Below are 41,304 nucleotides of genomic sequence, written 5' to 3'. Positions count from 1 at the left end.
GGCTTCACACCTACAATCACCACCGCAGACACACCGCACTCAAGGGCCAACCACCCGCCAGCCGCGTCCCCAACCTCACAGGGCAATACAGCTAGTAAGCATGACTGCGGCTACGGTGCAGGCTGCTCCGACCGGCACCCGCGTAACGGTCGACTCACCGCGGGGGAACGGTGCTGGCCACAGTGCTGATCTGGGCGCGAGGCCGGGAGTGCGCGACGCGTGCTACGGCTGGTCGCTTAAGGTCAAGCCTGAGGGCGCATACATCCTGGAGATCGCTGACCCCGAGGCTGTCCGGGACGGTTTCGCCCCGGCAGGCTCGCGGCTCTTCGCTCTGGGCTGCCCGACTGAAGGGGCCTGGTACGGCCCGGGCGCTTGCGGTGATAAAGAAAACCACCTCTACTGGCCTGTCTCCTACAAAAACCGCCGAGATTACATCCTCTGGCACTGCGCGATGCACTGAGCAACGAGCGGGGGAGTGTTCTGGTACCTAGCCAGGGTTATGAACCGTCGCCCTCGCAGGCGATGGCACGCGACGCTCATGAGCGTGATGATGCGTACTGGGCGAGCCCGTGAACGGCGGGCTCGCCCAGTCGTACAGGGGCGCTGCCCGCGTGGGCCCGCTAGTCAGCGGGCGTCCACGGCCCGTCCGGCGTCGTGTTCGTCCCCTCGCACCACCAACAGTCCCACTCATCCGGCAGCCGGTACAGCTCCCGCCAAAACCCGGTCGGCTCGCCATAGACGACGCAGTCCTCACCGCACCAGCCACACACGAATTCGAAGTTCACCGCGCCCTCCCCTTGCGTGGTGTCCACGCACCGCGGTCATCCTGCGCCTTCGGCGGCCCGTCAAACTCCAGGTTGCTCAGTGCCGGGTGGCGAGTTGGGCAGGATGCAGCTTCGGCCCGCGGCCAGCGGACGAAGACGTGCGTCTGCAGCCAAAGGAAAGACGTCCACCCACTGGTGGAAATGCAGGTGCAAGGCCTGCCGGGCGCTCCACCAGAAGGTCCCCTCCTCGGAGGGGACCTTCGTCGTTGGCGGCCGCGCCCGCGCGCCCTCCAGTTCCACCAGTCCGTGACGGAGGATGAGGGGATGAACGACGACAGTGCCTTCGACGCCGTATCCCGCCTGTGGCAGGAATTCCGGGCGACGCCATTTCCTGCCCGGCTTCGTGGTGTGGAACTGGCTGGGCAGGACATGGTCCTGCTGGACGAGAACCTCGCGGGGTGCGTGTCCACCTGGGTGGACAACGGCGGAGGGCTCGATGCGTGGAGGCTCGGGATTCTGGGTGAGTGCCTGACCGTCCTGGAAGAGGCCCTGCCGCAGATCACCGACGCAGAGGGCCTCGACTACTACCGGCGCCTGCACCACATGTCCAAGCTCACCTTGACGGCCACCCCCCACGCCGCCGAGTAGCGCCGGCCGTGGGCGACGGCTGCGGAGTCATGCGTCGGCTACCCACGGCCCGGATTCGGACATCTGACCTGGCCTGCCGCGCGGCACCGGACCGCTGACGCACTTCGGGCCCCGAGGAAGAAGCGGCCGCCGAAGTCAACGCCCGCGTCCTTGGCTTCCTGACTGAGGTCGATAGCGCTGGGTAGCAGGGAAGGAGGACAATTCCTTGCTTGACCGAGGGTCAGCCGGTGGCGGGGTAGGCGATCAGCGTGTGGTGCGCGGCCGGATCGAGGGCAACGCCGGTGTACTCGTTGACGGCGACCGGGGCGGCGCCGGGGGAGGTGTTGCGGTCGGCGCCAGTCTTGGCGTCCAGCGCGACGGGACCGTTGCTGGTAGTGCCGTAGATCACACCGTGCCAGGCGGCTGACACGGTGGGCGCGACGCGGTTGCTGCCCTTCTCTGGCAGGCTCCACAGCTGCTTGCCGGTCTCGGCGTCCAGCGCGAGCGTGCGGGGTTCTTCGGTCTGGCAGACGGTGACCGAGGCATCGTCGTATCGGCAGGTCAGCCCAAGCAGGTCGCCGGGGAGGTCGGCAGCCTTGCTGCCGTCGGGCTTGAGCAGGGTGCCGATGGTGTTGCCGCTGCCGTAGTCGCGGCCGGTGACGGCGATGAGGTGGGGGCCGGCTGTGTGCGCGGTCATCTCGTATCCGTCGAGCTGCGTCCACAGCTGCTTGCCGTCATGGTTGATGTCGAGGCCGATGACCTGCTGTCGGACACTGTCTTTGCTGGTGATGGCCACGGCGGTGTCGCCGATGACGGCGGCCGCGCCGATGTGGTCGTTGTACCAGGTGGCCTTTCGAGTGCCCAGGTCAACAGCGTATGTGACGCCGTATCCGCTGAACACGCTGACGACGGCGGTGCTCTTCGTCGCCGCGATCACGCGGACCTGAGCATTGCTTTGGTCACCTGAGTTGGGCAGTCCATCCAGGTCGACCGTCCAAGCCATCTTGTTGGTCGTAGTGTCAATGGCGCCCAGCTCGACGCCGACCCGGCTGGGTGTGGTGCCCTTGCCAGGGAATTCGACCAGGAACGGGACCAGCGCCAGCTTGCCGTCTTGCGTCACGACGGGGGCACTGGCCTCCGCATCGGGTGCGGTGACCGACCTGTGGCGTGGCCGGATGGTTGTCATCGCCTTGCCGGTACCAGTATCGATAACCTGCAGGTTATCGGCGGCCGCGATGTAGGCGCTGGTGCCGCGCAGCGCGAGCGGCAACGGCCTGGCGACGGTCCCGGCCCTGGTGATGCTCCCTCGACCGGCGGCCTCGGGGAGTGGGGCGCCCTGGGCTGCGAACTTCTGCGGCGGATCGTAGCTCTGGCGCGGGGGCGCACTGTCGGTCGACGTTGGCTTGTGGTTGGCCCCTGGCTCCGCGGCCCCACCGCACCCCGCCAACAGCACCAACGTGGCCGTGGCTGACAGCGCGGCAGAGACCTTCAGGATCGAGCGCATTCGAGACTTTCCTCCATCGTCCGGGACCTGGTACCTCTGCAGAACCTATGTGCGGTGTCGTGTCTGCTCGGCGGAATTGACCGGAACGGAATCAGCGCTCGTGACCACCGCGGCCGCGGTTGTCGCGCTCAATGCAGCGCGGGGCGAGCCACTGCGGCACCGGCTCGTTGTGGTCGGGCACGGCTCCGACGGCCTCTGTGGCGTGAACACGCCGCTCCCAGACGAAACCTCAGCCATTGCCCCGAAACTTCTCCTGCACTGCCCCCTGCGCTGGTTGCCTAAAAGCCGACCGTGCTCCGGGACGCGGTGGTCGCGACCACCGCGACTGCTGCTCCCGGCCGTTGACCTTGGGAGGCAGCCATGACCGGATCGTCGCCAACCTCGCCTCGCCCTCGTCCGCGCCGGCACCTGCGCCGCATCTTGGCCGTGCTCGGCACAGCAGGCGTCATGACCACCCTGCTCCCCGCGGCGACCTCGGCCTCGTCGACTCGGGCGGACTACCCGTGTGAGCCGTATCTGAAGGCGTGGGCCGGTAAGACCGTCGTGTCCCGGTGGAAGTTCCACATCGACTCCGCCGGCAGGCCCGACCGGGCCACGGCTGACTCGCTGTCGGCGGGGAACTCGCCCCGCAGCCAGTGCGAGACCACTGTGGGCGGCTGGGGCGGTGGTGGCTACGACGGCGGCCACCTGATCGCCAGCACCCTCAAGGGTGTCAGCAAGCGCATCAACCTCGTGCCGATGAAAGCCTCGATCAACCGCGGGATCTACAAGAAGACCGAGAACGCGGCGAAAAAGTGCCTCTCCACCCTGGGCAAGAAGGACAAGCTCTCCTACAACGTCAGCGTCGGCTATGGAGACCCCAAGTTGGTCGTCCCGCGCGACATGACGGTCGCGATGACGGTGAAGAAGGGGAAGGGCAAGAAGGACTTCAAGGTGACCATCCCTAATCAGGACATCACGCCGCAGAAGGAGGCCGCGCTGAAGAGGCAGCTCAACAACGGCCTCAAGGCCGCCGGCTGCCCGACCGTCTGATGCGGAGGTCTTGATCGAGTGCGGGTCCTGGCAGGCAGCGCGGGCCCGCAGACCGGGCCCGCGCCCGCTAACCCGGAGCCGAACCCGGGAAGTCATACGCCTCGATTCCGTCTTCCGGCAGCCAGCTCCCAAGCGTTTACTGAAGGCATCACCTCTCGCTGCCGCAAGCGGCACCAGCCACTGGGGGAAAGCATGGGCAACACCACCGGACCGTCGGTCTCGCCTGACGGCAACACCACCGGGCCTGCTGCCGCGCCTGACGGCAGCGGCGCCAGCCCCGGCCTCACCCCCGACGCGCAAGAAGCCACGCCCGACGGCAATGGCGCCAGTCCTGGCTCCGCCCCCGACTCAGAAGAGGCCTGAGCACCCTCGACGGCCGCGGCGAAAGCCCTACCCAGTGGTCATGACGCCGGAGGCGGAGCAGCGTTCCGTTCCGCGCTGCCAGTGACGGCCCGATGCATGAAGGTCCGTCTGCTGCCGGATGGGCTGATTCCTTGCTGGATGAAATGGGAGGGCGTGCATGAACGTCAACCGGATTCCCCTTCGATCTCGTCGGAAGGCCCCCAGGCTCCGCTCGCTGACCATGTGCCTCGCCAGTCTCGGGCTGGCCGTGCCCGCGGCTCTCGCCGCATCCACGACCGCGTCCGCATCACCGGCGGCGACCGCCGCGCCCTCGGCCGCCCATGAGGTGCGGATGTCCGGCTGTGGCTCGGGTTACGTCTGCATCTACCAGGGCGACATCTGGGACAACAACCCCAACCACCCCCTGGTGTATCGCTTCTACCGCTACGGCACGTACAACGTCGCCAACCTCATCGGCGACTACACCGTGGTGAACTGCCAAACAGGCGGTGCGGGGATCAAGGGATTCACGGGGTCCAACGGCACGGGAAGCGTGGCATGGGACCTCAACACCAACAACTGCAACTCGGGCCAGTGGAGGAGCCTCACATCGACGAACTCCGTACAGGTGTACGCCTGACCACTTAGACACCCGTTCCAGCGACACCTCCGTGCCCGTCTCCTCGTCAGAGGAGACGGGCCCCTTGTGTTACCAGCGCCCCTGTTGCAGAGCACACCGCCCCGGGGCACTCGCGGGCTCTCCGTTACGGCTAGGCGTGCCGGTCGTCTTCTGGGCCCGAACCACCGTCCGGGCCCCTTCGCATGTTTCCGCCCGGCCGTTCACCGGGGCGGGCAAGGGGCGCTCGCCGAGGCTTGCGCGGCTAAGGCCGCTTCCTGTACAGGACCGGCAATCGGCTCCTGTAGCGCGTCGGTCACCTCGGTTCAAGCCCTCGCGAACCCGGCTTCTTAGCAGGACCTCCTGGTCGATTCAACGATTCGCGGGCTACTGCAAGAAGAAGAACCCCAGCTCAGGGGCCGTTTCAGATGGCCAAATGTGACGGTGCATCAGTTACGAAGTCGAGATTCGCGAAAACTCGAATACGACGCGGCCAGGCGGCAGTCTCCTCCTCGTCCGGGGCGCCACCGGACCCGACCAGGGGAACTTGCGGGGCTAACCCCTCCGCGGCCCAAAGTCGCTACGTCCACCGCACACGTGCTCTGCCGTCACGCTCGAATCGAGGAAGTCTCATGCCCGCAGCAGCCCTTGGGGCCCACGAACCCGCCCAGCACCCAACACCTCGTGGTTGGGCCGGCCCCACCGTCCGCACCGTCACCGGCGGCGTCGGCGGCATCGGCGGCCTGATCGCTGTCCGGTCCGGAACAATCCCCTGGTGGGCACTGCTGATCCTGTGCACCCTCGCGCTCGCCACCATGGCCATAAGAGCGGTGCTGCCGCAGGAATCCCGGCACCGGCGCGACGTAGTCCTGCACTACCTCAGCCACCGCCGACAGATGTACCGCCTACGGCACATGACCGCCCCGCACCCACAGCACCAGCCCCCGACCGACATCGACGAGGAGGAGACCCCCGACACCCCGGTCCACGAGAGGGCCCACGCACCCCGGGCCGACGTCCCCAGGCGAGCAGAAAAGGACAGGGCCGACAGCCCGACGCCGCGCACATCTCCCTCAGAACACCCCCGCCGCAGGCGGCGGTCCGGGCAGCGCCGCCGACCACCTCGCCGGCGCCCGAGAGACCAACCTGGCTGACACACCGCCCTGGGCGTCGCGCTGTGCCTGATCTGGTGCACACCTACAAGGGGGCCAGTGCCTCGGGCCGACCGTCGGGGGCCCGCGGTTGCGCGCAATCGGCTGTGGCGGGGGCAACCTCGCAATCTCCCGCAATCGGCGTGCACGTGCTCGTCGCGCACAGGATGCTGAGGTTCTGGCTGGCCTCGGCGAAAGGATGGACGCATGCAACTGCGTTTCCTCGGCACCACGTCCGACGACGGTGATTGCCCGACCCTGTATGAGACGGAGACCGGCGACATCGTCGTTCAAGGCGACCGGCTCACCGACCCCGACGCGCTGGCACAGCTGCGGGACGTCAAGGCAAGCGAGACGTTCGTCGTCGTCCCACGGGAGCTGCTGACCCGCTTCGCCCCCAGGACGTGAGCCGCGTGCCGGAACTCCGCCCGTTCGCCGAGGTCACACACCTGTTTGAGACCTTCGCGCACACCGCGTGGCGTCTGGAAGTCCAGCGCGGCTACGCCAGCGACCGCACGAGCGCGAAGCGGCAGCGCTACCTGCGCGGCGAGCATCTCGGCTTCGACCCGGAGCATCCCTGGCACGCCAACGTCCGCCGGCAGACCGAGGACGGCAAGCGGTTTGAGCGGGTTCGGCTCGTCGATGACCCGCCCACCGAGGACCAGCGGTTCCTGCTGGCCAGCGGTCTGGGCAACGTCGAAGCGGGGGAGGACATCCGCAACCTCCACCGCGGCGAGGCCCAGCGCCTCGGCTTGCCCGACTTCGACTTCTGGCTCTTCGACTCCCGCACCCTGGTCCGCTTCCACCACGACCACGACGGCGCCACCCTGGGCGTGGAGGTCACCCAGGAGCCGGCCGCAGTCCTGCAAGGGTGTCAAGTGCGGGACGTGGCCTGGCATTACGCGATCCGCACCGCGGAGTTTCAGGCCCGGGTACGTTCACCCATGTGAGCACCGACTTCCAAACGGCCCGTGTCTCCCTCGGTGCGCGGCTGCGCGAGCTGCGCACCGAGGCCGGCCTCAACGGCAAGGAGATGGCCGGCCGGCTGCGTTGGCAGCCGTCGAAGATCTCCCGGCTGGAGAACGGCAAGCAGACCCCGTCCCGGACGGATCTGGAGGCCTGGGCGGCCGCGGCGGGGCAGCCGGAGGCCACTGCCGAGTTGCAGGGGCGGTTGCAAGGGCTGGAGACGCAGTACCGGACCTGGCGCCGGCAGCTGGCCAACGGCCACCGCTCTCGCCAGGAGTTGGCCGTCGCTGAGACGGCGCGTACCCAAATGATCCGCGGCGTGGAGGTCGCCCGGATCCCGGGGCTGTTCCAGACCGCCGACTACGCCCGGCACCTGTTCACCGCCAACGCTGTCTTTCGCAACACCCCACGCGACACCGAATCCGCGGTCCGGGCCCGCATGCAGCGGCAGGGAGCCCTCTACGAGGCCGGCCGGTCCTTCCGCTTCGTGGTGTGGGAGGCCGCGCTGTACGCGCAGGTCTGCCCACCGGAAGTGATGGCCGCGCAACTGGACCGCCTGTGCGGGCTGATCGGCATGGACACCGTCGAGCTCGGCATCGTTCCCTTCACCGCGCCCCTGCAGCGGACCCCGGCCCACGGGTTTTGGATCTACGACGAGCGATTGGTGACCGTCGAGACGATCAACGCCGAACTCTGGCTCGACGACGCCGACAGCATCAGCCTCTACACCCGGGCCTGGACATGGCTGCACGAGTCGGCCGTCCACGGACACCCCGCCCAACGCCTCATCGCCCGCGCACGCGCTCACCTCACCCTCCCGTGAGCAATCGCCCGCAACGCCCCAGGCCCGCTCGCAATCCCGCGCAATCAGCCCGCTGACCAGCGCACTGTCCATCTACCGTCACGCCATGACCACCCCGGACACACCGACGGACGCCCCCGTTACGCCCGGCGACCGATGGCTGCTCGCCCACAGCCCGGCCCCCACCGAAGCCCGCCGGCTATGGAGCCACGACCGTCTCGCACCGGTCCGTGCCACCGCGTGGCGCGTCGCCCAAGGCCGGTGCCTGCGCTCCCTGGAAGCCATCCGTCCCCTCAAGCGCGCCGGGCTGCTCGGCCCCGTCCTGGTGGACCCGGCCGACGATGCGGCCTGGTGGCTGGTGGCCGACGACGCGGAAGACCACCTCGCCGACATACCGGTCCTGACCCTCCACCCCGCCGGCTGGCTCCTGTACTGCCCGCCCGCTGACCGGCACTTCGGCGGCCGGTACTGGCTGGAACGACCCGACGGCTCCGACCACCTCACCGACCCCCTCGCCCTGGGCACCCTCTTCAGCCCCGCCGGACGACGACTGCCATAACCCCACCCGTCCCACCGCCCGCCCGTTTCTGCCGCGGAGAACCCATGACGAAGCAGCCGCCGTCGACATCACCCGATGCCCAGCACGACTACGGCACCCCCTCCCCGGCACTGCTCCAGCGCGCCGACCGCGGCTACGCCCGCTTCCTCGCCACCGACCACCTCGGCCGAAAAACCCCAAGCAGCCAAGACCAGATGGCCCGACGCCACACGGTTGTGCACGCCCCCGACCGAGACGTCGAGGCCGGGCACCCCCTTGACCGAGCAGCCCACGTGCAGCTGCTCAAGACCGTCCTTGCGTGGCACGGCGAACCTGGGCTGCCGGCAGACGACTACCGGCAGATCGCCCGCCAACTCACCGGCGCTGCCCGCGTCGTCGCCGACGACGTCCGCGCCACGGCTGACCGGCTGCCGACCGAACACGCGGCCCGGCTGCTCGCCGAGTACGTCCTCGAGCAGTCCACCGCCGCGCTGCAGGCCCCGATCGAGGGCACCGCGCGGTGCGTGAGGACGCGCGCCCGCTGCGTGCGGGAGCTGTACGAGCGCCTGGACCGCCTTGTCGGCATCGCCTCGCAGTCAGCCAAGGGCCTGTGAACTGTCGCGTGCCAGGCGGGACCCGCTGAGGCGGGCACGGGCATGGCCCACGGGCGAACGGGGTCGATGGCGCCAGCGTCGCGGCAGGGCCACGGCGACAGCGCGGATGGTGAGTACACGCGGGTGAGCCCAGGCTCCGGGGCTGGCGGGGTGGGCGGTCGCGACGAGCTCCTGGAGGAGGAACCCGATCAGGTGGTCTGGCATCCGGGCGGGCTGTGCAGGCGCCTGGGCCCAGTCGGTCGGGTCGTCAAAAGCGGCCGGCTCAGTGGATGCACATCGAAGCCCCGCCGGGCAACCCGTCAGCTGCCGGCGCGCTGACTCGTACGGCCCCGTGCACGCGCAGGCCGCAGAGCGTGTCCGTACGGTCAAGCCATGCGATCGATCTGGAAGGGCACCATCACGTTCGGGATGGTCGCCCTCCCCGTGGACCTCTACGCCGCAACCGAGGACCAAGGCCCGGGCCTGCACCTCGTCCACGCCGCCGACGGCGGCCGCGTGCGACACAAGCGGGTGTGCGAACTCGACGGCCAGCAGCTGACGGCGGACGAGACCGCCCACGGGTGGCAGACGCCCGACGGACACACCATCGTCCTGACAGACGACGACCTCAACGCCTTACCGCTGCCGACGAAACGGACGATCGAGGTCTTGGGCTTCATCGACACAGGCGATGTCGACCCCCTGCTGTACGCGCGTCCGTACTGGATCGGCGCCTCCACCGCCGCCGCGCAGCGCCCCTACGCGCTCTTGGTCGAAGCCCTGTCCCGCACTGGTCGACTTGGCGTGGCCAAACTGGCTCTCCGCTCACGCGAGCGCCTGGCGGTGCTCCGGCCCCGCAACGGCATCCTGGTCTGCCAGACACTGCGCTGGCCGGAGGAGATCCGAGACCCGGGCGACCTCGCCAGCCCAGCCCCGACGACCGAGCGCGAACTGGAACTCGCCGAGCTGCTGATCGGCGAGATGGCCGGCGTGGAGGTCGAGGACCTGCACGACGAATACACCACCGCGCTCAACGTGCTCGTGGACACCCTCGCCTCCGGCGTCCGCGCGGTACCGCCACCGGAACCTGCTCCTGTCGAAGACCTGATGGCGGCGCTGGAAGCCTCCGTGCAACGCGCGCGACAAGCCCGGAGCACCACGTGATCAGCTATGAGGTGTGCAGGACCGTCTCGGGTCGGCACACCGGACAGGTCCTCGCGACGGCCGGGTCCGCCAGCACCTCGAGCGCCTCGGCGTCGGTCAGCAGGCGCTCGGCATTCTGGGCCTGAGCGCAGTCGAGGCGGTGGACGAGGTAGTCCGACCAGGCGGGCTTTGGCGCCGGCGCCAGCCGCCAGCGCTGTCGTTCCTCGGGCGGTGGAGCGTGGATGGCACGGTAGTCCTCGCCTTCGATCGCCTGGATGATCGGGTGCGGCGCGCAGCCTTCGAAGAGGACGGTCGTCGAGGAGGGGCCGCGGCGCCGGTCATCGACCCGCGTCGGCAGCTCCAGGACGTAGTCGTACCACCACCGGCCATCGCGGTCCGGCCTGCATCGCGTCACGCCGACCTGGACCCGCTGGCCGTCGGGGAGCTGCAGTTCAGCCCGAGGGAAGCCGTGGTCCTCGTCCTCGTACACCGCTACGAGCGGGCGTGCTTGAGGGCGGAGCGGGCCGCGGGAGCGTCCTCGCAGGTGGACCAGAAGTCGTGGGTGACGATGCGTTCGGAGAGTTCCAGGACCCGGGCGCGGAGCGTTGCGATCTCCTCCTGTTCGGCTTCGGTCCAGCCGGGAGAGTCCTCGCGTTGGCTTTCGTAGTAGCCGCCCCCGGCCTCTTTGGTGCGGGTCCAGCCGGACTGGGGTGCCACCGACCATGGCAGTTGCTCGTACCTGGCGGTGAGAGCAGCTCGTGCCTGGTTCAGTTCGTCTTGAGCCTCCAGTAGGCCCTCGGGGAAGTCGAAGCTCACCAAAACAGAATACGCATTCGATTTTGATCTTCGGCGCTCCCACGCCGGCCCGATTCGACGTTGTCACTGAGCGTTTCGCTTGTCCAGTGAGCGTTGCACTTGGCCAGTTGAGCGTGCGGGCCTCTGTGTGACGGGTGAGTCGAAGCGAGATGGTTGTCACCGAGGCAGGGAGGTTGTCATCAGACCGTCGGAGACGGCGTACGGGTCTGGTTGCCGGCTGCCTGGTGTCGATAGTTCGCGATGCGCGGCACGTAGGAAGTGCACCGGCCTGCTCTGGGCGAAGACGATGCGCAGCGGGCCGCCGGCGTCGGTGGACTGCGGGTACGGCGTGAGGGTCTGCCGGCAGTCCGCGGGTCGTCTGCTGTCCATCACCTGGTGGCTGTGGCGGAGGGTCCACAGGTACGCGCGCCTGCCGGCGACCAGCCGGCGGGGCTTCTTCGGATGGCGGGGCACGAAGCCGAGGGTATGCGGCGAGAGGGGCGGCGTGGATGCTCCTATGTTTGTCAAGCCGCTGGAGCAAGGTCGGTTTGGGTGATTCGTTCCGTTGGTGTGGTCGTCAGGGCGCGGTAGACCTCGCGGGCGACGAATCGCTTGAGGCAGCGCATGATGTCCTTCTTGTTCAGCCCTTCCTTGGTGCGGCGTTCGACGTAGGCGCGGGTGCGTTCGTCGAAGCGCATACGGGTCAGAACGATGGTGTGCAGGGCGTTGTTGGCGGCCCGGTCGCCGCCGCGGTTGAGGCGGTGGCGGTGGGTGCGGCCGGAGGAGGCCGGGATCGGTGCGACTCCCGCCAGGTGGGCGACCGCGGCCTCCGACCGCATCCGTTCGGGGTTGTCCCCGGCCGAGGCGAGCAGCTGGCCGGCGGTCTCCGGGCCGACACCGAACAGCTCCAGCAGTTGCGGGGCGGCCTGCCTGACGAGCGGACCGATCTCGGTGTCGAGGTCGGCGATCTCGGCGTCCATCGCCTGGTGGCGCCGGGCCAGGCGGCGCAGTGCCGCTCTGGTCGCCGCCAGCGGCCGCGGCAGGTCGTCGCCGGGCCGCAGCCGGGCAAGCGTGCGTATCAGGGTGGCCCGGTCCAGACCGGCGACCTGTTCACGCAGCATCGCGGGTGCCGAGACGAGCAGGCCACGGATCTGGTTCATCGCCTGGGTGCGGGCCTTGACCGCGCTGCGGCGGGCGAGCCGCAGGACCCGCACGGCCTCGACCACGCCGTCCCGGCTCTTCGGTGTGCCTGTCGCCCGGCCGGAGAGCACGGCCGTCGCGGCGCCGTAGGCGTCGATCGGATCGGACTTGCCCTTCATCCGCCGTGTCTTGCGGTCCGGGCGGTCCACGTCGACGACGGTGACGCCGGCCGCGGTCAGCACACGGGCAAGCGGGACGCGCCGGTCCGGCGGGTGGACAAGACAGTGACGGGGCTTATGCGACAAGCTCCTATGAAGTCACAAGCACCCGTCCGGCCGCGTGCGTGGTGACGCCCGACAGGCCGACAAATCCCAAACAGGACAGTCGAGAACGTCAGTCAGCCGAGGGGTCAGACCCGCCAGCAGCGTCACCACGTCACATCCTCACTGTCAGCCGAGCTCGTTGAGGGTGATTTCCAATTCGGCGAGCGTTTCGTCGACCGGGCTGATGTCGAGGGCGGCCAGTGCGGAGACACATGTCGCGGCGTAGTCGCCCAGTTCCACGATCAGGTCCATGAAGGCGCCCTGGTCGCGGACGAAGATCCCGGCGAAGAGTTCGGCAGTGGCCTCCACGCCCTTGCCCATGGCGCGCAGTGCGGCGGGGAGTTCGGTGGCGTGGCCTGCCTTGGCGTGGCCGGCGGCCAGCTCGTCGATCAGCGCCTCAGCCGTGATCTTCTTGTGCTCGGCCAGCACGAAGGTCAGGTCTGTGGCGCAGACCCCGATGCCGACAGCCAGGATGTTCAACCTCTGCATGCCGCCGTCGTCGGCGTCTTTCCTGGCCTCCCGGCTCACGACCCGACAGGCGGGGGAGTCCAAGCGGTGGGCCGGCGGGGGCTTTTGCTGGGCGGTGTGGGAGGCATGGAGCAGTTCCATCACGAGCATGGTGTTGGAGGACATGCTCCATCGTCGCGCTTGGCCGCCGCTCGGCGTGGACGCTTGATCCTTTCTTTTCCTGCGGCGTCAGAGGCCAGCCATCTCCCTGATGCCTGGTGCACCTACTGTGCGCCGGAACTATCGCTGCCCAATACACGAGAAAGCAGAATCTATTCATTTGCCGCATCTCGCCTTGGCGCGGGGTGGCGAACCATAGCGAATTCCCGGGCGGCCCAGGAACGCGACAGTCCGCCCAGGCAAATGCCATAAGAATGGTCGTCACAACGGGAGCGCTCACCGCCCGGCGCCGGCTGCGGCCGCGCCCGCGGTCCGGCGCCCCGCCTGCGGCCGGCGGGCATGCCGCCGTTGAGCCGCCGTTCGTCCGCCGAGTGCAAAGGAGCACGGCGCACAACAGGGCCGTTAAGGCATGTGCGCTGACCTGCAGTTATGCATGACTTCTTGGATCAGCTGTGGTCCGGCTACGTGGCCGGTGTGCTGGCACCGATCACCCTGACCGCCGTTGCCCGCCTCACCAAGGCGTGGCGGGCTTCGCGCTCGCGGCGCCGGGGAGATGCGGAGCCGCAGCCCCCCGCTGGCAGCAGCAAATAGCCGACCGCCACCCTTCCCTGAACTCATTGGAGCACCTATGCCTGAATCCATGAGTGTCGTCTTTCGGGCGACAAAAAACGTCGCCCGAAAGACGACATCCACCCAAAGGTCTGCGGAGGAAACCAACCGCTATTACGCCTGGCAGCACTTGCTCACACCCCAGGCCCCCATAGAAGACGAGTGGGTAGGAGAGCTGGCCACCGCCATTAATCGGCTGGATCCCAGCGGCTCGCTGGGCGAGGTCGCGGCAAAGTACGACCGCCTCATCCAGCTCGTCGAACTCGACGCCACCGACGACATCGACGAGACCGACCTGCTCGCAGGATTGCTGGTCATCCGGACCCTGCGCGACAAGCTGCACCTGGACGAAGGGCGCCTGCTCGGCGCCGCCCGACGCAAGAAGATCACCTGGACTCGCCTGGCCGACGCCCTCGAGATGCGCAACCGCCAGTCCGCCGAACGCCGATACCTCCAGCTGCGCACCGACATGGACGAGGCCCGCGGCGTGCCCATGGTCCAAAGCGAACGGGTGGAGTTCATCCGCGCCCAACGCGACCGCCGCGTCGAGCGACGCTGGGCGTCGGAACACCACCGCGACATCGCCGCCCTGGCCCGCCGCCTGGCGGCCGTACCCGACCTGCAGCACCGAGCCGACCGTGCCCGACGCGCAACCGAGCGCGTCGACGGGGCCGCCAAGGAAGCCCGCAAGACCGACAAGTCCACGCCCCCGCCCGGCCCTATGCCCTGGCCGAAGCTCTTGCAGGACAACCTCGCGCTCCATGACAAGGCCAGGGAAACGGACCTGACGGCCGTGCAGCACACCGACGTGATCCACACACTGTTCGGCCTGATCGGCTACGCCTGCCGCCCCGACTACATCTCGCTGCCCGACCACGAGGACCTGGTCCACGACATCCGCCAGCTCTACTGCGCCGCCGGCGACGCAGCACCGCGCGCCCCATACGAGTACCTCCCCACCCCATCGCGGCCGACGCAGGACGCAGGACGCGAAGCCGACACGCGCGACACCGGCACCACAAGACTTCGCGGCTAATCGAACGGGCTGCATTTTCCGCCCCGCGGAACAACCGGGTCGCTTGGATGGTGCGCCGAGATAGAGGGCGAAGTGACGGCTGTTGAACAACCGGCCTGGAGCATGTCGTCTGCCGGCCGGGCGTCACCGTCCCCCGCCGCCGGCCGGCGGGGCCCCGTCCTCGTGCTGGCCCTCGGTCAGGACGGTGCGGTAGAGGCTTATCCGGGAGCGGGGGCTCAAGGAGCGCAGTCCCGACCAGGCCACATGCGGAGGCAGGTCGACGGTGCTGTGCGGGGGCCGGCGCCGACCGGCGACGTCAGCGGCGGCGCCGACGCCAGGGCCACGGGGCGGCGCCGAAGAACCGGCCGCGACGTGAGGCGTTGCGTTTGGGTGGCTTAGGTCGACGCGGTACGTCCGGGGGCGTACTGGGCATCGGGGGCACCGGCGGCGGGGGCGCGGAAGGTGGGGTCGCCGGGGAGATCGCGCGCTCGCTGGTGGGCTCGGGCTGCGTTGGGATTTCCGAGGTCGGGGCCGGTGGTGTCGTCGGTGTCGTGTCGGCCTCGGGTGGAGTGGGGACAGGCTCCTGTTGCTGCGGAGCAGGGGGCGAGGCCGGGGCGTTGGCACGGTTGAACTGCTCTCGGGCACGCCGGCGCGAGGCGGCCCAGCGTCGCGGCTGGGCCGCCTCCAGGCGTTCCATGACGTCGTAGGCATCGCGGGGGTGGAAGGCGACCTTGGTCCCGCGCAAGGATGTCAGGCCGATCGGCACCAGGCCCCACCACGTGGCGTCGGGTGCCGGTATGGGGTGGCTGATCGCCCAGTCCTGTCGGTATCGGGCAGCCTCGCCTTTCCAGTCCTCACCGCGGCGGGGGGTGTGGGCGAAGTCGCGGCCTCCGTAAGGCACCAGGACGTTGTGCCCGTCGACCCAGAACACGCGGCCGCCGGCCTTGACGATCGCCAACTGCTGTTCGGTGGGGTGGACGCGGCGGTGGCGAATGGACCGTGGTTCTCCGTCGGGTCGGACTGCTTTCGGGCGCAGATCGCCCTCCCGGAAATGCCGCGGGTCTTCTGCGAAGAACCACAGGTGCATGACCTTTGGTCCGTAGCGGTCCCGCACTGCGCGGAACCGGTGCTGCACCGCCGGCGTCGACAACTCACCGCGAGGACGCTCGATCACCAGCGTCTGGTCACCGTCTCGGCACACCACCACGGGGGGCTCGGAGGGCTGCCCCGGGCGAGCGGGTTCGGGGTACTCGACGCAGACCGTTGCCCCGGGCCAGGCCTGTGCAAGTTGTGTGCCGAGGTCGATGACGACTTGGACGTCGTCGTTGATCCGTTGCTGGACGTCGGCGCGGGCGGAACAGACGTCGAGGTCTGGGGACTTCTGGTGGGGGTGAGCGAACCGAGGGGTGTAGGAGGAGGTCGGGCGTGATCGGCGGGAGAGCGACAGCACGCTGCCGCACATCTCGCACAGGTACCGGCCGTTGGTCGCATTGCCGGTTGGCAGGTGGTCGGCGGAGGCTGGGTCCTTTGTGAGCAGCACGAGTTCACCGGTCACCGTGTCCCGGGCGCGCAACGTCATATACCGATCATGCCGCCCGTTTGGCGTAGGACGGGTGGGATCCGCACCTACGGCCACGCGTCTTGCCCGCCTTCTGTAGGTTTCGCCCGAAGTTGAGGTGGGGCGAACCCGGTGACGGCCCCTCACTTCCCTATCGGGCCACGTCCGAGGGAAAGATCACTGCTGGGCGTGACGGGCGGGGGTGATCTTCGGTGATCGGTAGAGGTCTTGTCGCGGAGGGTCGACGACAGGTCGGAGGGCCTACTCCCGGAATGCGTGTTCCATCACATATGTCGCGACAGGCCGCAAAAACAAACTCCAAGGTCTGTAAAACGGAAGGTAAGGTACAGCCCCCGGCCACTCCGATGGCGGAATACCGCCCTTGCAGTCCGGGCCAGCGCCCGTGTAGCAGCCACACGGGCACAGGCAAAACAGAGTAGTAGCACCGCAATTGGGGAGGAAGCGCATGGGTGCAGTGCAGCTCAGGAGCCGTCACCGCGCGATGCCCAAAAACAGGTCGCACGTTCTGTTATTGATGGCCGGGTGCGGTGCGCTCGCCTTCGTGGTCACCGCGTGCAGCAGCTCCGACGGCTCCTCGACGAAGCCCTCACCCTCGCAGTCCGCGACCGCGAAGCCGTCACCAACGGATGAGGCTCAGGCCGCCGCGCGGAAGGAGGTCCTGGCGGTATACGCCGGGATGCGCACCGAGCAGGTGAAGGCGTACGCCGTGGGCGTGGCCAAGGACACCAAACTCAAGGACTACGCCGCCGACAAGGCCCTCGCGCTGATTGAGGGCAACCTTTTCCGTCTCCGCCAAGGTGGCGTCGTCTTCAAGGGGAAGCCCGAAAGCACGACGAAGGTCACTGCGCTCAACTTGAGCAGCCACCCCAAGACCGCGACCGTCTCCGAGTGCGTGGACACCACACGCTGGATCCCTGTGGACAAGGCCACCGGCAAGGAGATGGCCAGTGGTAACCAACCGCGCCGCTACATGACAACCGGCACCGTGCGCACCATCGGAACACACTGGATGGTCGTCGGCCTCACCGTCGACAAGGAACACCCGTGCTGAGAGCAGCGGTCACCACTACCGTGGCGCTCGGCGTAGTGGCCGCATCAACTGTGTCCGCCTACGCCGACATCACTCCGCCCGAGGACTGCGGCGGCATGGAAGTGTGCTGGGGCGTCCGTGACCCGGGCAGCTCTGCCCACAAGAACAGCAGCTCTCCGCAAGCACACCACAGCACGAGCACGGACAAGAAGCCGACGTGCAAGGTGTGGGGCGATGGAGGCAAGGGCGGCGTCACGCAGGCCGAAGTCCCGTCCAACGTCGAAGTTCCCTGCCAGGACGCCAGCCTCGGCAGCTTCTCCGGCGGCTGCTACTACAAGCCCGTCGCCAACCCGCCCGCGGACGACCCTGTATGGAAGGGGCACAAGCCCGGCGACGGCGCCGTCTACCAGAAGACGTGCCCCCTCGGCAGTAACGGTGACCCCTTCGGACTCAACGGCTCCGGGCTGGTGTGGATGCCAACACCACCCAAGGCCGCAGCCGTGGACCCCGTCCAGCTGGCTCACGAGGCCGTCGCCAAGATGACCCTGCGTGGTCCGGACATCGGCATCACACCGAAGCCGGGCGGTAAGGGCGTGGTCGGCATGCCTGTCTACATGTGGACGGCCACAACACGTGAGACGTACGGGCCGAACACTGCCTCAGCCAGCGCGGGGGCCGTGACGGTGACCGCGACGGCGAAGGTGTCGAAGATCGTATGGGCCATGGGCGACAGCCAAAGCGTCACCTGCACCACGGCCGGCACGCCCTACCAGCCCTCGTTCGGGAAGAAGCCCTCGCCGGACTGCGGGTACCGCTACACCCAGCCCTCCACCAGCCAGCCCTCAGGCACCTACCACGTGACCGCCACCTCGACCTGGACGGTCGACTGGACCGGCGGCGGACAGAGCGGCCAGTTGACCGAGACCCGCGACAGCGCCGTCGACATCACCGTCGGCGAAGTCCAGGTCCTCAACTAGACGGCGCGCGACCGCGGCACGGCCGTCGGGCCGATCAGCACAAAGAGCACGACGCACGACGAAAAGGGAGAGCACCGCTCATGGAACACCCCCAGGCACCGGCGGTGCCCCGCCCGGCAACTGGCCGCCCCGACATGCCAATCACCACCGCTCCGCCGGTCCGGCGCGAGCGGCGCTGGTCGATTGTCGCGCTGTGTGTAGTGCTGGCTGTCGTCGCCGGCCTGGGAGCGGTGGCCGCGGTCAACGCCGCCGGTGAGCGGAACAAGGTGTTGGCGATCGCCCGCGACGTGCCGGCCGGCCAGGCCCTGACCAACGCGGACATCACCGTCGCCGAGGTCTCCGCCGACGCGGCCCTGGCCCCGATGCCCGGCAACCAGAAGGCGTCCGTGGTGGGCCGGCGGCCCGTCGTGGACCTGCGACGAGGCGGCCTGCTGACCGCCTCCCAACTCAGCGCCGGTAGCGGCTTGGGCGATGACCGCCAGCAGGTCGGCGTGCAGATCAAGCGCGGCCAGGCCCCCGAAGGCACCCTCGCCGCCGGCGACAAGGTGCTAGCGGTGACCACCCCCGCTCAAGGCGACCAGCCCACCAAGGGCAGCGACAGCCCCCCGGCCACGATCCCTGGCACCGTCGTGTCGGTCTCCCGCCCCGATGCGTCCGGCACCGTCGTGGTCAACCTCGCCGTCACCACCACCGACGGTCCCACGCTGGCCACCCGCGCCGCACTCGGCCGGATCGCCCTCGTGCGCGAACCGCGGGGCAACTGATGCCCGTCACCGCCCTGGTTTCCGCCAAGACCTGCGGAGTGACCACCGCCGCACTGGCCCTGACGCTCACCTCGAAGCGGCCCTCGCTGCTGGCCGAGTGCGACCCAGCAGGCGGCACCATCCGCACCGGCTACATGCAAGGCACCGCCACTGCCGGCTACGGCCTCTACCACCTGGCCGCCGCCGAACGCGTCGGCCCTGACGCCCTGGCCAGTGCCTTCGCTTCCAACTTGGTGCCCATGGACGAGGCCGGCCACCGCAAACTCCTGCCGGGGCTGGTCGACCCGACCCAGGCAGCCGCCCTAGGACGCACCTGGCCGGCACTGGCCGAGGTGATGCACGTGTTGTCGGCCGACGCCGGCTACGACGTCTACGTCGACGCCGGCCGATTGGCCCTGGACGCCGGCCGGCTGCACCCCACGCTGACGCCAGCGGCGCTGCTCTACCAGGCCGACCTCGTCGTCCTCGTCGTGCGCGGCACCGAGCAATCCCTCAGCCTGGCACGCCACCTCATCGCCCCGCTGCGTGCCGAGCTCGACGAACATGGCACCGGCGGCGATTCCCTGGCCCTACTGCTCATCGAGGACGGCCCCTACCGCGCCCACCAGGTAGCCGAAGCGCTGGCCGTGCCGGTGCTGGCCGCGCTGCCCTGGGACCCGCCCGTCGCCGATTTCCTGTCCGGGGGCGGGCGAGTCCCGCGCGGGTACGGCCGCAGCCCCCTATTGCGGCACGCACGCACCGCAACCGAGCACCTGGACGCGGCCGCGCAGCGCCGCCGGATCCACAACCAGTTCCCCCAGCCCGCGCACGCGCAGATCGCCGGTGTGCTGCAGCGGCTGACGCAGGCTCAGGAGGTAGGACGTGGCTAACCACACCCACGGCCCGTCCAACGGGCACCCGCAGCCGCCGCGAGGCATGGGCCCCGACGACATCGCGCACCTGCTGGCCGGTCGGATCGGCACGGGCCGGCCGCCGGCCCCCCGCGCGCCGCAGCCGACCGCACAACCGCCCACACCACCTGCCCCGCCCCCGCCCGGGCCCGGGCCTGGCGCGTTGCCGGCGCTGGAACGGTTGCCCGGTCAGCTACCGGTCGGCTGGGACGTCATCGAGGCCCTGCAAGGGGCAGTCTCCGCCCAGTTGACCAAGCAGGATCCCGAGCGGCTGCTGGGGGAGGACGACCGGCGGGCCCTGGCCCGGTCCCTGGCCGCTACCGCGGTCGCGGACTGGGCGGCCAAGTACGCCCAGGGCAACGCGGCACTGAGCTCCGCCGAGGACGGGCTCATCGTCGCCGCGGTATACGACGCGATGTACCGGGGCGGCCGGCTCCAGGCGCTCCTCGACGAGGACGGCGTCGAGGACGTGATGGTCGACGGGCTGCGGGCCACGGTCCGCTACTACGACCGGCCCGCCCGCACCGTGGAGAAAGTCGCGGACTCCCACGAGGAGTTGATCGCGCTGATCAACCGTATGGCGCAGATCTCCGGACACGGCGAACGCGCCCTGTCGCAAGCCTCGCCGTCGGTCGGGTTCCGCCTGCCCGATGGGTCCCGTGTCACCGCGTCGCTGCTCACCGGCCGGCCCTCGGTCGTCATCCGGCGCCACCGGATCCGCCAGCACGGCATCGACGAGCTGGTGCGCTGGGGTTCCCTCAACCCGCACATCGCCCAGTTCCTCACCGCGTGCGTCGTCGCCCGCCAGAATCTGCTCATCGTCGGCGACATGGGATCGGGCAAGACCAGCCTGCTGCGGGCGTTGGGCCGGGAGATCCCCGACGACGAGGTCCTGGTCACTTTGGAGTCCGACCGCGAGCTCTACCTGGACGAACCCGGCCCCAAGCCAGGCCCGCTCACGTTTGCTTTCGAGGCCCGGCAGTCCAACGGCGAACGCATCGGCGACAACCGGCTCGCCGGCGAGATCACCATCTCCGACATGTTCCCGGTCGCCCTGCGCTACAACGCCTCCCGGGTCATCGTCGGCGAGGTCCGCTCCAGCGAGATCGTTCCGATGCTGCAGGCCATGTCCGCCGGCGGCTCCGGCTCGATGTGCACCATCCACGTCCGGCGGCCGCACGGCATCATCAGCCGCCTGGTGCAGCTGGCGACCGAGGCCGGGATGGACGTCGACGCCGCCCACCACCTCATCGCCGGCGCCATCGACGTCGTCGTCTACCTCGCCTACGACTTCAGCGACGTGCGGCACGGCGGCCGCCGCCACCGCTACATCTCCCACATCTACGAGGTCGACGACGTCGTCGGCGAAGCGGGCCGGCCCGTCCTGACCGAGCTGTTCGCCCCCCACGGCTACGAACCGCGGGCGGTTTTCCGCACCATGCCGAGCTTCGTCGCCGAGCTGGAGCACAAGGCCGGCTTCGACCGGCGTCAGCTGACCGACAACCCGCTCGCCGCCTGGGGCGCGCCGCTGCAGAAGGTGGGGCCGCGATGACGCTCTCGCAGCTATCGCTGCTCGCCCTGCTCTGCGCGGTCCTCATCGTCGCCGCGGTGGTCCTGGCCGTCCGGGAGCTGCGCGGCCGCGTCCCGGATCCGGTCAAGCCCCCGTCCCGGATCGCGATCCGGCTCCAGTGCGCGAAGGCGGAGTTGCCCGAGGCGTGGCAGCGGCGCTGGCGCCACCTGCTGCTCGCCGCCGGCGCGGTGGCGTTGGCGGTGTGGGCCTACACCGGCTGGCCCGTCCACGGCCTGCTGGCCGGCGGCGCCATCATCGGGCTGCCCTACCTGCTGCAACCCGGCAGCGCGGCTCAGGCACGCATCGAGCGGCTGGAGGCGGTGGCGTCCTGGCTCAACCACCTCGCCGGCGTGCACACCGCCGGCATCTCGCTGACCCAGACCATCCGGGCCTCCGCCAAAGCCGCCCCGGCCCCGATCGCGCCCAACGTCCACGCGCTGTCCGAGCGGCTGCGGGTCGGCATGGAGCCGAGCCGCGCGTTCGCGCGGTTCGCCGACGAACTCGCCGACGGCGTCGTCGACCACGTCGTGCTGCTCCTGCAGAGCCACGCCGTCTACAAGGGCCCAGGCCTGGCCGATGCGCTGGAAGCGCTCGCGGTGACCATCCATCAGCAGGCGGCGGATGCCCGGGACGTGGAGTCCGACCGCGCCAAGGTCCGCAAGAGCGCCCGCATGGTCTCCGTCGTCGTCTTCATCGTGGTGATCGGCTGCATGCTCAACCGCTCGTGGTCCGCCTGGTACTACTCCCCGGTGGGGCAGATCGTCCTCGCCGTCCTGGGCGCGGCGTTCACCTGGACGCTGCTGTGGCTACGGCGCATCGCCCGCACCACCCCCGACCCGCGACTGCTCGCCCCGCTGCCCACCGCCGGCACTCTGGCTGGAGGTCCCCGATGATCCCCTTGCAGGCCGTGCTGCCCGCAGCCGCCAGCGGCGTGCTGATCGGCCTGGCCCTACGCGCGGCCTGGCCGGCCCGCCCGGACCTGGCCAGCGCCCTGGCCGCCCTCGACGCGCCCCGCCCGGCGCCAGGCGCCCCGACGCCGGCCGGCCCGACCTCGTTGCCCGAGCGGGTGGGGGAGCGGCTGCTGGGCGAGTTCGGCGGCCGCATCAGCCTGCCGCTCAAAGACCTGGCGCTGCTGCGGACGTCGCCAGCCGAACACCTAGGCCGACGGGTGCTGTTCGCGCTCTACGGGCTGCTGTTGCCGCAGCTGCTCCAGACGCTGCTGGCCGTGGCCGGCACCCCGCTGCCCTTCACGGTGCCGGCCGTGTTCTCCCTCGGCCTGGCCGCGCTGTTCTGGTTCGCCCCCGGCCGGGACATCAAACGCGCCGCGGCCGCCGCGCGCCTGGTCGTGCGGCACTCAGCCGCGTCCTACCTGGAGCGCGTCGCGCTGGCCCGTATCGCCAACTCCGGCGCAGCCCAGGCCCTGACCCGTACCGCGGAAGTCGGCGACGGCTGGATCTTCGCCCGCATGCGGCAAGCCTTCGACCACGCCGAGCTGTCCGGCGTCAGCCCCTGGGAGGCACTCAAGGCCCTCGGGGAGGAGCTGGACATTCCCGAACTCGGGCGGCCCGCCGACACACTGGCCCTGGCCGGGGAGGGCGCGGCCGTCTACACCACCCTCCAAGCCCAGGCCCGCCAACTGCGCCTGGCACTACTGGCGGACACCAAAGCCGAAGCGAACGCGGCCTCCGCCGCGATGATCCTGCCGGTCACCGCCGGCGTCATCCTCATGCTCACCTTCGTGATGCTGCCCGTCACCCAGACCATCCTCGCCTCCTAACCCTGACACCTGACAAGGAGAGACGACATCCCATGGACATCCAGATCCTGACCGCCTTCATCCGCTCCCGCTGGGAGGCACTCAAAGCCGGCAATGACGCCGGCCAGTCCTCCACGGAGCTGGCCGTCATCACGGGCGCACTGCTGCTGGGCGCCGGCCTGCTCATCGTCGCGATCAAGTCCAAGCTGCTGGAGAAGATCGGCATCATCAACGGCGGCTGACGACCGGACACCACATGCGCATAGCCACATGGGACGGGAGGGGAGCGGCGTGACCAAGCGGTGGCCCCGCGCACGACGCGCAGGACGTCGTGTCCGCGCTGCCCTGGCGTGGCTGCGGTCCGACGACCGCGGCTCCGGCAGCGTCGAACTATCCATCCTGGCCCTCGTCGTCCTCGCCCTGGCCCTCATCAGCATCCAGACCGGCCTGTACTTCCACGCACGCCGGGTCGCCCAGTCCGCCGCCCGGCACGGCGTGGAGGCCGGCCGCCAGTTCGCCGCCGGCCCCGGCGACGGCATCACCCAAGCCACCACCTTCCTCAACAAGTTCGGCGGCTCCGTGCGCGGCGCGCAGGTCTCCTCCAGCGGCAGCACCACCGAGCGGATCCGCATCACCGTCACCGGCCACGTCGCCACCCTCCTCCCCGGCCTGGAACTAAACGTCAGCCAGCACGCCGACGCCCCCATCGAACGGTGGACCACCCCATGAGCCGGCTTCGGCGCGCACTGCGCGAGGACCGGGGCAGCTACAGCGTCGAAGTCGCCGTGCTGGCACCCGTCCTGATCGCCATCCTCGGCCTCATGGTCGCCTTCGGGCGAATCACCGACGCCAAGGGCGCCGTCGACACCGCCGCGCGCGCCGCGGCCCGCGCCGCCTCCCTCGAGCGCGACGCCAGCACCGCGCAGGCAAAGGCCCAAAGTGCCGCGGCGGCCGCGCTCGCCGGCGAGGGCATCGCCTGCCGAGCGACCAACGTGTCAGTCGACACCTCCGGCTACGCCACATCGGTGGGCACCGACGCGAACGTCACCGCCACCATCGACTGCACTGCGAATCTCTCCGACATCGGCCTGCCGGGCCTGCCCGGCTCCAAGACGCTGACCTCGTCGTGGACCAGCCCCATCGACACCTACAGGGCCCGCCCGTGAACATCCCGCCGACACCCCCGCTCCTGCACCACCTCCGCCGCCGCCTCGCCTTCGCCGGCCCCCGCGACCGCGGGTCGATGTCGGTGTTCTTCGCCGTAGTCACCGTCGCGATCCTGATGGTGATGGGCCTCCTCGTCGACGGCGGCGCCGCCCTCAACGCCGACAACCGCGCCACCAGCCTCGCCCAGGAAGCCGCGCGCACCGCCGGCCAGCAACTCGACCCGGCCCAGGCCATCGAAGGCACCGCCATCACCATCGACCCCGAAGCCGCCCGCAGCGCCGCCCAGAACTACCTCGCCGACAACAACGTCAACGGCACCGTGACCATCACCGACGGCGGACGCACCCTGACCGTCGAAGTCCACGACACCTACCGCACGCTCTTCGGCGCGCTGGTCGGCCGCAGCACCCTGAACGTCACCGGCACCGCCACCGCTCACCTGCAAAACCAACCAGGAGGATCCTGATGGCCCCCACCACCGGGCCCCTGCGCACCGCAGGAACGCTACTGCGCGCCCTGGTCGCCACCGTCGTCCTCCTCGCCCTCGTCGCCGGCACGCCGTATCTCCTCCTCACCCTCGGGCACCCACCGACCGAACTGTCCGCTGGCCTACAGCTGTTGACCGAGCAGGACGACGGGACCCTGCTGCTGGTCGTGCTCACCCTCATCGGCTGGCTCGCCTGGGCCGCCTTCACCCTGTCCGTGCTCGTCGAAGTGGTAGCGCTGGCCCGGCGGCGCTCGGCCCCGCGCATCAAGGGACTGGGCGGCCTGCAGTCCCTGGCCGGCGCCCTGATCGGCGGCATCGTGCTGCTCGCCCCCACCGCGGCCTCCGCCGCGAGCCCAGCCACCGCGGCCGCCGTCGCCACCCACCACACCACCACCCGCGACACGGCCAAGAACACCACCACCACGACCACCGACGCCCAGAAGCAGGCCGGGCCACGGCACACCGTTGCTTCTCCCCGCGAAACGCTGTGGGACCTCGCCCAGCAGTACCTGGGCAGCGGTACCCGCTGGCGGGACATCGCCGCCCTCAATGCCACCACCTACCCCGCCCTGGCCACCGGCGACGCGCCCCTCCAACAGGGCTGGGTGCTGACGCTGCCGCCGGACGCCACCGTGCACACCGAACTCGCCTCCGCCCCGGCCACCGACCAACACAGCGACGCGCAGCACACACCCGCGACCTACACCGTCCGCACCGGCGACTCCCTCTCCAACATCGCCGACGAGGAACTCGGCGACGCCAACCGCTGGCCCGACCTCTACAAGGCCAACAAGGCCCTAGTCCACAACCCGGACCTGATCTACCCCGGCCAACGCCTCGACCTCCCCCAGCAACAGGCCACCCCCACACCCCCCGCGCCGAACCGCCCCCACACGCCCGGCCCGGAGAAGAAGCCCGCACCCGCCCCGGATCGGGCAGCCGGCGGTCAGCACGACGCGAGCCCCGCACCGGACGAGGCGCCCTCCGCACCGGGTCCTTCGGCCGAGCACACCGCGACGCCGGCCCCCGCCTCCCCGCCTCCCGCACCCACGCCCACCCCGCCGCCGGCGACGCCCGCGTCCCAGGCCACCGACGACACCGTCATGCCGGCCACCATGTGGGCGGGCGCCGGCATCCTGGCCGCAGCCCTCATCGGCACCCTGACCACCCGACGCATCCTGCAACAGCGCCGCCGCACCCCCGGCCGAAGCATCCCCATGCCCACCGGCCGCGCCGCCGACACCGAACGCAAACTGCGCAGCGTCCAACACCTCGCAGGCTTCGACCTGCTCAACACCGCACTGCGCACGTTGGCCGCGCACCTGGCCGACGCCCACCGGCCCCTGCCCGACCTCGACGCCGTCGTACTGCACGAAGCCCGCCTCGACCTATGGCTGGCCGACGAGCAAGAGCCGCTCCCACCGTTCACCGACGTGCCCAACCAACCGCGGCTATGGACCACCACCGCCGCCCACCCCGCGCTCGCCGACGACCACAGCGACATGGACGCCCCCTACCCAGCCCTGGTCTCCCTGGGCTGGGACCCCCAGCAGCGCCTGGTCCTAGTCGACCTCGAACGCATCGGCGTACTCACCCTGACCGGAGACTCGAAGGCGACGCAGAGCGTCCTGCACGGGATCGCGGTAGAGCTGGCCACGGCCAGCGTGCACGGCCCACTCGAAGTCACCGTCGCCGGGAACACCGCTCCGGGCCTGGATGCCGTCGCCCCCGAACGCGTCGCCCGCGAAGCCCTCGATGCGGTCACCACCCGCCTGTCCGCACACGCCGCCGACCAACGCCGCGCCCTGGCAGACCTCCAGGCCCAAGGCCTGGGCGAGGCCCGCGTGCAGGACGACACCGGCGGAGCCTGGACCCCGCACGTCGTCCTGGCCGACAACCCCGACGACGCCACCGCCCTAATCGAGGTCCTGGCCGACGAGCCGCGCACCGCCAGCGCCGTCATCGTCACCGCCCCCACCACCTCACCCCTGCCCGAAGGGGCCTGGACCCTGGCGTGCACCGACCCCGACCAGAGCGTCACCCTGCCCGGCTCCGGCCTGACCGTGCATCTGCAGGGCCTGCCCAGCGAGGTGTACGAGGACGCGGTGGAGCTCCTACGAGTCGCCTCCTCCACCGCCACCCTGCCCGCCGAGCCGAAAAGCGTCCCCGCACCGCAGGCCCCCCTCGACGACGAGCACGCAGCCGTCACGGCAAGCAGCGACGACGCCGGCCTGCCCGCCGAATACGCCGACGACGAAGCCGAAGAAGAAGCCGACGCCGAGGAGGACACCACCAACTCCGGCGCCACACCGGCCCCCGAGAGCGCCGCACCGAACCCGGTGCCGGCAGCCGCGGACGCCGTGAACCCCGAGCCCGAAACAACCGAAGGCCCCACCCTGCTGCTCCTCGGGCCGGTCAGCCTCGACGGCGCCCTCGGCCGCGTCGACTCCAACCGCGTCACACCGAGCACCGAACTGGCCGCCTACCTCTACCTCAACCCCGACGTCGACCACCACGCGATCGACAACGCCCTGTGGCCCGCCAGCCGCGTCAACAAGGGCATGCGCACCGCCGTCGTCTCCCGCCTACGCGTCTGGCTCGGCCAAGACGCCAACGGCCGCCACTACTTCCCCCGGCTGCAAGACACCAACGGCCACCGCTACCGGCTCAACGGCGTCGCCTGCGACTGGACCCGCTTCCGGCTCCACGCCCGTACCGGCCTGAACGACACCACCGAAGACGGCACCCTCGCGCTGCGCCGGGCGCTGGCGCTGGTCCGCGGCCGGCCGCTGTCCGCAGTCGACCCCCAGCGTTACGGCTGGGCCGAGCCAGTTCTGCAGGAGATGTGCGAAGCCATCGTCGACACCGCGTTGGAACTGTCCGACCGGCTCCGCGAGGCCGGCGACCACACCGGCGCGCTGTGGGCCGCCGGCCGGGGCCTGCTCGCCTGCGAGGAATCCGAGGCCCTGCACCGCGCCGCCTTCCGCGCCCACCATGCTGCCGGCGACATCGAGGCCCTGCGCGAAGCCGCCGCCCGCCTGACCCGCATCAACGACCGCCTCGGGAGCGAGGGCGTCGACATGGACACCGAAACGGCCCAGCTCCTAGCCGATCTGCTGCCCCGCACCCGCCAAACCGCCTAAGCCTCGATCCACCGACGTGCTTTGAAGATGATCTCTTGATCGTTTTGTGAGCTGGTTTCAGTCGGTGGTTGTGGATGGGCAGGTTGTTTCTGCTGGTCTGCCCAGCTTTTCCACGAGTTCGGTTCCGGTCGGGCCCTGGCGGGCGGGGTGGTCAGGGGGATCAGGCTGGTGCAGGTGGGTCGTGGACGGTGTCGAAGAGGTGTGTCCAGGCTTGCTGCCAGGGCCAGTTGTGTGGCAGGTGCAGGGTGATGCGTCGTGCGGATCGCGCGATCCGGGCCGGGATCTGGACCAGGTGGCTGCGGAGGGTGGCGGTGGTGGCCTTGGCATGGAAGGGCGAGGTCAGTGCACCGGCGGCCCGCAGCAGGTTGTAGGTCATCGCCCACAGGGTCAGCCAGGCCGCGTTGGCGTGGAAGTGCCCGGAGGGTAGGTGGGCCAGAGCGCCGGCTTTGGTGTCCGCGATGACTTGCTCGACCACCGCATGGTGCCGGTGTTCCCGCTCGGCCTGCAGGGTTGCGGCGCTCTGGTCGGTGAAGAAGGGGTGGTAGCGCCAGACGGGAAACAGCTCGCCCTGTTCACCCATGATGGCAGGTTTGGCCAGGTCACGGACCCGGCGCACGATCAGCCGGGCGGTAACCCGCTCCGCTTTCTTTCGGCTCGCGAAGGCGGTGTACTGGGGTATCTCGGCGACTTCGGCGTCTGAGATGAGTTCGCCGGTCTCGGGGTCGGGCACCGCGGTCGGGTAACTGATGTGTTGCCAGGCGTCGTCGGAAATGCTGTGGACGGCTCGATTGATGGAGGGGTTCATGCCGGTGGTGATCGAGAAGTGGGCTCCGGCCCGACGGCAGGCGGCGATCACCGCGGCGTTGTAGAACTGCGAGTCGGCCCGCAGGATGCGCATGCCGGTGCAGCCGGCTTCCTGGGCGGTGGCCAGAGCCTCGCTCACGAATTTCGGGGCGCCTCGGGAGTCTGCTGCTTTGCCGCGTCGCATCCGGACCCCGGCGATCACCGGCCGCGCATGCGGGGTGCAGACCGTGGCGAGCAGGGGGTGCAGGGTGCGGATGCCCTTGAACCGGCCGTACTCGGCGCCCTGCTTGGTCCGGCCGTAGACGCGTTTGTGCGTGGAGTCGACATCGATGAACGCCTTCTCCCCAGAGCCGGGCAGCAGTGGAGTGTGCGCGGCCAGCGATGCCAGGAATCTGCGGTGCACAGCGTGGAGTGAACCGCCCCGGGTCAGGTGGAGGCTCGATTCCATGTAGGGATTGAGTCATGGCACGACCCTCCTGTTACCCGCTTGAGCTCCGCCGTCGTGCGGTGCGCATGGTCGCCGAGGTGCGCGACGACTACCCGAACGAGACGGCCGCTTTGCAAGCGGTGACAGAGAAGCTCGGCATCGGTTCCCGCGAGACGCTGCGGAACTGGGTGAAGCAGCACGAGATCGACGCGGGGCAACGTCCGGGGACGACGACGGAGGAGTCTGCCCAGCTCAAGGCGTTGAAGAAGGAAAACGCCGAACTGAAGCGGGCGAATGAGATCCTGAAGGCCGCGGCGAGTTTCTTCGCGGCCGAGCTCGACCGGCCACACACGCGCTCGTAGCGTTCATCGACGAGCACCGGGACCGCTTCGGCGGTGTCGAGCCGATCTGCAGGACGCTCACCGCACAGGACTGCAAGATCGCCCCTTCCACGTACTACGCCCACAAGAGGCGCCTCGATACTCCCTCCGCCCGTTCCCTGCGTGATGCGGAGCTCAAAGAACGCATCCAGGACGTCTACACGTCCAACTACCGTGTCTACGGAGCCCGGAAGATCTGGCGCGAGCTGAACCGGCAGGGAAATGCGGTGGCCCGCTGTACCGTCGAGCGCCTCATGCGCGAACTCGGTATCCAGGGCGCGGTGCGCGGCAAGCGCGTCATCACCACGATCCCCGGCGGGCAGGTCGATCGGGCCCCCGATCTGGTCGACCGCGACTTCGTCGCCGTCGCTCCGAACCGGTGCTGGGTGGCGGACTTCACCCACGTGAAGACCTGGTCCGGCACCGTCTATGTCGCGTTCGTCGTGGACACCTTCTCTCGCCGGCTTGTCGGCTGGTCCGCGGCCGCCGTGAAGGAGACCGTCTTCGTCCTGGACGCCCTGGAGATGGCGATCTGGCAACGCGACCGCGACCAACAGCCTGTTCAACCGGGCGAGTTGATCCATCACTCGGACGCCGGGTCGCAATACACATCATTCAAGCTCGCCGAGCACCTGGACACCGCCGGCATCGCGGCGAGCGTCGGATCCGTCGGTGACGCGTACGACAACGCCCTGATGGAGTCCACGATCGGCCTGTTCAAAACCGAGTTGATCAAGCCCCAGCGGCCCTGGAAGACCCTCTCCCAGGTCGAGTTGGCCACCGCCGAGTGGGCCGACTGGTACAACCATCGCCGGCTCCACGGAGAGATAGGCCACATCCCACCCGCCGAATACGAAGCCAACTACTACACCGAACTCACGAAACCCCAGGTCACAACCACAATCTGAGATCTCTACCGAACCCGGGGCGGTTCAGTTCATACAGCGGGAAGGCGGTGCACCGGGTCTACGCGACGCCGTCCCAGGAGGCGTTTTTGGAAGGCCACGTTCACACCGAATCACTGGCTCCCAAACACCCCGGTAAAAACAACTGAGCGCGAGAGCCGGGCGACGCCCTCGTCGCGGATCTCGTGTCCTTCGGCACGCAGCTGGGCGACTGCGGCGTGATGTACCGTGTCCAGCGCATGTCCGGCAGCAGGACGACGGGTGAGTCTCCTTCGGTGGCATCCGACCGCTCCTTGACGACCGTCCCGCGTGCCAGTTCGGCGGTCACCGGGTATTGCAGGAGGTGGCGGACTCGGCGTGTGCAGCAAGTCTGACTGCGAGTCGTTGTCCAGCTTGGTTGAGCCCGAGAACGGCAGCATTCCGGCGGGTTTCCTGCATGCGTTGCTGAAAAGCCCGGTGTAGGTCGTCGGCCGGGTTTGGCCGGGCTTGGGCGCATAGCTTTTCGGCACAGGCGACAAGGGTGTTGTCCAGGCAGCATTCGCCGCAAATGCCGTCTGGAGTCAGCTCGCTCATCTGGCCGCAGCGGTAGCAGGGCCCGTTGGCCAGCGTGGGGCGGTTTATGCATCGAGGACAGGTTTGTTTGCCCCGACGCGTGCCGTGCCAGGTGCGGTCACATTGCGGACAGAGGGTGATGGGTGGGAGGCGGGCCAGAAGCCACCCGAGGGGGGAGCGCACGAGGTGGTAAGCATCGGACTGGTCAGGCGTTAGCACAGCCGCGAGCTGGGAGGCCAGCTCCGTCGACAGTCGCTGGGCAGAGAAGGTGCGTAGAGCGGCGGTGATGGCAGCACAGGCGACGCTGAGTTCTGTGGGACGTAGCCGATCACGCAGTGGGGGGATGGCGGCGAGTACTCGATGAACGTCCCTGGGCAGAGCACGTTGAGGGCGCGCTCGGTTCCGTGTGGTGTCCGAAGTGGGAGGTGGCGGGGCGGGCATCTCCAAAGCGGATGCGGGGTGAAGCGGCGGGGAAGCTTCTGTCGCGCCTGTGCGCGCGCTTCCGGCGACGGCGGGTTGGCTCCAGACGGCTGCGCCGGAATGAGCACAAGGATCACGGTCAGACTTTCGGTCGTCCGCCACGCCAGGAGTGTGGGGGGTGTGGAGGGGACCAGTAGGAGGGAGGTCTGTCTTTGACTGGTGGCAGAGGGCCAAGGTCGCGCGAAGCCCGTTGCCAGGCGGCTCTGTGGGGCTTTCCATCGGAGTGTGATCCTTGGGGGCACTTGTGGGGTGGTCGGGCATCTCAGGAGGAAACGAGAGGTTCCGTGCGGTGACTGGGCCCGTGGCCCCCGGGAGTCGCCGGGCCGGATGCAGTGACTTGGTAGGGCGGCGCCACGGTGGTTGGGACTGAGGGGCAGCCGGGTGGTGCAGGGTGACCGCTGAGATGGCGGCGGGCCCGGAAGCGCTGGCGTGAGCGATGGACGGCAGCAGTATGTGGGAGCGTGCCTGCAGGCCGGAGCGGGTCTTGAGGCGGATGATGTGCGTGACGCCCTGGGCGCTCAGCCTGGTGAGGATCTTCGCCCCGCCCGACGCGGAGCACCCCATCATCCGGGCGACGGTGACCGCGGGGCGGCCTCGCCGGGTGTCGACGACACCGGGACACATGCGCACTCGTCCGTCGCGACGGGTGTCGAGGGCCATAAGGAGAAGCGCGAGCCGGTCGGTGGCCGCCCCTCGGCCACGGCGTCGGCCGAGAAGGCCCGGGGGTATCGAGGTGCCGTTCCGGCAAGCCCAGCCCGGGCCGAATAGCGCTTCGCTCAGACGGAGCAGGGTGGCCAGTTCGCTGCGTCGCAGGGCAAGGGGGTGCCTGGCTCCGTCGTGCCATGCCTGTTGTAGCGGGAGGAGGTTGCATCGCAGCCCGCTCGTCTTGCCACGAGTGTCACTGACGGGATGTGACCGGAGTGCACCGGATGTGCGAAGAGCTGGCAGCACCGTGTGGTCGACCAGCGACTCGGACACCCCGAGCCAACGACCGAGTCCGTGAGCCGTCACAGCGGCGGTCCCGGTGCCGGCGTTGGTCTTGGCGGCGAGTACGACAGCGGCAAGACGGACCGCGTCGCTTTGCCCCCGCAGGGCAGGGTCGTCGAGCAACGCGCGAACTGCCGCGCGTAATCGCTGGCGCATCGTTCGTCCGAGTTGTAGAGGGCTGCCCACGCTGCGGTGCTCAGGTGAGGTGGCGGGCAGGGAAGTCGTCTGCTGGCCCGGTGCCGTCGAGACCGTGGCAGTGAAGCCAGAGCTTGCTGGGCTCATCGGGTGATTCCGAAGTCGGCAAGAAGGCGCGTTTCTGCACTACCAGACGAGGGTGGCACCGGATGGGCAAACGGGATTGCGGGGCGCCCGTGCTGACAAACGGCGGTGTTGTACTGCACCATGTGTGGGCTTCCTCATTTTGCTGGACGGGGAAGAAGCGAGTCCTTTGGGAATCGCTCAGGGTTCGCAAGAACCCGATGTCCGATCCGCGTGATCGGATCTTCGCCCGGCGGGAAGGCCGGGCGGTGGCATGACGGCTGCGTGTGTCGGGTGTTGGCGCACCTGATCTACAGCCTGGGCGGCAGTGGACCCTGGACAGGTCTGTGCCGCCCACGTGTCATTTCATGAGCTTGTCCCTTCGAGTGTGGGCAAAGTGCAGCGTCCGTGCCTGGTGGGTCACGGGCTCATGTCGCTGCCCCCGCCAGGGTGCTGGGGGCAGGCTGTTGGCAGCATGCGCCGGGCGGGATGGTTCAGTGGAGGGCCGATCAACGGTGGCCGGCCTGGCCCGAATAGCACTCTGGCCGCCACATCCGGTCGCATCAGCCGAGACAGGGGAGCGGATAGCGTCATCACGTCGAGCATGGCCCGGGTGACGGCCGGAGCGCCGGTGGCGGTTTTCAGGAGCCGGTCGGTATAGCCGCGCAGGAGCCGGACGGCTGCTGGCGGCTGCGGCCCGCGGGCTCCGGGGTAGAGGATGTCCTGCGCGGTGGCCATCGCCCAGGGGGCCTGGGTGATACGGCCCACGGCGCGCTGTAGGTGCCGGGTCAGAGCAGGATTGCCGAGTCCGCGCCGATGCAGTGCAACGCGCAGTGCGGCGGCTTCTTGGGCGGCGACCGACATTCCCTGGCCGTAGAGCGGGTTGTAGGTGGCGGCGGCGTCACCGAGGACGGCGAAGCCGCGGGGCCAGGTTTGCAGGAGGTCGAATCGGCGGCGGCGGTTGACGGTGCTGCGGGAGAGGTGGACGTCGGTCAGCGGCTCGGCGTCAGCGATGAGGTCGGCAACGACGGGGTGGCGTACGTTGCGGGCAAACGGCAAGAACTCCTCGGCCGACCGGGTCGGCTGCCCGCCGCGGGTGCCCGAGAGCGTGACGAGCCATCGTGCGCCTTCGATGGGAACGAGCGTCGCCGTCTGGCCCGGGACCGGGACTCGCGGGTCGGACTGCACATTGACGACGGGCCAGTGTGCCGATCCGTCTGGGGCGCGAAATATCCGGGTGGCATAGACCAAGCCGGAGTCCACGTGCTCCTCCGCCACGGAGGGCAGGCCGAGTGCGGCCAGCCAGGTTCCGGCTGTGGAGCCGCGGCCGGTGGTATCGAGTACGAGGTCGGCTTCGAGCTGACGGACGTTCCCTGTGGCGATGTCGCGTACGCGGACCCCTGTGACGTGGTCGGCAGAGCCTGTCAGCCCGACGGGTTCGGTGCCGGGAAGCACGTGCACACCGGGGCTGGCCAGGACCTGTTGGCGTATGCCCCAGTCGAGCAGGTCGCGTGAGCAGGCGATGAGGTATTGCATCTCGGGCCACCGACGTAACCAGCCCTGGGCCGATAAAGACACCAGTCCGGTGGGCAGCGGGATGCGGCGTGCACCCGCCGCGAGCCACCGCTGGGTGATGCCGGGCAGCAGACTCTCGATGATGCGGGCACCACCGGACCACAGCAGGTGGGCATGTTGGGCCTGGGGGAGGCCCTTGCGGGGAGCGGGGGCTGCGGGCAGCCGATCGCGTTCGACAATGTGGACCTCAGCATGAGAGGCCAGGGCGGCGGCGGCCAGCATGCCCGTGAGGCCGCCTCCGAGCACCACAGCGGTGGGGATGCGTCCGGAGAGGCCGCTGGGTAAGTGGTGGGTGGTCACAGGTGGCTCTCCCCGGGACGGCAGGTGGTCAGGCTTCGCGAAAGTTGTATGAGAGCAGCCAGGGGCAGCGGCTCGGTCAGCGTGTGGAGCGGGCCGGTGTGCTCGGGCGTCGAAGCGACCGCTTTCCCCGCTGCCTTCTTGCGAATGGCCTGCCGAAGCGCCAGCGCCATCTGGTGCGGTTCGGGCAGCCCGGAGGGGGATGGGAGGGGGCGTGTGGGTGTGTCGTAAAAGGGGCGCAGGGCGAGGAGCCCGTCGTGAATCTCCGTGATCCGCCGGGTGAGACGGAGGCGGACCGCCCACCACGGTGCGGGCACCGGGACGGCGATGCTTGGTTCTGCCGCGTACAACGCCTCCCACAAGGGCCGCAGCGCGCGCAGCGTCCGGTAGTTGTTCCCCAGTGTCCGTAAGGCTGACAGCCGGTCGGTGATCAAGGGAAGGGTGAAGCCCACGGCAACGCACAGAGTGCCTACCGCCCCGATGGCTGGCGACGCGAGGGAAAGGCGGTCCCAGTCGGTGCCACTCCAGCGAGCGACTACGGCGGTCAGCCGTGCAGCATCGAAGCCGAAGTGGAATACCGTGCCGACTCCCAGCAACCGCAGGCCACGGCGCAGCCAAATGCGGTCGTACACACGCGTAGACCAGCGCCAGCACATGACAAACATGGCTACAGCGGCCGCCATGGACGCGAGGAGGTAGAGAAGGCTCATTTCGCGAATGAAGGCGGTATTGGCGTAATACGTGTCGAAGTCCACTCGGCGTTCTACGGGAGTGCGCCCGGCGGCGAACAACAGGAACAGGACGGCGGCAGCCGTTGTGTAGGCGAGTTGCCACTGGCGAACCCGGCGGTTCACCTGGTCGGCCGGCCCTCCGCGCCAGTGCAGAATCAGTGAGACGCTCGAGGCGCTCTGCCCGAGGATGAGGCTGTAGACCAGCGGAGCGGCAACGTTGGTGATCCCTGTGCCTCGGTTGATGTAACCGACGAGCGTGGGGTTGGCCAGAGTGAAGCTGCTGCTGGCGAAGAAGAAGACGGCGCACACGGCGCGACGCAGCGGGTCGCGCGGCGCGCGATAGAGAGAGGGGATCCGACTCATCAGCGCGAGCCAGCCGGCCGCCGCGGGAATCCAGTAACCGCTGTTGTTCACCGAACCAACCCCCGCGGGTCGAGAGAGGATTCGATCCGGTGGGCCACGCCCGAGGACGGCACGGAACCACCTGTGCCAGCGGAGGCAAGGAGGGGCCAGGCACGGCTCGCCAGTAAGGAGCCGAAGTATTCGCAGGCGGCTTCTTCTGCCTGGTCATGGGAGTGAACGGTAGAGCGCCGGGCTATGTGTTCCACTGTGGTCGGGGAGACGTCCTGCGCGAGCAGCTGAGCGGCCGCCACCGCCTCGGCCTCTCCTCCTGCCACGCCCTTGTGCGTTTCCAGGTGCCAGAACTCGTGCCCCAGGATGACCAGTTGATGTTCGGGAGCCGTGTCCTGCTCACACAGCACGAAATGCCGCGTCGCCGTCGCGACCCATAATCCGCTGGCGGTGCCCGTGGGAAACCGAACCAGGCGATGACTGACCAGGCGGTCGTGGCGCCTGGTCATGCCGGCGCACAGGGCGGTGAAGAGCCCCGAAGGTGTGCCGGTGTCCCGGCCCTCCAAACCGCGGAGCAGATCGGCACACAGCCGCCGCATCCCCTTCTTGTCCACTCTTCCCCCGCCTTGCTAGCACCCTTGGTCACGTACATCTCCCGGAGCGCCACCCCCGCCGGTCTCAGAGGCGTTCCGGTCCGTTCTTGCCGCTCTCATCCCGAAGGAGTTGATCTACAACCTCAAGTACCGCGATGCGCGCTTCAGGCGAGAGCTGGTCAGCGCGCATCGCGATCTCCTTGACCCCGTACTCGTCCTGCAACTGCCCCCACAGCGCGCCCTCGGTCCGGGACTCGCCCTCCTCTGCCGCGGTGGCGCGGGAGTCAGGATCGCCCTCGCCCACGAGGAAACGCCTCTCTACCGAGAGCACATAGGGATCGTCGTCCGGCTTCAGGAAGTAGTCCGCGTGCTCGACCCCGAACAACTCGGCCAGCTTCTGAGCCTTCTCCACGGAAGGCACGGACTTTCCGTGGCGCAGGTTGCGAACGTACTGACTGGTGACACCGACATGAGCGGCGATCCGGGCGTCCGAGAAGGCCTCCGCGCCCCGAGTGCCGATCGCGTCGATCAAGCGTTGGAGACGCCTTCCGAACAAGGCTGCTGTGTCGTTGCTCTGCTGGGAAGGCGTAGCTCCCTCTGACCGGTGCTGGGGCATGGCGTGATCGTAGGCGCGCAGCCAAAGCTTCCGAAACCCTGGAGCAACAATAGTTTGCTGGGTTTCCCCTTATGGCGAGAAAGCACCGCCGGGGCGGAAGATTTCAAGTCCAGTGAGACGGTTGCAAGGCCGCGTAGTTAGGCCGTGGACGGGCTCGTCAAGTTGATCAGGCGGTTCGGAGTGCCGTCTCTCAGCGGCGGAAACGGGACCTCTGGTAGATGCAGTGAAGCCGACCAAGGTCTTCCTGCTTCGAGAGAGGTCCCGTTGTCACGCCATTGTGCCACCGCCGTGTTCCGTCGCGCCATCAAGGTCGCCGGCGGAGTCTTCGCGCCGGGCCATCTGGGCGAGTTGACCCAGCATGTGCCCTTCGAGCTTGTCGATGACGTGCTGACGCGAACACGCGCGGTCGAGGAACGGCGCCGGCTGCTTCCTTCGCGCGTGGGGGTGTACTTCCTGCTCGCCCTGGCCATGTTCCCCGTGCTGGGGTACGCACGGGTCTGGGACAAACTGACGGCTGGGCTGGGGCCGCTGGCCCCCGTCCGGCCGTCGGAGAAGGCGCTGCGGGACCTGCGCCGCAGGCTGGGGCCCGCACCGCTGAAGTTGTTGTTCGAGACGCTGGCCGGTCCGGTGGCCCAGCCCGCGACCACCGGAGTGCGCTACCGGCGCTGGCGCACAGTCGCGGTGGATGGCTGCAGTTCCATCAAGGCCCCTGACCAGCCCCGGATCCGACGGTGGTTGGGCAAGATCTGCCGACAGGGCGTCTGGGCCGGCTACCCGATGCTGCGGCTGATGGCCCTGTGCGAGACCGGGACCCGGTCCCTGATCGGGGCGGTCTTCGGCCCGACGAGCTGCGGCGAACTGGGCTATGCGGTGCGGCTGCTGCCGCTGCTGAAGCAGGACATGATCCTGCTGGCGGACCGCGGTTTCGCCTCCGACGACTTCCTCGCCAAGGTCGCGGACACCGGCGCGCACCTGCTGATCCGGCTCAAGAAACAGCGCACTCCTGCCGTCCTGGCTGCTTTGTCCGACGGCTCCTACCTCACCCGGATCAACGGCCGGAAACTGCGGATCATCGAGGCGGACATCACCCTGACCACGAGCGAAGGGCAGCGGACCGGCGACTGCTACCTGCTGGCCACCACCCTGCTGGACCATCGCACCGACCCGGCCACCACCCTGGTCAGCCTTTATCACGAGCGGTGGGAGGTCGAGAGTGCCTTCTACGCCCTGCGCCACACCCTGCTCCGCGGCCTCGTTCTGCGCTCCGGCGACCCTTTCGGTCTCGCCCAGGAGATGTGGGCCCAACTCGCCCTCTACCAGGTGCTGCGACGCGCTATGACGGAGGCCGCCGAGTCCGAGCCGGGTACTGACCCGGACCGCGTCAGCTTCACCGTCGCCCTCGAAGCCGCACGTAACCAGGTGATCACCGCCGAGAACATCCTCCCGGACCACATCGGCCCCGGCGTCATCGCCCGCGCAGTACTGGAGGCGCTGTTGCCCAGGCGCCGAACGCGCGTCAGTGCCCGCAGGGTGAAATCCACCGTTGTCCGATACCGGAGCAACCCCACTGACGAACGCCCGCTGAGCAGCAGGAACATCACCCATCTGGCGATCACGATCCACACCGCGGGCACCAGTCAGCCCCCGACACAGACGGCCCAGGACCAACCCGCGTCCCTTCCCGCATCGGCGGCCAACGGCCGCCGCGACCGGGCCCTTGAGGCGCCCCGGAGTTTCCGGACAGGAACCCAATAGGGTTGTCCTGAACAGGAAACGAGGAAGCAAGAATTGGCGCCACCCAGCAAGTACACCCCGGAGTTCCGGGAAGAAGCCGTCCAGATCGCGTTGCGGTCGAGCAAGACCATCACCGAGGTAGGGCGTGAACTCGGAATCAACCCGGAGACGCTCCGCGGCTGGGCGAAGAAGCATAAGCGGCGCAACGAGCCGACGGCCGACGCACCCCTGGCGCTCGATGAACGGGCCCGCCTGAAGGAAGCGGAACGGCGCGTCCGTGAACTTGAGATGGAAAACGCATTCCTGAAAAAAGGTGTGCCACGAACGCGGGAGGCCGCAATGGGTAGTTGAGCGGCTAAACGCGATGCTGTGCGAGTGATGAAGGTAGGCCCTTCGGAGCCGCCCTTCGGGGGGAGGCTTCAAACCGCGTGTGTCACGAACGCAGAGGGGAGTTCAGGTAGGGAGAGCTTCACGATGCGGTGCTGTGCGAGAGATGAGGGATTTGGCCCCTCGGTGCCGTCCTGCGGGGGACGGTGCCAAACCGCCACATGCTGCGTTGGTTGACGACCGTCGTGGTGAGCGATGTGGAAAAGGCGGCGGTAGAGCCGTCAGGTGGGGATCAGGAAGACGAACGCAAGTGAATCGCTGCTGAAGTGTCGTTAGAAAACAGGTGACATCAGAACCGGAGATTTGTGGTTGCTCCGGGATAAGTCTGGCGGGAGTCCCGTCTACTGGCCAGGCGGTGTCCGGCACGGAGGCGACGTGAGCCTGATCTGCGGCTTTCGTACGGAACGTGAGAAGGCAGGCCTCGATAATGCCGCTTGACTCATACAGCGGTGAGAGGGAGCGGCCCGAGCGGAGGAACCGTGAGGGCTTGAGTACCGATGCGGGGCCTGCTGGCGGACCGGCTCGTAGTAGTGACGAACCCTTTGTAATGAAGGAGGAGCGAAGGGGCCGGGTCATCCGTGACTGTTTGTTCGTTCGGTCAACCGGAAGTTCTCCGGGAGGAGCTGGGTGGACCAGTTGAAATCATCAGGCAAGTCGTTTGAGGTCTCGAAGTGGGAGGTTCAGGAGGCGTACGAGAAGGTCAAGGCCAACAAGGGTGCGCCAGGGGTGGACGGCCGCTCCATTGAGGACTTCGAGAAGGATCTGAAGAGTAACCTCTATCGGATCGTGTGCCACGAACGCGGGAGGTTCCTGGTGTAGGCAGGAGCTGAGCGCGATGCTGCACGGAAGATGAAGGATCGTCGGCCCTTCGGCGCCGCCCTGCGGGGGGAGGCGTCAAACTGCGTGTGTCACGAACGCAGAGGGGAGTTCAGGTAGGAGAGCTTCACGATGCGGTGCTGTGCGAGAGATGAGGGTTTGGCCCCTCGGCGCCGTCCTGCGGGGGATGGTGTCAAACCGCCACATGCTGCGTTGGTTAACGACCGTCGTGGTGAGCGATGTGGAAAAGGCGACGGTAGAGCCGTCAGGTGGGGATCAGGAAGACGAACGCAAGTGAATCGCTGCGGAAGTGTCGTTAGGAGATAAGTGACATCAGAACCGGAGATTTGTGGTTGCTCCGGGATGAGTCTGGCGGGTGTCCCGTTTACTGGCCAGGCGGTGTCCGGCACGGAGGCGACGTGAGCCTGATCTGCGGCTTTCGCATGGAACGTGAGAAGGCGGGCCCCGATACTGCCGCTCGGTGGAAATCGAGAGGTGAGAGGAAGCGACCCAAGCGGAGGAACCGTGAGGGTTTGAGTACCGACGCGGGGTGTGCTGGCGGACCGGCCCGTAGTAGCGAAGAACCCTTTGTAATGAAGGGGGAGCGAAGGGGCCGGGTCATCCGTGACTGTTTGTTCGTTCGGTCAACCGGAAGTTCTCCGGGAGGAGCTGGGTGGACCAGTTGAAATCATCGGGCAAGCCGTTTGAGATCTCGAAGTGGGAGGTTCAGGAGGCGTACGAGAAGGTCAAGGCCAACAAGGGTGCGCCGGGGGTGGACGGGCGCTCCATCGAGGACTTCGAGAAGGATCTGAAGGGCAACCTCTATCGGATTTGGAATCGTCTGTCCTCGGGGAGTTACTTTCCGCCTCCGGTGAAGGGTGTGGAGATCCCGAAGTCGCATGGTGGTGGGGTTCGTTTGCTCGGTGTGCCCACCGTGGCTGACCGAATCGCCCAAACGGTGGTGGCCCGGCGTCTTGAAGAAAAGGTCGAACCGATCTTCCATCAGGACTCCTACGGCTACCGTCCCGGGCGGTCCGCGTTGGACGCGGTCGCGGCATGCCGGAAACGCTGTTGGAAGTACGACTGGGTGATTGATCTGGACATCCAGAAGTTCTTCGACAGCGTGCCATGGGGCCTTGTCATCAGAGCGGTTCAGGCTCACACCGATCTCCCCTGGGTAGTGCTGTATGTGCGGCGGTGGCTTGAGGCGCCGTTGCAACTGCCCGACGGAACCTTGCAGCAGCGCGATCGCGGAACCCCACAGGGCTCTGCGATTTCGCCTGTGCTGGCTAACCTGTTCATGCACTATGCGTTCGATGTGTGGATGGCCCGGGAACATCCGGGGGTCCCGTTTGAACGGTACGCAGACGACGGTGCGCCACGAACACAACGGGAGGTTTCGATGTAGACGAAGTCTTCCGACGTGATGCTGCACTGGTGATGGAGGTAGGCCCTCCGGGA

40 protein-coding genes and 1 pseudogene are annotated in these 41,304 nt (G+C 68.6%); 29 read left to right on the top strand and 12 right to left on the bottom strand.

From position 1 onward, the window contains the following. Window positions 1–1,088 precede the first annotated feature (1,088 nt). Entirely contained in the window at window positions 1,089–1,412 is a 324-nt protein-coding gene (locus ACIQE0_RS37240) for a hypothetical protein (RefSeq protein ID WP_402340422.1), read from the top strand. A 220-nt stretch (window positions 1,413–1,632) separates the two neighbouring features. Here the strand turns inward: ACIQE0_RS37240 and ACIQE0_RS37235 are convergent, their stop codons facing one another. After that, on the bottom strand, window positions 1,633–2,895 hold the full coding sequence (locus ACIQE0_RS37235) for a PQQ-binding-like beta-propeller repeat protein (protein WP_402340419.1): 1,263 nt from the start codon (window positions 2,893–2,895) through the stop codon (window positions 1,633–1,635). A gap of 447 nt (window positions 2,896–3,342) precedes the next feature. Here ACIQE0_RS37235 and ACIQE0_RS37230 point away from each other — a divergent pair, with 447 nt between their 5' ends. The 10 genes from ACIQE0_RS37230 to ACIQE0_RS37185 all read left to right on the top strand — a co-directional run bounded on the left by ACIQE0_RS37230 (window position 3,343) and on the right by ACIQE0_RS37185 (window position 10,099). Further along, window positions 3,343–3,927, top strand: a complete 585-nt coding sequence (locus tag ACIQE0_RS37230) for a DNA/RNA non-specific endonuclease (protein WP_402340416.1) — start codon at window positions 3,343–3,345, stop codon at window positions 3,925–3,927. A gap of 192 nt (window positions 3,928–4,119) precedes the next feature. Further along, complete coding sequence (locus ACIQE0_RS37225; protein ID WP_402340413.1) at window positions 4,120–4,290, top strand: hypothetical protein; 171 nt, start codon at window positions 4,120–4,122, stop codon at window positions 4,288–4,290. Window positions 4,291–4,510: 220 nt separating this feature from the next. Beyond that, a complete protein-coding gene (locus ACIQE0_RS37220) occupies window positions 4,511–4,909 on the top strand; it encodes a hypothetical protein (RefSeq protein ID WP_402340411.1) in 399 nt (132 codons plus the stop codon). 608 nt (window positions 4,910–5,517) lie between these two features. After that, window positions 5,518–6,039 carry a hypothetical protein gene (locus ACIQE0_RS37215; protein WP_402340408.1) on the top strand — a complete coding sequence of 174 codons (522 nt, stop codon included), beginning with the start codon at window positions 5,518–5,520 and terminating at the stop codon, window positions 6,037–6,039. A 204-nt stretch (window positions 6,040–6,243) separates the two neighbouring features. Beyond that, entirely contained in the window at window positions 6,244–6,444 is a 201-nt protein-coding gene (locus tag ACIQE0_RS37210; RefSeq protein ID WP_402340405.1) for a hypothetical protein, read from the top strand. Between the two features lie 5 nt (window positions 6,445–6,449). After that, on the top strand, window positions 6,450–6,986 hold the full coding sequence (locus ACIQE0_RS37205; RefSeq protein ID WP_402340403.1) for a DUF6879 family protein: 537 nt from the start codon (window positions 6,450–6,452) through the stop codon (window positions 6,984–6,986). Then, window positions 6,983–7,825 carry a helix-turn-helix domain-containing protein gene (locus tag ACIQE0_RS37200; protein ID WP_402340400.1) on the top strand — a complete coding sequence of 281 codons (843 nt, stop codon included), beginning with the start codon at window positions 6,983–6,985 and terminating at the stop codon, window positions 7,823–7,825. Before ACIQE0_RS37205 ends, ACIQE0_RS37200 begins: the two co-directional genes overlap by 4 nt. A gap of 85 nt (window positions 7,826–7,910) precedes the next feature. Further along, entirely contained in the window at window positions 7,911–8,363 is a 453-nt protein-coding gene (locus ACIQE0_RS37195) for a hypothetical protein (RefSeq protein WP_402340397.1), read from the top strand. Between the two features lie 44 nt (window positions 8,364–8,407). Next, window positions 8,408–8,956 carry a restriction endonuclease gene (locus tag ACIQE0_RS37190; protein ID WP_402340395.1) on the top strand — a complete coding sequence of 183 codons (549 nt, stop codon included), beginning with the start codon at window positions 8,408–8,410 and terminating at the stop codon, window positions 8,954–8,956. A gap of 372 nt (window positions 8,957–9,328) precedes the next feature. Further along, complete coding sequence (locus ACIQE0_RS37185; RefSeq protein WP_402340392.1) at window positions 9,329–10,099, top strand: Ku protein; 771 nt, start codon at window positions 9,329–9,331, stop codon at window positions 10,097–10,099. A gap of 4 nt (window positions 10,100–10,103) precedes the next feature. On the opposite strand, the gene ACIQE0_RS37180 is transcribed toward ACIQE0_RS37185, so the two are convergent. The 5 genes from ACIQE0_RS37180 to ACIQE0_RS37160 form a co-directional block, all read right to left on the bottom strand. Beyond that, entirely contained in the window at window positions 10,104–10,568 is a 465-nt protein-coding gene (locus ACIQE0_RS37180) for a DUF6233 domain-containing protein (protein WP_402340389.1), read from the bottom strand. A gap of 2 nt (window positions 10,569–10,570) precedes the next feature. After that, complete coding sequence (locus ACIQE0_RS37175; RefSeq protein WP_402340386.1) at window positions 10,571–10,894, bottom strand: hypothetical protein; 324 nt, start codon at window positions 10,892–10,894, stop codon at window positions 10,571–10,573. A 156-nt stretch (window positions 10,895–11,050) separates the two neighbouring features. Beyond that, window positions 11,051–11,347 carry a hypothetical protein gene (locus ACIQE0_RS37170; protein ID WP_402340385.1) on the bottom strand — a complete coding sequence of 99 codons (297 nt, stop codon included), beginning with the start codon at window positions 11,345–11,347 and terminating at the stop codon, window positions 11,051–11,053. Between the two features lie 50 nt (window positions 11,348–11,397). Further along, the gene (locus ACIQE0_RS37165; RefSeq protein ID WP_402340382.1) at window positions 11,398–12,255 is read right to left on the bottom strand and encodes a transposase; all 858 of its coding nucleotides are present in this window, start codon (window positions 12,253–12,255) and stop codon (window positions 11,398–11,400) included. 207 nt (window positions 12,256–12,462) lie between these two features. Beyond that, window positions 12,463–12,969 (bottom strand): hypothetical protein, encoded by a 507-nt coding sequence (locus ACIQE0_RS37160; RefSeq protein ID WP_402340379.1) that lies wholly within the window; start codon window positions 12,967–12,969, stop codon window positions 12,463–12,465. Window positions 12,970–13,603: 634 nt separating this feature from the next. Between ACIQE0_RS37160 and ACIQE0_RS37155 the strand changes: the two genes are divergently transcribed. Continuing rightward, entirely contained in the window at window positions 13,604–14,608 is a 1,005-nt protein-coding gene (locus tag ACIQE0_RS37155) for a hypothetical protein (protein WP_402340377.1), read from the top strand. Window positions 14,609–14,903: 295 nt separating this feature from the next. On the opposite strand, the gene ACIQE0_RS37150 is transcribed toward ACIQE0_RS37155, so the two are convergent. Further along, window positions 14,904–16,166: a hypothetical protein gene (locus ACIQE0_RS37150; protein WP_402340374.1), complete on the bottom strand. Its 1,263-nt coding sequence runs from the start codon at window positions 16,164–16,166 to the stop codon at window positions 14,904–14,906. A gap of 445 nt (window positions 16,167–16,611) precedes the next feature. On the opposite strand from ACIQE0_RS37150, the gene ACIQE0_RS37145 reads away from it, so the two are divergent. The 12 genes from ACIQE0_RS37145 to ACIQE0_RS37090 all read left to right on the top strand — a co-directional run bounded on the left by ACIQE0_RS37145 (window position 16,612) and on the right by ACIQE0_RS37090 (window position 27,950). Continuing rightward, a complete protein-coding gene (locus tag ACIQE0_RS37145; RefSeq protein WP_402340371.1) occupies window positions 16,612–17,217 on the top strand; it encodes a hypothetical protein in 606 nt (201 codons plus the stop codon). Beyond that, the gene (locus tag ACIQE0_RS37140; RefSeq protein WP_402340368.1) at window positions 17,211–18,173 is read left to right on the top strand and encodes an ATP/GTP-binding protein; all 963 of its coding nucleotides are present in this window, start codon (window positions 17,211–17,213) and stop codon (window positions 18,171–18,173) included. The genes ACIQE0_RS37145 and ACIQE0_RS37140 overlap by 7 nt, the downstream gene beginning before the upstream one ends. An 80-nt stretch (window positions 18,174–18,253) precedes the next feature. Continuing rightward, the gene (locus ACIQE0_RS37135) at window positions 18,254–18,937 is read left to right on the top strand and encodes an SAF domain-containing protein (RefSeq protein ID WP_402340365.1); all 684 of its coding nucleotides are present in this window, start codon (window positions 18,254–18,256) and stop codon (window positions 18,935–18,937) included. Beyond that, window positions 18,937–19,806 carry a hypothetical protein gene (locus ACIQE0_RS37130; RefSeq protein WP_402340362.1) on the top strand — a complete coding sequence of 290 codons (870 nt, stop codon included), beginning with the start codon at window positions 18,937–18,939 and terminating at the stop codon, window positions 19,804–19,806. The genes ACIQE0_RS37135 and ACIQE0_RS37130 overlap by 1 nt, the downstream gene beginning before the upstream one ends. Beyond that, window positions 19,799–21,379: a CpaF family protein gene (locus ACIQE0_RS37125; RefSeq protein WP_402340360.1), complete on the top strand. Its 1,581-nt coding sequence runs from the start codon at window positions 19,799–19,801 to the stop codon at window positions 21,377–21,379. Before ACIQE0_RS37130 ends, ACIQE0_RS37125 begins: the two co-directional genes overlap by 8 nt. Then, window positions 21,376–22,290 (top strand): type II secretion system F family protein, encoded by a 915-nt coding sequence (locus tag ACIQE0_RS37120; protein ID WP_402340357.1) that lies wholly within the window; start codon window positions 21,376–21,378, stop codon window positions 22,288–22,290. The genes ACIQE0_RS37125 and ACIQE0_RS37120 overlap by 4 nt, the downstream gene beginning before the upstream one ends. After that, complete coding sequence (locus tag ACIQE0_RS37115) at window positions 22,287–23,174, top strand: type II secretion system F family protein (RefSeq protein WP_402340354.1); 888 nt, start codon at window positions 22,287–22,289, stop codon at window positions 23,172–23,174. The genes ACIQE0_RS37120 and ACIQE0_RS37115 overlap by 4 nt, the downstream gene beginning before the upstream one ends. A 32-nt stretch (window positions 23,175–23,206) precedes the next feature. Then, window positions 23,207–23,395, top strand: coding sequence for a hypothetical protein (locus ACIQE0_RS37110; RefSeq protein ID WP_402340351.1), 189 nt, complete (start codon window positions 23,207–23,209; stop codon window positions 23,393–23,395). A 49-nt stretch (window positions 23,396–23,444) separates the two neighbouring features. Next, on the top strand, window positions 23,445–23,882 hold the full coding sequence (locus ACIQE0_RS37105) for a TadE/TadG family type IV pilus assembly protein (protein WP_402340348.1): 438 nt from the start codon (window positions 23,445–23,447) through the stop codon (window positions 23,880–23,882). Next, a complete protein-coding gene (locus tag ACIQE0_RS37100) occupies window positions 23,879–24,319 on the top strand; it encodes a TadE/TadG family type IV pilus assembly protein (protein WP_402340345.1) in 441 nt (146 codons plus the stop codon). The genes ACIQE0_RS37105 and ACIQE0_RS37100 overlap by 4 nt, the downstream gene beginning before the upstream one ends. Further along, the gene (locus tag ACIQE0_RS37095; protein WP_402340342.1) at window positions 24,316–24,786 is read left to right on the top strand and encodes a TadE/TadG family type IV pilus assembly protein; all 471 of its coding nucleotides are present in this window, start codon (window positions 24,316–24,318) and stop codon (window positions 24,784–24,786) included. Before ACIQE0_RS37100 ends, ACIQE0_RS37095 begins: the two co-directional genes overlap by 4 nt. Continuing rightward, window positions 24,786–27,950, top strand: coding sequence for a LysM peptidoglycan-binding domain-containing protein (locus ACIQE0_RS37090; RefSeq protein ID WP_402340339.1), 3,165 nt, complete (start codon window positions 24,786–24,788; stop codon window positions 27,948–27,950). Before ACIQE0_RS37095 ends, ACIQE0_RS37090 begins: the two co-directional genes overlap by 1 nt. 160 nt (window positions 27,951–28,110) lie before the next feature. On the opposite strand, the gene ACIQE0_RS37085 is transcribed toward ACIQE0_RS37090, so the two are convergent. Beyond that, window positions 28,111–29,157, bottom strand: a complete 1,047-nt coding sequence (locus ACIQE0_RS37085) for an IS1380 family transposase (protein WP_402340336.1) — start codon at window positions 29,155–29,157, stop codon at window positions 28,111–28,113. 59 nt (window positions 29,158–29,216) lie between these two features. Between ACIQE0_RS37085 and ACIQE0_RS37080 the strand changes: the two genes are divergently transcribed. Next, a protein-coding gene (locus ACIQE0_RS37080) for an IS3 family transposase (RefSeq protein ID WP_402340333.1) occupies window positions 29,217–30,469 on the top strand; the annotation gives its coding sequence in 2 pieces (ribosomal slippage) (window positions 29,217–29,499 and window positions 29,499–30,469; 1,254 coding nt in all). A 2,694-nt stretch (window positions 30,470–33,163) separates the two neighbouring features. Here ACIQE0_RS37080 and ACIQE0_RS37075 read toward each other — a convergent pair. The 4 genes from ACIQE0_RS37075 to ACIQE0_RS37060 form a co-directional block, all read right to left on the bottom strand. Next, complete coding sequence (locus tag ACIQE0_RS37075; RefSeq protein ID WP_402340330.1) at window positions 33,164–34,618, bottom strand: NAD(P)/FAD-dependent oxidoreductase; 1,455 nt, start codon at window positions 34,616–34,618, stop codon at window positions 33,164–33,166. Beyond that, on the bottom strand, window positions 34,615–35,760 hold the full coding sequence (locus ACIQE0_RS37070; protein WP_402340327.1) for an MAB_1171c family putative transporter: 1,146 nt from the start codon (window positions 35,758–35,760) through the stop codon (window positions 34,615–34,617). The genes ACIQE0_RS37075 and ACIQE0_RS37070 overlap by 4 nt, the downstream gene beginning before the upstream one ends. Further along, window positions 35,757–36,311 carry a hypothetical protein gene (locus tag ACIQE0_RS37065; RefSeq protein ID WP_402340325.1) on the bottom strand — a complete coding sequence of 185 codons (555 nt, stop codon included), beginning with the start codon at window positions 36,309–36,311 and terminating at the stop codon, window positions 35,757–35,759. The genes ACIQE0_RS37070 and ACIQE0_RS37065 overlap by 4 nt, the downstream gene beginning before the upstream one ends. A gap of 64 nt (window positions 36,312–36,375) precedes the next feature. Further along, complete coding sequence (locus ACIQE0_RS37060; protein ID WP_402340322.1) at window positions 36,376–36,822, bottom strand: helix-turn-helix transcriptional regulator; 447 nt, start codon at window positions 36,820–36,822, stop codon at window positions 36,376–36,378. Between the two features lie 348 nt (window positions 36,823–37,170). Here ACIQE0_RS37060 and ACIQE0_RS37055 point away from each other — a divergent pair. From ACIQE0_RS37055 to ACIQE0_RS37040, 4 genes and pseudogenes are all read left to right on the top strand, one after another. Continuing rightward, window positions 37,171–38,640, top strand: a pseudogene (locus tag ACIQE0_RS37055) (IS4 family transposase); the annotation flags it as partial. A 54-nt stretch (window positions 38,641–38,694) separates the two neighbouring features. Then, window positions 38,695–38,991, top strand: a complete 297-nt coding sequence (locus ACIQE0_RS37050) for a transposase (protein ID WP_402340319.1) — start codon at window positions 38,695–38,697, stop codon at window positions 38,989–38,991. A 663-nt stretch (window positions 38,992–39,654) separates the two neighbouring features. Further along, window positions 39,655–39,846: a hypothetical protein gene (locus ACIQE0_RS37045; RefSeq protein WP_402340316.1), complete on the top strand. Its 192-nt coding sequence runs from the start codon at window positions 39,655–39,657 to the stop codon at window positions 39,844–39,846. Between the two features lie 670 nt (window positions 39,847–40,516). Continuing rightward, window positions 40,517–41,251: a reverse transcriptase domain-containing protein gene (locus ACIQE0_RS37040; protein WP_402340313.1), complete on the top strand. Its 735-nt coding sequence runs from the start codon at window positions 40,517–40,519 to the stop codon at window positions 41,249–41,251. Window positions 41,252–41,304 lie beyond the last annotated feature (53 nt).

It is taken from the genome of Streptomyces sp. NPDC093097 (assembly GCF_044754325.1).
In the GTDB taxonomy this organism is placed as follows: Bacteria; Actinomycetota; Actinomycetes; order Streptomycetales; family Streptomycetaceae; genus Streptomyces.
The sequence above is the reverse complement of the archived record's forward strand: the minus strand, read 5'-3'. Positions and strand labels throughout refer to the sequence as shown.

Coding starts and splice junctions, on each gene's coding strand:
- ACIQE0_RS37240 (WP_402340422.1), top strand. CDS start 1,089: ATGAACGACGACAGTGCCTTCGACGCCGTATCCCGCCTGTGGCAGGAA.
- ACIQE0_RS37235 (WP_402340419.1), bottom strand. CDS start 2,895: ATGCGCTCGATCCTGAAGGTCTCTGCCGCGCTGTCAGCCACGGCCACG.
- ACIQE0_RS37230 (WP_402340416.1), top strand. CDS start 3,343: ATGACCACCCTGCTCCCCGCGGCGACCTCGGCCTCGTCGACTCGGGCG.
- ACIQE0_RS37225 (WP_402340413.1), top strand. CDS start 4,120: ATGGGCAACACCACCGGACCGTCGGTCTCGCCTGACGGCAACACCACC.
- ACIQE0_RS37220 (WP_402340411.1), top strand. CDS start 4,511: ATGTGCCTCGCCAGTCTCGGGCTGGCCGTGCCCGCGGCTCTCGCCGCA.
- ACIQE0_RS37215 (WP_402340408.1), top strand. CDS start 5,518: ATGCCCGCAGCAGCCCTTGGGGCCCACGAACCCGCCCAGCACCCAACA.
- ACIQE0_RS37210 (WP_402340405.1), top strand. CDS start 6,244: ATGCAACTGCGTTTCCTCGGCACCACGTCCGACGACGGTGATTGCCCG.
- ACIQE0_RS37195 (WP_402340397.1), top strand. CDS start 7,911: ATGACCACCCCGGACACACCGACGGACGCCCCCGTTACGCCCGGCGAC.
- ACIQE0_RS37190 (WP_402340395.1), top strand. CDS start 8,408: ATGACGAAGCAGCCGCCGTCGACATCACCCGATGCCCAGCACGACTAC.
- ACIQE0_RS37185 (WP_402340392.1), top strand. CDS start 9,329: ATGCGATCGATCTGGAAGGGCACCATCACGTTCGGGATGGTCGCCCTC.
- ACIQE0_RS37160 (WP_402340379.1), bottom strand. CDS start 12,969: ATGTCCTCCAACACCATGCTCGTGATGGAACTGCTCCATGCCTCCCAC.
- ACIQE0_RS37155 (WP_402340377.1), top strand. CDS start 13,604: ATGAGTGTCGTCTTTCGGGCGACAAAAAACGTCGCCCGAAAGACGACA.
- ACIQE0_RS37150 (WP_402340374.1), bottom strand. CDS start 16,166: ATGACGTTGCGCGCCCGGGACACGGTGACCGGTGAACTCGTGCTGCTC.
- ACIQE0_RS37145 (WP_402340371.1), top strand. CDS start 16,612: ATGGGTGCAGTGCAGCTCAGGAGCCGTCACCGCGCGATGCCCAAAAAC.
- ACIQE0_RS37135 (WP_402340365.1), top strand. CDS start 18,254: ATGGAACACCCCCAGGCACCGGCGGTGCCCCGCCCGGCAACTGGCCGC.
- ACIQE0_RS37130 (WP_402340362.1), top strand. CDS start 18,937: ATGCCCGTCACCGCCCTGGTTTCCGCCAAGACCTGCGGAGTGACCACC.
- ACIQE0_RS37120 (WP_402340357.1), top strand. CDS start 21,376: ATGACGCTCTCGCAGCTATCGCTGCTCGCCCTGCTCTGCGCGGTCCTC.
- ACIQE0_RS37115 (WP_402340354.1), top strand. CDS start 22,287: ATGATCCCCTTGCAGGCCGTGCTGCCCGCAGCCGCCAGCGGCGTGCTG.
- ACIQE0_RS37110 (WP_402340351.1), top strand. CDS start 23,207: ATGGACATCCAGATCCTGACCGCCTTCATCCGCTCCCGCTGGGAGGCA.
- ACIQE0_RS37100 (WP_402340345.1), top strand. CDS start 23,879: ATGAGCCGGCTTCGGCGCGCACTGCGCGAGGACCGGGGCAGCTACAGC.
- ACIQE0_RS37090 (WP_402340339.1), top strand. CDS start 24,786: ATGGCCCCCACCACCGGGCCCCTGCGCACCGCAGGAACGCTACTGCGC.